Below are 57,671 nucleotides of genomic sequence, written 5' to 3'. Positions count from 1 at the left end.
GTGGTACAAGCAGCCAGCGGGGTACTCAACTATTACCAGGGCCTGGAAGCTGCCGGCAGCTTGAGCCGTGAAGCCGCGCAACAGCAGGCGCTGACCGTGATCAGCCAGCTGCGCTATGACCACGATGACTATTTCTGGATCAATGACCTGCGCCCTTATATGGTCATGCACCCCACCAACCCCAAACTCGATGGCAAAGACCTGTCGGCCATCAAGGACCCGGACGGCTTTGCGATTTTCAACGAGATGGCCAGCCTGGCCAAAAGCAAAGGTTCGGGCATGGTGGACTACCGCTGGCCAAAACCGGGCGCCGAAGCGCCTGTGCAAAAAACCTCTTATGTACAACTGTTCGAGCCGTGGGGCTGGGTAATAGGCTCGGGCGTGTATATCGACGACATGCAGGCCGAGTTCCGCGCTCAAGCCTGGAAAGCCAGTTGGGCTGGCCTTGGCATCGCGTTGATCATGGCGCTGCTGGTGACCCTGATTGCTCGCAGCATCGTGCGACCGCTGCAAGAGGCCGTGCAGGCCATGGCCAATATCGCCAGTGGTGAAAGCGACCTGACCCGAAGCCTGGATACCCACGGCCGTGATGAGGTCACTTTACTGGCCCATCATTTCAATGCCTTTACCGCCAAGCTGCGCAATGTGATCAGCCATTTACAGGCCACTGCCACGGCACTCGACCAGTCCTCCACGGAACTGGGCAGTGACGCCAGCGCCGCGCAACAGCGCAGCCAGCAGCAAGCCCTGCAAATGGATCAGGTGGCCACGGCGATCAACGAAGTCACCTGCGCCGTGCAAGATGTGGCGAAAAACGCCGAGCACGCGGCCAGCGAAATGCGCGGTGCGCAGTCACAAGCCGAGCTTGGACAGCAGAATATCGATACCAGCCTGGAACAGATCGGCCAGCTGTCTGCCACCATCCATCAGGCCGTCGAGGTGATCCGCACCCTGGCAACGCAAAGCAGCGAAATTGGCAGCGTGCTTGAAGTGATCCGCTCGATTGCCGAGCAAACCAACCTGCTGGCCCTCAACGCTGCGATCGAAGCAGCCCGCGCCGGTGAGCAGGGTCGGGGTTTTGCGGTGGTGGCGGACGAGGTTCGACTACTGGCCCAGCGCACGCAAAAATCCACGGCCGAAATCCAGACCATGATCGAAGGCCTGCAAAAACACTCGGAAGCCGCCGTCAACGTGATCGGCAGCAGCAGTCGCGCCTCCCAGCTGACCATCGAACAGGCCACCCAGGCCGGGCAGAGCCTGACCAGCATCGGCCAGGCCCTGAGCAACCTCAACGACCTCAATGCCTCGATAGCCAGCGCTACCCTGCAACAGGCCCATGTCGTGGAAGACATCAACCTGAATGTGACCCAGGCCGCCGAACTGTCCCAAGGCACCGCCCTGGCGGCAGAGCAATCAAGCGCTGCCAGTGCCCACCTCAAGGAGCTCAGCGTGCAGCTCAATGGGCTGTTACGTCAGTTTAAGGTTTAGAGGCAACCGCAAGCGGCAAGTGACAAGCAGCACGCTTGAAGCTTGCCCCTTGCAACTCGCCGTCAGGCGATGACAATGTCCGTGCTCGCCAGGGAGGCCAGCCCTACACCCACCAGGGTCACCGAGTCGCTGCCAAAGCTGAGCACGGTGTCATGCCCCGTCGCGCTGGCATGGGCCCGGTAGTCCGCGTTGTAGCCACCATCCACCCCCAGGAATACCAACTTGTCACTGGGCTGGTAGCCCAGCAGTGTGTCGTTGCCAAAATGGCCGCTGAACACAAAGGTGTTATTACCGCCTGCCGACTCCAGCAGGTCATTGCCTGCGCCGCCAACAAACACCGTATTGCCGTGCAAACCGATCAAGTGATCGTTGCCGCCCTGCCCCAGCAGCCAGTCACCCTGCTCACCGGCCGTGAGGGTACTGTCCGCAGCCCCTGCCTTGACCGAGTGAGTGTAATCACTGCGGTCTTTGCCGGCCCACAGCCCCTGATCATCAACTCGATGGCTGACTTCGCGGTGGGTCAGGCCCAGCCAGGCGGGCTCTTCGGTTATCAGGAAACTGATATCACGGGCAATAGTGATCCCGCCGTGGCTATCGCGCACATACAAGGCGCCCTGCCCGTCATTGACCACATCCACGCGGCTCAACGATTGTTGCAAGTCCAGCGTATTGACGCCTTTGCCACCCAGAATGATGTTGTAGCCGCCACTGTCACGGAAGGTGTCATTGCCGTCGCGACCTTCCAGGAAGTCATTGCCGCGTCCCCCTTGAATCAAGTCATTACCGTCGCTGCCTATGATAAAGGTGCTGCCCTTGTGCGGTTCGGCGTTGCGATTGAGGTCCTGCACCCAGGTGTTTTCCCGTGCCGGACTGGACAAGTTGGCGACCACAATGGTCGAGTCCTTTTCGGTCAGGTCATAAAACGCCGAGTCGAAAATCCGCGTCATGCCGCTTTCATAGCCACTGGGCAAGTGGGTGATCCAGGTCGAAATATTGGCAATCGAAAAGGGCATCAGATTCCACGCGGTGGAAGCGTAGTGATCATTGAAACTGACAATATTGTTGGTGGCGGATGGCTGATGCGCGTCATGCACGCCCAGCGACGACAGATTGAAATCCGAACCATTGAGGGCACGGAACACCGGGTCGTTCTCGTAGCCGATATTGAGCACGTTGTCGGTGCTTTCGCTCTGGGTGGGTGAAGCAAAGGCTATGTACTTTGAGTCGCGATAAAACCCCGCCCAATGATCGCCACTCAGGTCTGCCAGGCTGTTGACGGCCAGGCCGCCAAGGCTGTGGCCACTGACCAGTACGTCGCTGCCGCTCAACCCTTGCGCGCTGGCAAAGGTCGCCACTTTGCCCAGGAGCATGTCAAACGCGTTGGCGCTGTAGTTTTTAGCGTAATCGGCAGGCCCGATCGCTGCCAGCAAATCGCTGATGGCATCGCCGATGGAATCGCTAATCAGCGACTCACGCGGTCCGCTGGTGCCGCGAAAACCGATACCGATGGAAGTCAGTTGGCCATCGGCTGCGTACTTGCCGAGGATCTCCACCTGGGCAGTGCCGTAGCCGGCTTTTTCACCAAAAAAAGTCCCGCGCTGATCGACTTTGCCTGTGTAGCCCAACTGTTCTGCACTGATAGGGGTCCACCCGGCTTTTTCGACCGCCTCGCGGGCAAGCTTTTCCGAATCGGGGTTCCAGGGAATCCCCGGCACTACCCCTTGGGCATCGGTACCGCCGAGCAAGGCCTTGACCAGTGTGGCAGGCAGCCCGGTGCCAAGGCCATGTTGCTGGTAACCCACGGCAAAGCCGTTGTCCAGGTTGTGATAGCTGTACAGCATGATTGCCATCGCATCCTTGAACTGTGTTGCCGATACGCTGGAACCCACATCCTTGTAGTCAAACACTGCCATGGTTTTTCTCTCTTCGTTGATCAAATCAATATGCTTGCCCCGGCGCGATAAACGCTTCATCGACCCGTGCCAGGTCCTGTGCGCCCAGGGTGCCTGCGTAAAAATGCAGCTTGGTCCAGGCCAGCAGATAGTCGTAACGGGTTTGCGCAAGGTCACGCCGCGTGCTGTACAGCTGCTGCTCGGCGTTTAGCGCATCGAGATTGACCCGCTCCCCGCCCAGAATGCTCTGACGGGTCGATACGACCAGCGCCTCGGCTGAAATCAGCGCTTTTTGATAAGCCCGTAGTTTGCTCACGCCCGACTGGCAGGCATTGAACTGGCGTCGCAGTTCGATAAGGGTTTCACGGGTTTTGCCTTCCAGCTCGTACTCCACTTGGGCCAGATTGCTGCTGGCTTGACGCACCGAGGCCGACACCCCGCCCCCTGCATACAGCGGCACACTGATTTCAATGCCGATGGTGTTGGTGTCGTAGCGCTGGTTGTAGGTGTTGCCACTGTCGGATTCCATCTTTCGCACGCTGGCATAGGCATTGAGTTTGGGCAGATGCCCTGCCCGGTTGCGCTCAACTTCGTACCTTGCCACTTCCAGCGCCTCACGCTGCGACGCCAGTATCGGATTACTCTCCAGTGCCATTTCATGCCAGCTCGAGAAACTCCCCGGTTCCAGCGGCAATGAGCTGAAACTGCGGGTCAATGGCGTCAGCTCATCGATATCCAGGGTGGCCACGCCAATCAACGCGCCCAGCTCGCGCAAGGCCGCATCCTGTTCGTCATGGGCCTGGATTTCCTCGGCAGTGGCCAGCTCGTAACGCGACTCGGCTTCAAGAATGTCGGTGCGGGTGCCCTCGCCCTGGCGAAACATGTGCTCGTTTTGCCGAAACTGCTGCTCATAGGCTTTTTTCTTGGCCCGGGCATTGTCGATCTGGTCTTGCGCAAACAACGCCTGGGTGTAATGGGTCAGCACCCGCACCAGCAGTTCCTGACTTTTGCTGCGAAATGTCTCATCGGCAAACAGCGACTGGGCCACGCCTTTACGGTAATTGGCGTACGCCTCGTAATCGATCAATGGCTGCTGCAAGGTCAAGGTCGAGCCATAACTGTTGTAGTTGCGGTCGTCGTGGGTATTGCCACGCTCATTCAAATAGGTGGCCTGGGAGTTATTGCGGCCTTTGTTGTAGTTGTACGAGAGTTTGGGCAGCAGCCCGGCACGACCAATATTGCGACTCTCCAGGCCCGCGTCCCGCGCCTTGATCGCGGCGAGGAACTCGGGATCATTGCGCAAGGCCTGTTCATATACCTGAAACGGCCCCAGTGCCTGTGCGCTGGCTGCGAGGCCCGCCCACAGCGCGAGGCCCAGGCCCAACATCGAAGCTGTTTTCATAAATGGCAGCATCCTAGCGCTCAGTCAACGCAGACCCTGCGCGATCCAGCAGCGGTTTAAACAGGTAATTGAGCAGCGAACGCTCGCCCGTGCGTACAAACATCTCGGCCGGCATGCCAGGTTTAATCACCAACCCGTTGAGTTTCTCCAGCGCCTGATCACTCACCGAACTGCGCAGCACGTAGTACGGCATGCCGGTTTTTTCATCGAGCAACTGGTCGGCGGAAACCAGGTTGACCTGCCCCGACACACGCGGTGTGCTGCTTTGATTGAATGCCGTAAACAGAATATCCACTGGCAACTGGCTGCCCACCCTGTCCACCAGATGCACCGGCAGGCGTCCCTCGACCTCAAGGCGGGTGCCCTGCGGCACGATCTCCAGCAGGGTTTCGCCCGCCCGCACCACCGCGCCTTCGGTATGCACGCTGAGGTTGACTGCGATGCCATCAGCTGGCGCAGAGATTTCACTGTGCTGCAGGTCAAACCCGGCCGAAGTCAGTTGCTGCTCCAGGGTCAGGGTTTTGAGCTGGGCATCGGCCAGTTGGCTACGCACTTCCTTCTGATATTCATCGATGTGCTGCGCCAGTTTGAGCCGCGACTCCAAAATACCCTGCTCGATACGCCCGCTTTCACCGGCGTTCTGCGCCAGATCCTGCTGCACCTGTGACAGCTGCCGCTCGTATTCCATCAGGCGATTGCGCGGGATATACCCTTTTTCAGCCAGGGGGCGCAGGTTGCTCAACTGCTGGCGCAGGGAGTCGGCCTGCGCTATTTGATCGCTGCGCGCACGACGCATACCGTCCAGTTGCCGGGTTGCGCCTTCGACACTGGCCTTGAGCCCGGCCTGTTCACGGGCAAAGGCTTCGCGCCGGCTACTGAACAACTGCTGCTGCCCCTCCAGTACCAGGGCCAGCCGAGGGTCAGGGTCCAGACTCAATTCCGGCGGAAAACTCACCCGTGCCAGGTTGTCACGCTCGCTTTGCCAGCGCGCCTGGCTGGCCCAGGCCATGCGGTACTGCGCGCGCAAGGATTGCACGTCAGCTTCAACCTGGGTCTGGTCCAGTCGAAACAATACCTCGCCCTGACGTACTGTCTGGCCCTCGCGCACCAGAATCTGGCTCATCACTCCGGCACCCAACGACTGCACTGCCTTGCGCTTGCCCGAGACCACCACCGTACCCTGTACCGGTATGCCTTCGTCCAGCGGTGCAAGGCTGGCCCAGAGAAAAAAGCTGCCCGCTCCGACCAGGGTCAGCACCCAGCCTGCCCGCACGTAAAATCCCGCCCCGCGCTCGCGCACGGGCGGTTGATTGTGGTCATTCATCAATCCAGCGTCCTTGCTCATGCTTCAGCACTCTGACGGTTGATACTGGCCGCCTGCGGCGCGGCGTGTTGCTGCTGGGCCCCGGACAAGGCTTTGAGCACCTCGGCACTTGGCCCGAACACCTGGCAGCGACCTTCATTGAGTACCAGCAGTTTGTCGGCCTGGGCCAGCGACGCCGAACGGTGCGTCACCAGCACCACGGTGCAGCCCTGCGCCTTGAGGTGAGCAATGGCCCGGGTCAGGGCTGCGTCACCGACGGCATCGAGGTTGGAGTTGGGTTCATCCAGCACCACCAGCCGCGGATTGCCATACAAGGCACGCGCCAGAGCGACCCGCTGCTTTTGCCCGCCCGACAGGCCACTGCCCTCGTCCCCCAGAACCGTGTCGTAACCTTGCGCCAAACGCAAAATCATCTCGTGAACCCCGGCCTGCTGCGCCGCAGCGACCACCTGCCGGGGATCTGCCTCACGAAAGCGGGCGATATTCTCGGCAATGCTGCCGCTGAACAGCTCGATGTCCTGGGGCAGGTAGCCGATATGTGGGCCCAATTGATCGCGGTTCCACTGGTGAATGTCCGCGCCATCCAAACGCACCGTGCCCGCCAGCGTCGGCCAGACGCCTACCAGTACCCGCGCCAGGGTCGACTTGCCCGAACCCGACGCACCCAGCACACCGAGCACCTCGCCTGCATTGAGGCTAAAGCTGACCTGATGCAAGGTGGGCAGGCGCTGTCCCGGCGGTGCCGCACTGACCTGTTCAAAGCTCACCTGACCCATGGGGGCTGGCAGCTGCATGTTGTCTTCACTGGGCGGATGCTCGCGCAACAGACTGTCCAGGCGTTGATAGGCCAACTTTGCCGAGCTCCATTGCTTCCAGACAGCGATCAACTGATCGATGGGGCTCAGCACACGGCCCATCAAAATCGAACCGGCAATCATCATGCCCGCGCTCATATCACCGTTGATCACCAGCAAGGCACCCAGGCCGAGCACCAGTGACTGCAGGCACAAGCGCAAGGTTTTGCTCACCGAACCAATCACTGCGCCGGTGTCACTGGCCTTGTTTTGCTCGGCCAGAAATCGCGAATGCAGGTTAAACCAGCGTTGGCGCAACACACCCAGCATGCCCATGGCCTGAATGGTCTCGGCATTGTGCAGGTGGCTGGTAGCCAATTGGCTGGATTGTTGGGAGTACAGGCTGGCCTGGCTCAGGGGCTTGCGCGTCATCACCTCATTGATGCACGCCAGGGCTATGAGCAGCAGTGCCCCAGACGTCGCCATAAGACCGAGCCAGGGACTGAACAGAAAGATCACGCACAAATAGACGGGAAACCACGGAGCATCAAAGAAGGCGAACAGCGCCGGACCGGTGACAAACTGGCGGATCAGGGTCAAATCCCCCAATGCCTGCCCGGCGTGGGCCTGGCCGCTGAACAGGTTGCGCTCGAACGCGGCGCGGTACACCTGTTGGTTGAACCTGCGCTCCAGCTGGCTGCCGATGCGGATCACAATAAAACTGCGGACCGTTTCAAGCATCCCGATAAAGATGAAAAAACCCACCACCATGAATGACAGCATGGCCAGCGTTGTTGTGTTCTGTGACGACAGTACCCGGTCATACACCTGGAGCATATAAATCGATGGCACCAGCATCAATATATTGATCAGGGCAGTAAAGCAGCCCACGCTGACCAGAATGCTCTTATAGTCAGCCAGTGCATGTATCAACGGCGCAACGGTGCTGTTTTTCAATCGCCTCATGAATCGTCCTTGATCGATAAGTACGGCTTTCGCACATAAATAAAACTGACAGGCGCACTTGCGCCGCTCCTAACAGGGGGCGCCCAGCCTCGCGCGATTGAAGTTACAATTTCGGTACAACTTAATGATTGCCACGCACCATCACCAACACTGTTTCGGGTTTGATCTTCGCTTCATAGTGACCGGGCTCAATCCGGTTCATATGCACCAGAGCTGTTCCATCCTCGCCCATCAGAAACAGACCGTCCGGTGTTGGCGACCAACTTTTTGGCACTTCGCCCAACCATGTTTTCAAACACTTCACTTGCGCACTGAAGGTTTTATGTTCGGCAATCAACTGCACCGTGCAGGCCTCTTTTGCATCGCCCTGCAGGTAAAACGTCCAACTGCCCGCCAGTTGTGCGGGGCTCATCAACAGCAAGGAATTGGCCATGGCGCTCTCTGTGGTAAAAGTCAGCAGTGCGGCGATACACCCCACTGCCCTGAATAAACGGTATGCCAAATGACTCATGATTTCAGGCTTCCTGGCAGAGGGCAGCGCTTGCGCGCTGCCCGTGTACCGGCAGGCTTAGACAACGATGTCGTAAGTTGCCACTTGGCCAACAGTGTTCACCAGGAAGTCGGCAACGGCATGACCGCTGAAATCGACCGCAAAGTGGCCCAGGTTGCTGGCCGTGTCATAGCTGACAATCGCTTCACCGGCACGGCCGGTAAAGGCCTCGACAAAGTTAAGCCCGGCCAGCTTGGTGATGGCCGATACATCAATTTTGTCGATACCGGACTGGAAGTCCATGATGATATCGGCTGCACCCGGCGCAGAGTCAGACACCGCGCCAAACACAAACACATCTGAACCCGTACCGCCCCACAAGGTATCAGCACCGCCGCCGCCATAGATAATGTCGTTGCCGGCGCCGCCCTTGAGCACATTGTCAGCGCTGTTGCCGATCAGCAGATCGTTGCCCGAACCGCCAATGGCGTTTTCCACGGTGACGCCTTGGGCAATCGACACGTTGCCGGTCATGCCGCCAACATCGGAGAACGAGCCTGCAGTCAGGTTGATCTTCTGGTTCTGGCTAAAGCCGGAGAAGTCCAGGGTGTCGTTGCCGCCACCGTCCCACACCGAGAAAATCAGCTTGGAACTGGCAGACGTCGCGCTGTAGAAATCACGATCGGCGGTGGAGTTGAAACCATAGACCGTATCGCCAGCGCGGGTTTCGAGGTTGGCGCCATAGAGTTTCTGCACCGCCGCAATATCATCCAGCAATGGCGCAGAGGCGTAAGCACCTTCGCCACTATTGGTGAAATGCTGGCCGGTGTTGCTTTCACTCCAGTAGCTCATAACGCTGTAGGCACGGGTGTCTTCGCCATACACCGCATCCCGGTAGGTCGGGTTGCCATTGCCGGCGTTATAGTCACCCGGGTGCGACAGGCCCAGTGTATGGCCGATTTCATGGGTCAGGGTCTGGCGACCATAATTGCCTTCACCCGGGGTCTTGTTGACCTCATAGTCCTTGTTGATCAAGTACCACGACTCACCCTTGCGCGAACTGCTGGGTAGATAGGCAAACGCCGCACCGCCGTTACTTGCACTGAAATTGGCAAAGGTCATGTGGCCATCACCGCCACGGACTGCAGCGCCTTCAGTGAAGGTCACCTTGGCCACATCGGCCCAGGATTCCAGCGACAGCTTGGCCTGCTCTTTCTGCAGCGAGGAGAACTGGCTGAAAGTGCCCAGGCCACGGGTCGCGTAACCCACCGGCGGTGCCGTGAGGAACGTGTAGGTAAGGTTGATCACACCGTCGCCGTTGAGGTCGTGCCAACTGGCGCCGGAACGCGTGAGCTGATCGGCGGCCTGGTCGGTAGTGAGCGAAGGTTTGCCATTGACCAGATGATCACCACGATCATAGAAATGGCTAAAGTTATCAATCTGAGTGAAGGCAGAACTGCTGGCGCTTGCCGCTTGTACCTGGCCAACGGACAGTGCCGCTTTCTCTTTAAGTTTCGACATGTAAACATTTCCTTGTTTAGCAGTAGAAAGTTTATTGACAGACCACGACGACCCCTTGGCGAGATCGTCCTATCACTCGCCGTTTATGGCGGAGCAAAACTGACACAACCTGAAATATTTAGTCCAGTACTTTTTTACGGCTTATTTGCGCAAACGGCGCAAGTTCCCGGAAACATTGAATACTTGACCGGCAGTATTTTTTTATCCGCTATCGACCACTAACTGACTGCCTGCTCTAATTATAAAAAGTTAAATTAAACGGCTTCCCGTTCGTCTCTAACCTGGGCCGAAAGCAGATTGATATAACACTCGTCATATAACTTTCTCGCCACGACAACTTCTCGATTTTTATATGTGCAACGTCGCTAACTGACAAGTTTGCGTCGCAACTAGCAAGTTGCCTGATCGTTGTAGTCGCTGAGGCGCGAAGCGCTCGTAAAACCGGCAATTTCGGTATGTCTGAGAGGTCGAGCGGCCTGGTTCTACGACTGCTGCGCAGCCGATCGCAGCCTCGCTTCGCTCCTCAGCGGCTACAGGTCCGGGTATCCCTTAAAACCATTGTCACTTGACGTCATCAGGGTATTTGGGTTTCCATGAAACCGGTTTCAGCGCCCACCCGCGAAATCGCCTGCGATAACACCAATAAAAGGTTTCAGGCCGTGAACAGTTTTTCCGCAGCTCAACGCTCCCGCGTAACCATGCTCGATGTTGCCCAGCGCGCCGGCGTCTCCAAGGCCAGCGTGTCACGCTTTATCGGCGAAGACCGCGCCTTGCTCTCCGTAGCCATCGCCGAACGGATCGAGCGCGCTATCAATGACCTGGGCTATCGCCCAAATCAAATGGCCCGTGGCCTGAAACGCGGACGCACACGGCTGATCGGCATGCTGGTGGCCGATATCCGCAACCCCTACTCCATTGCCGTCATGCACGGCGTCGAAACCGCCTGCCGCCTGCACGGCTACAACCTGGTGGTGTGCAATACCGACCGTAATGACGAGCAAGAGCGTCAGCATCTGGCAGCGCTACGCTCCTACAATATCGAAGGATTGATCCTTAACACCCTTGGCCATGACCCTGACGCACTGCAAGAACTGCATCAGGAAATGCCCATCGTGCTGATCGACCGCAAAGTCGAGCAACTGCATACCGATCTGGTCGGCCTCGATAACGCTGACGCGGTGCGCATGGCTGTGGAGCATCTTGAGCAGCAGGGCTATCGCGATGTGCTGATGGTCAGTGAGCCGGTCGATGGCACCAGTTCGCGAATCGAGCGCATCGACAGTTTTACCCGCCAGTTGGCCGCGCGCCCTGCCCTGCACGGCGCCGTAGTAAAAACCGGTACAGGCCTTCGTGCTGCCATCCAGTCCTTCATGCAAGCACCCGGCCACGGCCCCAAGTCCATATTTTGTGCCAACGGCCTGGCTGCGCTGGCTTGTACCCAGGTGCTGCGCGACTTGAATTGCCGCTTGTTTGAAGACGTGGGCCTGATTGCCCTGGATGACCTGGAATGGTTCCCGCTGGTGGGTAACGGCATCACTGCCCTGGCCCAGCCTACGCAACAGATCGGTGCCAGCGCTTTTGACTGCCTGCTTAAACGCCTGGGCGGTGACAAATCTGCACCCCTGGCACTGGATTTTGCCCCTCAATTGATTGTTCGCGGCTCAACCCGATCACCCATGACTGCCTGACACATTACCGGCTGACAACCTTGACCCGGTTACCGGCCGTTTGATGCACAACAAAATGAAACCGGTTTCAGAGAATAATGACAATGACTACATTTCCCGTTTCCATCAGTTTGTCGAGCTACGGTGCCGATCTGGTTCGCCAGCGCGGCCAGGCCAGCTTTATTGAAGTGTTGGCCAACGCCGGTGTGTCACGCATCGAACTGCGCGAAGAACTGCTGACCACAGAAGATCCGACCACATTCAGCCAAGCCGTGCAGGATAACGGGCTTGAATGCGTGTTCTCATCGCCACTGGAACTGTGGGAAGCCGGGCAGTCGCGGCCCAATACCCAACTGCTGGCCACCTTGCAGCGCGCCCACGCTTTCGGCGCCCAATGGCTGAAAGTGTCACTGGGCTATTTCACCGAACACTGTGACCTGCAAAACCTCGCTGCCCTGCTCAACCAGCAACCTGTACGCCTGCTGGTAGAAAACGACCAGACCTCCTACGGTGGGCGCATTGAGCCCATGCAGCGTTTTTTCGATCAGGTTGAACAACAGCAAGCGCCAATCAGCATGACCTTCGATATCGGCAACTGGCACTGGCAGGATCAGTCGGCCAGTACCGCAGCCCGCCTGCTGGGCCGCTACGTCACCTATCTGCACTGCAAAGGCGTGAGCCGTCGCCCGGACGGCAAACTGGTCGCCACACCGCCAACCGACACCGACCTGCAGCACTGGCAGCACCTGATGACCCATATGCCCCACGGTCTGACCCGGGCCATCGAATATCCGCTGCAGGGCTCGGATCTGGACGGCTTGACCCAGGAACACGTCGCCGTACTGGCGCGCTTGAGCCAAAAACAACAGGAGTTGAGCCATGTCTAAGGTCGATGTGCTGTCGTTTGGCGAAACCATGGCCATGCTGGTGGCTGAAGAAACTGGCGATCTGGCCCTGGTCGAACGGTTCCACAAACGCATCGCCGGGGCGGACAGCAACGTGGCCATTGGCCTTGCGCGACTGGGCTTCAATGTCGCCTGGTTGAGCCGAGTGGGCGCGGACTCCCTAGGGCGCTTTGTACGCCATGCACTGCAAGCCGAAGGGCTGAACTGCCAGTACGTGACCACTGATACGCAACATCCCACGGGCTTTCAGTTCAAATCCCGCGTTGACGACGGCAGCGACCCACAGGTGGAGTACTTCCGCCGGGGCTCGGCCGCCAGCCATATGGACCGCTCCGTGCTCAACCCGCAGTTGCTCGGCGCCCGCCACCTGCACGCCACCGGCATACCGCCTGCGCTGTCGGCCAGCTGCAATGAACTGTCCTTTGAGCTGATGAAGTCGATGCGCGCAGCAGGTAACAGCGTGTCGTTCGATCCGAATCTGCGCCCATCGTTGTGGGCCAGCGAACAACAGATGATTCGCGACATCAATGCGCTTGCTGCCCACGCCGACTGGGTACTGCCGGGCTTGAGTGAGGGCCGGCTACTGACAGGTTTTGAAGACCCGTCCGATATCGCCGCCTTCTATCTCGATCAGGGTGCTGAAGCCGTGATTATCAAACTGGGGGCCAAAGGCGCGTTTTATCGCACCGCCCAGGTTGAGCAGTTTGTCCCGGCTGTGCCGGTGGCCAACGTTATCGACACCGTGGGTGCCGGTGATGGCTTTGCCGTCGGGGTAGTCAGTGCCTTGCTGGAAAATCTCGGTTTTGCCGAGGCCGTACAGCGCGGCAACTGGATTGGCAGTCGCGCCGTACAGAGCCGCGGCGATATGGAAGGCCTGCCCACCCGCGACGAACTGAACCACTACAACGCGCTGCACGCGCCTCTTGAAACACCGCTATCTGCTTGACCTGTCACCTGCTGCGAAAAAACAAAAACAAGCTCAGGAGCACCCTCTATGCAATCCCTAAAACTCGCCGCCCGTCGTTGGTGGTACATCATGCCGATCGTGTTTATCACCTACAGCCTGGCGTACCTTGACCGTGCCAACTACGGTTTCGCAGCTGCCTCAGGAATGGCCGAAGACCTGAACATCACCCCCGGGCTGTCGTCGTTGCTGGGCGCGCTGTTCTTTCTTGGCTATTTCTTCTTCCAGGTACCCGGGGCGATCTACGCCCAGAGAAACAGTGTGAAAAAGCTGATTTTTGTCAGCCTGATCCTCTGGGGCAGCCTGGCCACATTGACCGGCGTGGTGTCCAACGCCTACTGGCTGATTGTTATCCGTTTTACCCTCGGAGTGGTTGAAGCCGCCGTAATGCCGGCCATGCTGGTGTACCTGTGCCACTGGTTCACCCGTGCCGAACGCTCGCGGGCCAACACCTTCCTGATCCTGGGCAACCCGGTGACCATGTTGTGGATGTCAGTGGTATCGGGTTATCTGGTGCAGCATTACAGCTGGCGCTGGATGTTTATCGTCGAAGGTCTGCCTGCAGTGCTTTGGGCCTTTATCTGGTGGCGCCTGGCCGATGACCGTCCAAGCGAAGCCAAATGGCTGAGCAATCAGGAGAAACAAGACCTGCAAAGCGCACTGGATGCCGAGCAAGTGGGCCTCAAGCCGGTGAAAAACTACGCTGCAGCGTTCCGTACGCCCGCCGTTATCCTGCTGGCCTTGCAGTTTTTCTGCTGGAGCATCGGCGTCTACGGCTTTGTCCTGTGGCTGCCTTCGATTCTCAAGCAAGGCGCGCAGATGGACATGATCGAAGCTGGCTGGCTCTCGGCCCTGCCCTATCTGGCAGCCGTGATTGCGATGCTGGTGGTGTCCTGGGGCTCGGACAAAATGCAAAAGCGCAAACGCTTCGTCTGGCCACCGCTGCTGATCGCGTCTGTGGCGTTCTACGCTTCCTACATGCTGGGCGCTGAACACTTTTGGTGGTCCTACGCACTCCTGGTCATTGCCGGGGGCTGCATGTACGCCCCTTATGGTCCGTTTTTCGCCATCATTCCGGAAATCCTGCCCTCCAACGTGGCCGGTGGTGCCATGGCGCTGATCAACAGCATGGGCGCACTGGGTTCGTTTGCCGGTTCGTACCTGGTGGGTTACCTGAACAGCTCCACCGGCTCGACGGGCGCATCGTTTCTGTTGATGAGTGGCGCGCTGATGATTTCGGTACTGCTGACCCTCATGCTCAAACCCGCTGCCAAAGACCCTGCTGCGCCGCAACACAGCACCTCGCAACGTCTGGCCCACTCTTGAATTCAATGTCGGTGAATCCCTTGAAAAAGAATGTAGTGCTCTACAAAGAACTGTCCCCGGAACTGATGCAGCGCCTGCAAGCCCAGGCCGATGTCACGCTGATCAAGAAGCTTGACGCCGCAGGCATGGACCAACTGCGTGCCGCCCTGCCCCGGGCGCAAGGCATTCTGGGCGCAAGCCTGAAGCTGGATGCGCAACTGCTGGACCTGGCACCGAACCTTGAAGCAGTCGCCAGTGTGTCGGTGGGTGTCGACAACTACGACATCGACTATATGACCGAGCGCAAGATCCAGCTCACCAACACCCCTGACGTGCTCACCGAAACCACTGCAGACACCGGCTTTGCCCTGGTCCTGGCCAGCGCCCGGCGGGTGGTTGAACTGGCCAACATGGTGCGCAACGGCGAATGGCAGAAAAACGTCGGCCCCGAGCATTTCGGCACCGACGTTCACGGCAAGACCCTGGGTATTATCGGCATGGGCCGCATCGGCGAAGCCCTGGCCCAGCGCGGCCATTTTGGCTTCGGCATGCCGGTGATTTACCACAGCAACTCGCCCAAACCCGCAGTAGAGGCGCGTTTCAATGCGCAGTACCGCAGCCTCGACGAGCTGCTGCAAGAAGCCGACTTTATCTGCCTGACCTTGCCCCTGACCGCACAAACCGAGGGTTTGATCGGCGCCGAGCAATTTGCCCTGATGCGCCGCGAGAGCATTTTTATCAATATCTCCCGAGGCAAAGTGGTGGACGAAGCGGCGCTGATCAACGCCCTGCAACAAGGTCAGATCCGCGCTGCCGGGCTGGATGTGTTCGAGCGCGAACCGCTGGAACTGACCTCGCCCTTGCTGAAGCTGGATAACGTGGTGGCCACGCCACATATCGGTTCGGCCACCTTCGAAACCCGCGAGGCCATGGCCCGTTGCGCGGTCGAAAACCTGCTGGCGGCATTGGCCGGTGAACGCCCGGCCAATCTGGTCAACCCGCAAGCATTGCGCTAGTTACTTGCCGCTTTTGATATTGGTCCAGACACGCGTGCGTACCCGGTCAATATTCAGCGGCATGGCCTCCAGGGCAAACAGCTTGTCCATCATGGCGGGGGTTGGATAGACCTTGGTGTCAGCCTTGATTTCAGAGCTGACCAAGGCATCGGCCTGCTCGTTGCCATTGGCGTAGTGCACGTAGTTGGTGATCCCGGCCATTACATCCGGGCGCAGCAGGTAGTTCATAAAGCTGTAAGCAGCTTTTTCGTCAGGTGCATCGGCGGGCATGGCAACCATGTCAAACCAGATGGCGGCACCTTCCCTGGGAATCGAATAACCGATTTCGACGCCATTTCCGGCCTCTTTAGCGCGGGTTTCGGCCTGCAAGATATCGCCAGAGAAGCCTACGGCCACGCAAATATTGCCGTTGGCTAGGTCGCTGGTGTACTTCGATGAGTGAAAGTAGCTGATATAAGGTCGGACCTTGAGCAGCATCTCTTCAGCTTTCTTGTAGTCAGCCGGGTTTTTGCTGTGATGAGGCAACCCCAGGTAGTTGAGTGCCGCTGGCAAGATCTCCGGGCCATTATCCAGAATCGCCACGCCGCAGGATTTGAGTTTCTCCATATTCTCGGGCTTGAAGATCAGATCCCAGGAATCCACCGGCGCGTCATCCCCCAGCACGGCTTTTACTTTGGCGATGTTATAGCCAATGCCGGTGCTGCCCCACAGGTAAGGAAAACCATGTTCGTTGCCCGGATCATTGACCTGCAGTGCCTTGAGCAGCACCGGGTTGAGATTCTTCCAGTTTGGCAACTGGCTCTTGTCGAGCTTCTTCAGCGCCTTGCCCTGGATCTGCCGCGCCATAAAGTGGTTGGACGGAAACACCACGTCATAACCGGATGAGCCCGTCATCAACTTGCCGTCCAGCGTTTCGTTGCTGTCAAACAGGTCATAGCTGAAAGCAATGCCGGTATCGCGCTGAAAGTTCTTCATCGTGTCGGGGGCAATGTAATCCGACCAGTTATAGACTTTTACGGTTTCACCGGCCTGACACAAGGTAGTGGCCAGCATCAGGGGCAACAGGCTTATACGGATCATGATTCGATTCCTTGCATGTTTTGGGCAGCTGTTTTTATAGGCAGGTTTCGGCGATCAAAGGATCAATACATAGGTCTTGCGCACGGTTTCCTGGATATCCCAGATACCGGTGCTGTTGGCAGGCAACATCAGTGCATCGCCCGCTTCTATGGTCAGGGTTTCACCGTTGTCCGGAGTAAAGGTGCAGCGGCCTTGAATGAAGTGGCAGAACTCCTGCTCCATGATCTGCCGGCGCCATCGGCCCGGGGTGCATTCCCAGATACCGGTTTCGACGCCGTCGTTACGCTCCACGCAGGTCAGCGAGGTCACCGCCACCGGTGTACCGAGGGGCTCGGCCACGGGGAAAGACTCCTGCAACGTCACCTGGGCGGTGTTTTTGAACTGGGTAATGCTCATGGCGTGCTTCCTGTTGAACGCAAATGTCGGATTACTTCATAAAGCCTTCCATCACCCCGGCCAGGCGGCGGGCAAATTGCCGACGCCAAGGCGGGCTGTTGGCGTTGGCCAGGGTTTTGTCTTCGTACACAAAGCTGCGAATGATTGCGTTGTAGCCCAGCCAGCGGCACGGCTCTGGCTCCCAGCTCTTCAGCGCACCCAACCCGCCTTCGGTCAAGACCCAGGGCTGGCGGACTTCCAGGGTGTCGCGCTGCAGGATCAGGTCGGCCAGGGTGCGCCCGCCCAGATGGCTGGCCCCCACGCCCTCGCCACCGTAGCCGCCGGCCAGGGCAATGCCCTGCTGCCGATCACACAGCATGTGCGGCTGAAAACGTCGCGACATCCCCAGGTTGCCACCCCATGCATGGCTGATTTCAACGTTTTTCAGTTGCGGGAACAGTTCGCTGAACAAATAGCGACGCAGTTCGATTTCATCGCGGCTGAGGTCAAAGTTCTCACGCAGGCGCCCGCCAAACTGATATCCGCCCCGGGCACCAAATACCAGGCGGTTGTCGGCCGTGCGCTGGCCGTAAGTGACCTGACGGCTGCTCTCACTGAAGGCCTGGCCCTTGCACAGGCCAATCTCGTCCCACGTGGCTTGAGGCAATGGCTCTGTTGCCACGATCAGACTCTGTACCGGCAGTTGATAGCGGCCCAAAGGCGCCAGGGTGTTGGCATAACCTTCCACGGCAGGCACCACCCAGCGGCTGCGCACCTGCGCCCTGGCCGTGCGTAGGAACCCTGCCTGCCACTCGGATACCGGGCTTTGTTCGTAGATCTGTACACCCATGCGCTCAACGGCGCGGGCCAAACCACGCACCAGTTTGGCCGGGTGAAGGGTGGCGATGTGCGGTGTGAAAATCCCGCCATAAGGCCGGTTGATGCGGATCTGTTGCGCCAGCTCGGCCGGGGTGAGCCAGCGGTAGTCGGATTCGTTCAGGCCTTCGGCATACAGGCTGGCCAGATAACTGCGCAAGCTGGCCTCCTGCTCCGGGTAGCGCGCCGCGCAATACAAGGCACCCCCTTTACGGTAATCGCAGTCGATACCCTCACGATCGATAACATTCTTCACTTCATCAGGAATACCGTGCAACAAGTCGAAGGATTCCCGGCGCTGTTCCACAGACAGGCCTGCAAGCAAGCGGTCTTCGCCCAGCAGGTTGCCCATCAGCCAGCCGCCATTGCGCCCTGATGCACCAAAACCGGCCGTTTGCGCTTCAACAATGGCAATGCTCAGTTCAGGCGCATGGCGCTTGAGGTAGTACGCGGTCCACAGCCCGGTATATCCGGCGCCGATGATAGCCACATCGACATCCAGATCGTGCTCAAGGGACGGTCGGGGTGCGAGTTCCTCCCCAAGCTGGTCCATCCACAAACTGATTGAGCACCATGCTGGCATTGCCGACTCCACACCGATCCAGGAATGGCTCGATCCTAGTCGCTGGCATCAGGGCACGTCTTGCGTGCGTGCCCGCAAAGAAATTTGTTTGGCATAGGCTTTGGGCGATTGCCCGGTGTGCTGGCGAAAACAGCTGTAAAACGCCGAAATCGAGTTGAAGCCTGCTGCAAAGGCCATTTCATCAACCTTGACCGGAGTAGCAGCTATGTCCATCGCCGCCAGAACATGGCGCAGGCGCGCCTGATTCACATAGCGGTAAAAGCTTTGTCCGAGCACCTGATTAAGCAGATACGACATTTGATTGCGCGTATAACCGCAGGCCCTGGCTACCTGCTGCAGGTCGAGTTCAGGGTCAAGAAAGGGTTGCTGGCGTTCAAAGTAGGTTTGCAGGTCTTGCGCCATAAAGCTCAGCTGACGGGCCGACAGCCCCAGACGGCTCACCGCCGGGCGCAACGAGCCCTGCCGGGCCGGGCTGGCCGCCGCTTCATGCACCAGCGAGGCGTACTCATTGACTTGCCAGATGAGCCCGTCGCGCACGGTAATCGCCTCACTGGCGCGAAATGAAACCAGGCCCGGGCTGCCGCGCAAAGTCATGCGGTATTGAATAAACGCGGTATTGCCATCCAGGCGGATGCGATCACTGTGCTCAAGGGCCTCATCCGGCTCTCTGGGCATGGACGACTGCACATACTCGCGCAGTTCATTGAACACCATGACCCGATTCTGGAAGAAGTCGTTGTAGGTCACATCGGGGTGATACAACGCCATTACCCCGTCCAGATCCCGATGCTTCCAGCACAGGTGGTAACGCAGCACGGTTTCGCCGGTGGCGCGGGTATTTTCGGGACCGTCGTCTGGAGCTGGCATGGGGGGCTCGAAGGTAAAAAAACACAGAGTGCCGAGTTTGGCCATGGGCTTCAATGGGTACTGGCTGCGGATAAATAACCTAAGTGCATGATTCACATCAAAGTACGGGCAAACAACCGGGTTGCGGGAAAAATAAGGCTTAGCAGCAACTCTCCCGGGTGTTAGGTTTGATCACGAAATACTTGAAAACCTATGCGGTCAGAAACAACCGCCCCTTATCTTGAGCTAAAGGAATTGCTCTATGTACCCCATGGACAACATCAACAAAGTCACCTTCCCCAATGCCTGCCAACTGATGCGCTGGCATTTTCACCCGATGGGCTTCGAGGCAACCATGGACGCACCAGGCAGCATGATCGCCCGCTTGTTTGACCGTGCCAGTGGTGAAACCGTGATTACCGTCGCCGGTATCCCCTGCTCGGCGGTGATGACCCCCGGTCAGGTGGGGCGCCTCATTCAATGCGTAGAAGACGAACTCGAGAGTTTTGTGCCGCCGCTGGCATGGCAGGCACAGGCCTGATTTTGCAGCGCCTGTAGATGCTCTGTGGCAGATCAGTACCCTCTCCGTGCGGGAGAGGGTTGGGCTAAGGGGCTTTTGACTGCGTATCAATCCCCTGAAGCTGTACCTTCACGTCGCGGATCGGCACCACCAACCCAGCCGTTGTTGTCACGCACAATAATCTGCGTGCCACTGGTCATTTCGATCAGCGCCACCTTGTGCCCGCGGTCCTGCAACTGTTGCACCAGCGCCGGGCTGAACCGGCCAGCCTCAAGCTCAGTGTCCACATTGCGGCTGCCAAAGTTGGGCAGGCTGATTGCGTCCTGGGGGTTCAGCTTCCAGTCCAGCAGGCCAACCACCGACTTGTTGACGTACTCGATGATTTGCGAGCCACCCGGTGAACCAATAGTTGCGACCAATTCGCCACTTTTGCGTTCGAACACCAGGGTCGGGGCCATTGAAGAGCGCGGGCGCTTGCCCGGCTCGATGCGGTTGGCCACCGGCTTGCCGTTTTCTTCGGGAATAAACGAGAAGTCGGTGAGCTGATTGTTCAGGATAAAACCCTGGGTCATTACGTGTGAACCAAACGCAGCCTCAACCGAAGTGGTCATGGCGATCGCCCCGCCCTGGTCATCGACAGCGGATATGTGGGAGGTCGAAATGCGCAGTGGCGAGCGATCAGGGGCCAGGGCAAGGTTAATGCCTGCCGGAACACCGGCCTCGGCACGGCCCATGCTCTTGTCACCGATCAGAGCGGCCCGCGTCCTGAAATAGGCTTTATCCGTCAGCCCTTTCACATTGACTGGTACGAAGTCACTGTCCGCCAGGTACTGTGCCCTGTCAGCGTAAGCCAGGCGCTCGGCTTCTGCGATCAGGTGTACCGCTGAAGGCGAAGGCTCAAGACCTGCACCGGAGCTGCTCGGTACGGGGGGCATGCTGGCGAGATCGAGGGCCGGGGATTTATCTTGCAGGGCCTCAAGAATCCCCAGGGTCTGCAACACCGCGACACCGCCCGAAGACGGTGGTGGCATACCGCAGACTTGCCACTGCTTGTAGTCCGCACACACCGGTGTGCGCTCCCTGGCCTGGTAACCACTGATATCCGCCAGGGACAGGGTCCCGGCACGAGGGTGGGATCGAACGTTGTCGACCATCGCCTGCGCGACGGCCCCCTGGTAAAACCCATCGGCGCCACGGCTGGCAATTGTTTGCAAGGTGCGTGCAAGTTCCGGGTTTTTCAGCAAGGTGCCAACCGGCAACGCTTGCCCTTGAGGTGTAAGGAAATACCGGGCCATTTCCGCCGAGCCGGCGATAAACCTGTCGGCGGCGATTTGCGTATGCAAGCGCTGGGAAACAGGAAAACCTTCGCTGGCCAGTTTGATTGCCGGTAGGAACAGATCACTCCAGGGCAGTTTGCCATGCTGCTGATGGGCCATTTCCAGCGCCCTGAGCACCCCGGGCACGCCGACTGAACGTCCGCCTATCTGGGCCTCGGAGAAAGGGATCGGTTGACCTTCTGCCCCCATGAACATCCCCGGGGTGGCACCTGCCGGAGCAGTTTCGCGGCCATCATAGGCCTGCACCCGCTTGCCGTCCCAGTACAGAATAAACGCACCGCCGCCGAGGCCACTGGACTGGGGTTCAACCAGTGCAAGTACGGCTTGCATGGCGATTGCTGCATCGATTGCCGAGCCGCCCTTGCGCAGTATTTGCTGCCCCGCCTCAGTGGCCAGCGGGTTGGCTGCAGCAGCCATATGCCGGGTGGCGTGTACCGGGGCCATATCGGTACGCAAACCCGAGGCTATTTCGGGCGCAGGCGGCAACTCGGAGGGCTTGTGCTGCTCGGACTCCCCGGTACTGCATCCGGCCGTCCACAGGGCCAGGGCTGACAAGGCGAATACGCGCAGACTGTTGTTTTTGGCAAGCAGAAGATCAATCAAAAGGTATCCCTTCAATTATTGTGAGTGAGTCGCAAGTCCTGAAAGAACGCCTTGCCCTGGGGCACACGGTCCGAGGCCCTGGGGATATTCGGACCCTGGGCATCCTGGTTTTCCACATACCAGTAACAATGCTTCACTGCCCGGGTAATACCGACATAGGCCAGACGCAGGATTTCATCTTTCTGGGCATTGTCATACGGCTCGGGGTCACCCTCCTTACCCAGACCGGCCATGCGGTAAACCTGGTTCTTATAAGGTGAGGTTGTCAGATGCTGACAATCCCCCAGCAGGAAAACAGCATCCGCCTGCAAGCCCTTGGAGCTGTGATAGGTCAGCTGCTTGAGCCTGCGATCTTCCGGCGCCAACCTAGAATCAACATTAACTACTGATTGAATATCCTTTTCTATCAGTAACTTATCGCTGCTTTTTCGAAACAACATCAAGATACTGTCCCCGGCGTTGTAATGCTCGATCAACTGCGCGGCCAACCCCTGGTCATCGCGATGCAACACATTGACCGGGACTGCCACCTTGGGCTCACCGCTGGCCTTGGCCCGCTTGCCGGCAATGGACGGCGCGGCACGCACGATATGTTCGGCGGCATCGATGATGTGTTGATGGCTGCGAAAGTTGTCACTGAGCATCACCCGGGTGGTGGCAGGTGACGGAAATTCCTTGTTGAACTCCATGAAGTATTTGGGCGAACTGCCCCGCCAGCCGTAGATCGATTGCCAGTCATCGCCCACACACAACAACGATGAACGCTGGGCTCCACGGCCTACATGCATGGCCGGGCCACGGCTGCGGATCTCGCGCAAGCTGGCGCGTAGCCAGGACACGATCTGTGGTGAGACATCCTGAAACTCATCAATCATCAAATGCGACAACGGCCGCAGTTGCTCATGGCTGAGCAGCTTGAAGTTCTGCGGGGTGTTCTCGCCAAACAGGGAGAACATGCGGTTATAGGTCATCACCGGCGGGGTCTGTGCCAGCAGGTGGTCTTCCAGCGCCCGCCAGAACAGGCTCAAGGCCTCAAAAAAGAAACGGTCCGGATCATCCTTGGCAAAGCGCATATCGCCCACTGCGGCGGCCACGTCCAGCCCCAGGTTTTCAATAAAACTGGCGGCGGCGACAAAACTGTCGAGCAAAGGCGCCGAGCCCAACTCACCTTTGAGCTTGTAATCAAAGCCGGGGCCTGCGCTGGCATCCCCGGCGAGGGCACTGACTACACGCTTCGCAGACTCGTAGTTTTCCAGCCATATCAATGGTTTGCTGCAAAAAGCTTGAAACAGGGTGCGCTTGACTGCCCACTCGGCGCGCACGCTGAGCTTGGCCCCGGGGCGGCAGATCTGCGGGTTTTCACGGGGATCGAAGCCCAGTACCACCCAGGCATCCAGCTCGGCAATATAGCCGTGGCAATGGAACTGCGCGCCATTGATCTCGATGGTTTCGCGGTTGGGCTCAATGCCTTTGATCGGCCAGGCGCCGGCGGCAAACCAGAGGTCTTCCAGGGTGTCGCAGAGTTCTTCGTCGCGCCTGGCGGCCAGTTCGGTCACCGCCATGCGCTTTTGCACATCTGGATGGTCGCGCTCCAGCTCCTTGAGCTGCAAGGCATGCAGTCGCAGTGGTGCCAGGGTCTGACGGAAGCGCTCATCGCGGTTATATAGCCCGTGATAACAGGCATTCAGTTGCTGACGCTGGGCATCGTTGATCCGCAGGTCAAACGGGTTGCTGTCGGTCTCGTCGTCGTTGAGCAGGCTGCGGCTATTCAGGGTCTCGAAGGCCTGTAACTGGCTATAGCCGGGCAAGCTGCGCACCATGGGCAAAATCCGCGAGTGAAAGGTACGCACCACATCCCGGGCTTCCTTGAGCGACAGATTGCGCCCCCACAAGGCGAAGATTTCCTGCAGCTTCTTGATAAAGTCCTTGCGCGACTCCCGGGTAAAGGTCACCACGGTCATCGAATCGAGTTCAAAGCCCAGGTAATGGGTCAGTAGCAGAATGCGCAACACCAGCGAGGTCGACTTGCCGGCTCCGGCGCCTGCAACCACCGAGGTCGACGGGGTATCACTGAAAATCATCTTCCACTGTGCGGCACTGGGCTGGGCATGCTCGGGCAGGTTGGCAGCCACGTCGGCCTTGATCAGCTTTTTCAGTTCCGGGCCCAGCGGCAGGCGCCAGTCATCGAACAGGTTCTCGTCGATCCCGGGAGCACGCAGCTCCTGCGGGCGCATATCGCTGATAAACAGCACCTGGCGACCCTCTTCGAGCCCTTCCGCATGCCCCTCCTTGAAACCGTAATCCACCCCGGCACTGTGCCCGCTGCGGAACCCGTCTGCCTGGCCCTGCAGCCAGGACGGCGCATGTTGCGCGCGCAAACGGCTCAAGCCACTGCCAAACACACGCGCGGCAAGGCGCTTGAGCAAGGGCAATTGGGTAATGGGGGCAAGGTCTTCAGGCAGTTCGGGATTGTGTTGCGGCACGCTGACTCCAGGGTGTGAGGCTGTCCGGGTGGAGGGGCTATGGTCACCCCATTGCGCGCCGATTTCTAGCTAATTGCTTGGGCATCAGCCGTTTAGAGCCTGTATTAAAGGTAAATAGCGATTGACTGGCTTGCTAATGCATCTATTAAACCGATTGGTTTAACGCATTTTTTCAGCTTTTTATCGATATGTTGCTGATGGAGAATCACCTCATCGCCAACCGGTCAACCCTTGGCACCCTTCTCAGGAGAAGCATCATGCTTGAACTCAGACCTTTCAATACGCTGGGCGGAGCAAACCACGGCTGGCTGGACGCCCATCATCACTTTTCGTTTGCCGAATACTACGACCCGCAGCGGATGAACTGGGGCAACCTGCGGGTCTGGAATGACGACGTGATCGCCCCCGGCACCGGCTTCCCGAAACACCCGCACCGCGATATGGAAATCATCACTTATGTCCGCGAAGGTGCTATCAGCCACGAAGACAATCTGGGCAACAAGGGTCGTACCGAAGCCGGGGATGTACAGGTGATGAGCGCCGGTACCGGGATTGCGCATAGCGAATACAACCTGGAGTCCACACCGACCCGGATCTTCCAGATCTGGATCGTACCCAACCAGCAGGGTGATGCTCCGGCGTGGGGCGCCAAGCCTTTTCCCAAGGGCGGCCGTGAGGGTTTTGTGACCCTGGCCAGCGGCAAGGATGGCGACCCTGAAAGCCTGCGCATTCGTGCCGATGCGCGACTGGTAGCGGCGAACCTTAAGGCCGGGGAAACCGCCGAGTACCGTCTGGACAGCGGCCGGCGAGCCTACCTGGTGCCTGCCACCGGGGTGATCGAGGTTAATGGTCTTCGGGCCAGCGCACGGGATGGTGTGGCCGTTGTCGATGAGACCCTGCTACGGGTCACCGCGATTGAAGACAGCGAGATTGTGCTGGTGGATGTGGCCTGATTCGCCTGTTGCGGCGGTCGACTAGCCTGTTAGAAGCAAGAGTGCGCTGCGTAATCTACTGTCGCCGCTGCCGAGGAACGCAGCCTTCGTTGCCGGCAGCGGCGACAGGATCGTGGCAGGCTTTGCGCCTTTAACATCAGCCGTTTCGTACGACGTTTCGCTTTCATTCCAATGAAACATCCTAGAAAATCTTGCTCGCTTGCGCCGCCTAAAATCGGGGAATAGTCTCGTCCCATCGCTGCAAAATCAGCGGTCGGGTTTAGTAGCCCGGTTTTAGTGTTTGGCGCAAGGCGCCACCTCCGTGAGGCGCTTTTTACGGCCTGCGTTTTATGGTGGCCGTGCGCAGGGTGCCCTCGGGCACACCGGTTCCCAAACACGCCGGTCTACTAACCTGTGCACGGCTGCCACCCATTCGTTTAGTAGCTAAAAGTGGCAGCTCCCTTAACGTGTTTGGAGTTAAGCCATGAAAAAGATCACCCCCGACCCACCCGTTTTACCCCTCGATGCTGCTGACGGTAACGACCCGTTGCTGGACCGTGCCGCCACCGACCGTGCGCTCAATTTCTACCTGCAAGGCCATAGGCCCGTTCGCGCTTCGGGCACGGCCCTGTTTGCCATCCCGTCCAGTGTCAATTCAGAAGCGGCCCTGGCCCAGGCGTCAGACTTGTTGCGCTGTGCGGGTGCCTGCGCGAATGAGGCGGGGAATGGTCTGAGCGGCCCTGCGCGCGACCTGGTGTTGTCGACCCTGCACCTGGTGGAGCTGGCCAAGGGGTATGTCGACAAGTCGCTGGACACGCTGGTAACGCACTAAAGCAGCACGCGCCTGATTGGCGACAGGCGCGTTATTTCTTTCAGTGTGTTTGCTCCTCCGGGATCTATGGCCACGGGTTTGCAGCCCTCAAACCTGCAATAGCGGTGAGCAGCCACAACTGCTCAAGGTCAAAAAAGACCCCGGTGGGTATGGGGCAGCAAAACTTGATTGGGAGCGGGTTTTAGCTTCTTATCGATTCGCTCTGAACTTATCAGAGTCGTTATATCTAAATAGCCGTAAACATTTTTATCTACGTCATGGAGACATTCACGAATGCTTACCGCAAAACTGCTGCGTCACACCTGTGCCCTGGCGCTGTTCGGCGCACCATTGGCAGTGATGGCAGCCCCAAGTACTGACCCGCTCTTCACCGTCGGTTTACTGGGCTCCTACACCAAGTTCAAATTCGAAGGTGGTAGCAAATCCGACAAGGAGGATATGGGCCAGGCCGGTGTGTTCGCCAACTTTGGCAACAAGATGACCGCCGAATCCGGTTTCATCTACCAGATCGGTGGTGAAGCCAAATACAGCAAGAAAAACGACAACAAGCTCAAGGAAGCCCAGGCCGACCTCGACCTTGGCTGGCGCGCAGCGCTGGATGCCCGCAACTTCGTCGACGTTATCGTCGGTGGCGGTTACAGCTGGACCCGTTTCGAACCTGAAATCAACGACCTGGATACAACGTTGACCTTCAAATCGCCGTTTGCCAAGGCCGCACTGGGTTACAACCACCAGTTCGACACCTCGACCCTGCGTGTAGAAGTAGGCGCCCGTCACGCTATGGATGGTCGCGCACGGCTGAAAGTCGACGGCTTCGGCAGCGGCAACGTCGACATGAAAGACCGCACCAACCCCTACGCTGAAGTTTCGCTGCTGATGAACCAGAACGGTGATATGCCGATCAATGCAGGCGTGTACTACACCCGTACGGAGTACAAAATCGACGAAGATTCGCCTATTGCCGACAACACCAAACTCAAGCGTGACGAGTTCGGCGTGAAGGTCGGCCTGGCATTCTGATCGCTTCTGGCAGGCCCCTTCAGCTGTCGGGGCCTGCATCGACAGCATCGCCGCGGCTGCCCCTGCCTGATTCAGTCTTCACTCAATGAGCCTTTTGCTGCGGAAAATCTATTTGCTTCCTGCAAATAGAGGACGCTATGCCGTTATCGAACTTTATGCCTGGTAAGCCGTCAAATTCTGCACAGGCAGGATTCTTACTCTCCTGCATACATCTCTTGATCACTTTCGATTCAGGTGAATGACATGCGTATTACATTACCCGCCCTGGTGCTGGGCATCGTGATTTCGCAGGGAGCAATGGCTGCCGGGGATGGATCTGCCGCGGTCGGAGGCGGTGTTGGCGGCGCACTGGGCAATATTGTCGGTCAACAGCTGGGCGGCTCTTCAGGAGCGGCCATCGGTGCAGGTGTGGGCGCCGCTGCCGGTAGTGCAGTGGGTGCACCCAGAGGCAGTAAAACCGAAGCCGCCATCGGTGGCGGCGTCGGTGGCGCTGGCGGCTCGCTTATCGGCGGTCAACTGGGCGGTTCCACCGGCTCTACCATTGGTGCCGGGCTGGGTGGCGCAGTAGGTGGTGCAGTGGGCAATAACCTTGGCGACGACGGCGACAGACACAGCTCCGGCGGCAAGGGTAAGCACAAGCACAAACATAAGCACCGTTGACTTTCCAGTGTCCAATGGCCAAGAGCCCGACTTCGTGTCGGGCTTTTTTATTCGATATCTGGCGGCCCGCCTTTAGAAGTCAATGGTCGCGGACAACTCAAAGGTACGCGGCGCACCCAGGCCCAGGCTGGACAACAGCGGCGTCCCCCAATAGGCCTTGTTGGTCACGTTGTTCACACTCCCACGCAACGTCACCGGTTGGCTGGCCACCCGGGTGCTGTAGCGTGTGCCCAGGTCGTAGACCGTGTAGCCCGGTATCGACTGGGTATTATCGGCGCTGATGTATTGCTTGGACACCGAGGTGGCGTTGGCCGTCAGTGTCAGGCCTTCGATGACCGGGGTGTCCCATTCCACACCCAGCTTGCCCTGCAGCCGGGGCTGGCCAATGGCGGTCTTGCCCTCGTTGGTGCCGCCCTGGGCCTTGGTGATTTTCGGGTCGACATGGGCCACACCGCCCATCAGGCGTACGTCGTGCAGCGGCGAGCCGAAAAAGCCCCACTCGACCCCTCGGTTACGCTGCTCGCCACCAAAGGAAAAGATATTGGTATCCGGGTCCAGGTAGCTGCTGGGGCGGGTAATTTCATACAGGCTCAGAGTGTGGGTGAAGTCACCGAGGTCTACCTTGAGGCCTACTTCCTTCTGCTTGGACTTGTAGGGGGCGAACACGTCACCGAAGTTTTTCGCCGTCATCGGTGCCGCCGCGCCCTCGCTCAGGCCTTCGATGTAGTTGGCATACACCGACACCTGGTCGGTGATCTTGACCAGCAGTGCCGCTGCCGGGGTGGTGGCGCCTTCGTCATAGCGGTTGGTGCGTGCGCCGGTGGATGTGCTGAAGCTGTCGGTCAGCACTTGCTGGCGACGTACACCCAGGGTCAGTTGCACCCGGTCTTCGAGAACCGACAGTGTATCGGCCAGGCCATAGCTGGTCAGGCGGCTCTTGGTATGGGCAATGTACGGGAAGCTCTTGGCCGCAGCTGGCCCCCACTGTGGGTGGTAGATGTTGGTGACCCAGTCCGCGCCCGGCACCGAGCGGCGCCCGTAGTCCTTTTGAGTGTCGCCGTAGTGTGTGGCATTGAGGGTCCATTGATGCTTGATCGCGCCAGTGTGCAGGTTGCCCTTGAGGCCGACCTCGCCGGAGGTTTTCTCCAGGTCCATTTTCAGCTGGCCCATGGAGGTCTTGAAGTCACCCGCGTCGTTGAACACCGTCGCCATCATGGTGCCGCTGTACTCGTAATGGGTTGTGCTCATGCCATACGCCGCATAAGCCATCAGGTTGTCGCTCAGGTCGAACTCACCGCGCACGATGGCCCCCCGGTCCGTGGTTTGCACATAGGCCCAGTCAGGGTTGAGCAGAGTGTCGGCCTTGGGCGGTTTGGGCACGGCCACACCGGAAGCCAGGTTGATACCGCGGTTCTGCCCGCGCACACGGTCTTCACTTTGATACAGGTCGGCAGACAGCCGCACGCGTTCACCGCGCCAGTCCAGGCCCAGGGACGTGAGCTCGGCTTTCTGCCGCTGGTGGTTGATTGCGCCGTCACCGTCACGGTACACACCGTTGAAGCGTACGCCGAATTGCTGGTCTTCACCGAAGCGCCGGCCCACATCGAGATGGCCACCGAACTGCGCATCGGACATATAGGTGCCCGTCAGCCGTGTCAGCGGTTCGTCGCCGGCCCGTTTGGGTACCAGGTTGACCGCCCCTCCGACCGAGCCTCCCGGTGGCATGCCATTGAGCAAGGCCGACGGGCCCTTGAGCACTTCGATACGCTCATACATTTCCGGTGAAATCCGGTAATACGGGGCCACCCCAAACAGCCCGCCCATCATCACGTCGCTGATATTGCTGGCGAAGCCACGGATAGAGTAGTTCTCACTGAAGGTCCCGATCAGGCCGTTGCTGAACACCGAGGGATCGGTCGCGGCAATCACCTGGGTGATGTTCTGCGCCTGACGGTCGGCAATGTACTGCTCCGTATAGCTGATGGTACTGAACGGGGTTTCCATAAAGTCCTTGTTGCCCAGCAGCCCAACCCGGCTGCCATAGGCCACCTGCCCGCCTGCGTAACCGGGCGGCAAGTCGGCCGGGGTGGCCATATGGCCCTCAACCATCGTGGCAGGCAGGGTTGATGCGCCGGGTTCTTTCTCGTCGGGGATGGACTCGGCATGGGCTGCCAGGCTTGTCATGGCCAGCGTCAGCAACACGGCATGTACCCCCGTGGCGGTACGGTTCAGGGCAAAAACTGCGCGCGGGGGCGCAATGCGGGTAGGAAAATGACAGTGACTCACGTGAAGACTCCGTTGGACTGGCAGGGAATGGTTTTTGTTAATCTGAATCTAAGGAATGGTTTTAATGAGAATCATTATATGGCCAGAAAAATGCCTGGCAGCCGCCTTCAGGCGTTAGCCCTGATAGCCCTTGATCACATCGTCGATTACCAGCTTCAGGGCGGTCGGACTGGCACCTGTGACGTACCAGGCCTGGGGATCGACAACGATCACCCGGCCGTTTTTCCAGGCGTTGGTCTGGCGCAACAACGGGTTGCCCAGGCTCTCGATAGCCATTGCCGGGCGGTGTTCCATTACTGCCGTACGGTCCACGATGTAGATGATGTCGGGGTTGGCCTGCTGGATAAATTCGCTGGATACCGGTTGCCCATGCAGCCCCGCCTCTGCCGTAGGGCTGGCGGATTTGACACCCAGGCCGGTGAAAATAAAGCCGTAGCGCGACTGCACGCCGAAGGAGCTGAACGCGCCGTTGTTATGCAGCACCACCAGCGCTTTTTCAGGGCGCCCGCGGGTGATGCCTCTCGCCTCCTCGACTTTCGCGTCCAGTGCCCGGGCTTTTTCCTGCGCGAGCCCCTGTTTGGCGAACATCTGCCCCAGGGTCAGCAGGTGCTGCCTGATCACCTCGATATGGCGGGTCTCGCTGTCACGATAATCGACATCGAAATGAACGGTCGCGGCCATCTCGCTCAAGGCTTGATAGTGGTTGGCCTGCAGTGAGGTGATCAGGATCAGGTCCGGCCTGGCGGCATGTACCCGTTCCAGGTTGGGCTGCACAATCGACCCCAGATCCTCGACACCCGGTGCATCCCGATAGCGGGCGAGAAAGTGCGGGATGAAATCCTTGGGCATGCCCGCCACGGGGACACCCAGTTGATCGAGGAAGTCGACTTCATTCATGTCCAGTGCAACCACCCGCTGCGGTACACGTTCAATGACCGTGGTGCCCAACTGGTGTTGCACCGTAAGCGGCGCAAAAGGCGTCTGCACGGCTTGCACAGCGGTGGCGGCCCGTGGGGGCTCTGCCGGTTTGTCATTGCAGCCCTGCACTGCCACGGCCGCGCCGAGTAGCAGGGCCAACGGCCATAACCGATCTTTGTTGTGGATCATCATTTCGCGTCTCTTTCCAGGGGGTTGAAGTAGTTGCACAGGCGACCGCGCGGGCTGTGGGTGATCTCGAAGTCCAGCCCGTAGAGTTCGCCCAGCCGCGTTTCAGTGATCACCTCGTCAACGCTGCCGGCGCAATGCACCGCGCCCGCCTTCATCGCAACGAAGTGATCGCAGTAGCTGGCGGCAAAGTTGATGTCATGCACCACCAGAATCACCGTGCGCCCCTGTTCGTCGCACAAGCGGCGCAGCGCCCGCATAATCTGTACGGCGTGCTTGATATCGAGGTTGTTCAGCGGCTCATCGAGCAGCAGGCAATCGGTTTGCTGGGCGATGGTCATGGCCAGAAAGGCCATCTGCCGCTGCCCGCCGCTGAGTTCGTCGAGGTAGGCATGGCGCAGCGCTTGCAGCGACAGAAAGGCGATGGCCTCGTCGATGATCCGTTGATCTTCGCCGGTCAACACACCACGGCTGTATGGGAAGCGCCCGAAGGCAACCAGTTCCTCCACCCGAAGGCGCAGGTTGAAGTCCGGTGACTGGCGCAAAGTGGCCACGCGCCTGGCGTAATCGCCAATCGCGATACCCGCGACCCCACGCCCCTCGATGCGTACTTCACCGGCCGTGGGCTCCATCAGCCGCGCTATCATCATCAACAGCGTGGTTTTGCCCGCGCCGTTGGGGCCGATCAGCGCCGTCAGTTGCCGGGGCGGGAAACTCGCGTCGACACCGCGTAGTACGGTCTTGCTGCCATAGGTTTTATGGATGCCGTGAACAGTGATCATGGAGCTCCTCGGGTACGCACCATCAACACCAGGAAATACCCGCCGCAGACCAGGTTGACGAGAATGCCGACGGTGGTTTTGTAGTTGAAGACATGCTCGACCAGCAGTTGCGCAACGATGAAAATGCCGATGGCAATCACGCTGCCCAGCGCCAGCGTGACCCGGTGCCTGAAGGTGCGGGCCAGCGCATAGGTGATGTTCGCCACGAAGATGCCCATAAACGCCGTGGGCCCCAGCAGGCTGGTTGAGACCGCCACCAGTGCCGCAATCAGCGCCAGGTGCAGGCGCACGCTGCGCCAGTAATCGACCCCCAGGGACATGGCCTGGTCGCGCCCCAGCGCCAGCACATCGAGGGTTGCCAAGGTTCTGCTGCCCACCAGGCACACGGCGCCCACCAGCAGCCCCGCAATCAGCAACTGCTGCGGCTGGACGCGGTTGAACGAAGCCAGGCTGAAACCCTGCAAAACCGAAAACTCGCCGGGGCTGACCTTGAGCTGGACAAACTGGGTGAACGTGCCTATCACCATCGTCAGCACCAGCCCGACCAACAGCAGGAAATACACGTTGCTCTTGCCGTTGCGCAGCAGGTAACGATGGATAAGCCACGAGTAGCCAAGCAACAGCAGCACAGACACCAGAAAGTTGCCGTTACTGCCCAGTAACACCGCACTGCCGGTGCCCAGCAACAACACCAGCAAGGCTTGCAACAGCAGGTAAATGGCCTCGTAGCCCATGATTGCCGGGGTCAGTATCCGGTTGCCGGTGAGGGTCTGGAACGTGATCGACGACCAGGCGATGCACACACCGCCAATCACCATGGCCATAAGCCGGGCGATCCGCTTGGGGATTACATAATCAAAATCCATGCCCGACCCCAACAACACGAAGGTCAGCGCCAGGGCCGCCACCAGAACCCATACCCCATGCCGGGGTTGCAGACGCCTCATCGGTGCCTCCAGATGATCAGTGCCAGGAACAGCACACCGCCCACGCTGCCTGCCATCAAGCCGATGGGCACTTCAAACGGGTAAATCAGCAGCCGTCCGAGGATGTCGCACACCAGCAGCATTGACGCGCCGCCCAGGGCAACGATGGGCAGCGTACGGCCCAGGTGGTCGCCATAACGCAGCGCCACCAGGTTGGGAATGACCAGTCCGACAAAAGGAATCGCCCCTACCGTGATGACCGTGGCTGATACTGTGACCGCCACCAGCAGCAAGCCCAGGGCAACGTTTGCCGAGTAGTTCAGGCCCAGGCTTGTAGCCATGCCCTCACCCATGCCCAGCACGGTGAAACGGTGGGCATACAGATAGGCCAGGGCAACAATCGGCAAGATCAGGTAGATGATCTCGTAGCTGCCCTGCACCACCCTGGAAAAGTCGCCCAGCAGCCAGCCCTGCATGCTTTGCATGATGTTGTGGTGGTAGGCGTAGAACTCGGCAATGGCGCTCAGCACGCCGCCATACATCAGGCCGATGACCGGCACCAGCACCGTGTTTTTGAATCGGATCCGGCGGATGATCACGACAAATATCAACCCCGAGGCGAAGCAAAACACCAGCGCAAACAGCATGCGCCCTGTCGTGCCGGCGCCGGGCACCGCAGCCAGCGATACCAGGATGCCGAGCCTGGCCGCATCCAGCCCGCCCGAAGTGCCTGGCTCGACGAACTTGTTGTGCACGATGTGTTGCAGGATCACCCCGCACACTGCCAGGCCAGCCCCGGTCAGCACCAGCGCCGCCAGGCGCGGCAGGCGGCTGGCCGTGAGCGTCAGCCAGGCATCGCCCGACAAGGACCACAGCTGCGACCACTCCAGTTGCCGGGCCCCCACCAGCAGTGATGTGACGCAGAGCATGGCAAATACCCCTAGCCATCGTGCCCGCATCATTGCAGCTCACTGCCGCTTGCCACCCGCCAACCCTTGGCAGCCCGACGCTGTTCAAGAAACTTCGCGTAACGCCCCTTGGTGGCAAGCAATGCCGCGGGCGTGCCCTGCTCGGCCACCCGGCCGTGATCCAGTACCACGATCCGGTCGGCCATCGACACCGTAGACAGTTGATGCGCAATGACCACCAGCGTGCGCTGCCCGCGCAACCTGGCCAGTGTCCGGGCGATCACGTGCTGATTCTCGGCATCCAGCGCCGCAGTGGCTTCATCCACCAGCAAGATGGCCGCCTCCTTGATCAGTGCGCGTGCAATCGCAATACGCTGGCGCTCACCGCCCGACAGCCGTGCACCACCCTCGCCCACCGGTGTGTCGAGGCCTTGCGGCAAGCGCCCGACAAGTTCGCCAAGCCCGGCCTGCTGCGCCGCCTCGAAGATTTCGTCAGCATTGGCGGTGGGTTTGCCGATGCGGATGTTGTCGGCAATGCTGCCCTGAAACAGGTAACAGTCCTGGAATATCTGACTGATCTGACCCGCCAACTGGCTGTCGGACATGTGCCGCACATCCACACCACCCACGAGCACGCACCCTTCGCGCGCATCGAAAAACCGTGCGATCAGCCGTACCAGCGTGGTCTTGCCCGAGCCCGAAGCACCGATCAACGCTGTCATGCTGCCCGGCTCAATACGCAGGCTGACATCATGCAGCACATCGGCCTGATCGGGCGCGTAAGCCATGCTCACTGCGCGCAACTCTATAGAGCCATCCCGTGGCGGTTGTGGCTGATCCGGCTCCGGCAAGGGCCGGGCGGCAAAGATGGCCTGCACCGCGTCAAGTTGACCGCTGGCACTGCGCAGGATCTCGGCATAACCGGCCACGTCCAGCAACGGCTCGATATAGCGGCTGCTCAACAACAGCGCAACGACTACCGCAATCACCGAAGCGTTATCCCGCGTGTCGCCCATCAGCCCGTTAAGCCACAAGGCGGCTGCGATCAACAGGGCCGCAAAGATCACCTGCACGACCCAGGTATTGAGTACCACCGAAAGCGATGACTGATAGATCAGGCGCAGCCCGGACTGGCGCTGGCGCTCGAGCGCCTGTTCCAGCAACTGCGTCCCGCCCCCTTCGCCATTGAACGCGCGCAGTACCGATTGCGCCTGGGCAAACTCGACCATGCGCTGGCTGGCATCCGCGAAGTGCCGCTGGAAAGCCCGGTCAGTACGCTGCCCCAGGCGCGCGCTCAACAGCAGCGCCCCTGCCAGTACCGCAAGCCCCAGCAGCGCAATCAGCCCCAGTGGCCAATGCACGGCAAACAGTGCGGCGACGATCACCAAAGGCGTCACCGCGCCACTGATCACAGGGGTGAAAACGTGCGCTGGCAACTGCGCCACCGCCATCATGCCCTGGGTAATTACATGCCCCAGATGGCCGGTGTTCTGCGTCGTAAACCAGCCCAGGGGCAATCGCGCCACATGGTCGCCGATGCGCTGGCGCGCCCCCTGCAAAAGGGCCACGCCCACCGCGACACCGGCGCGCTCCACCCGGCGCCGGCAGGCCCAGCACACAGCCATGCCGGCAAGCGTCAACAGCAGCCACAATGCTGCACCTCGTAGATCGTTAGCGAGCAAATGCCCCAGCACCGGTACCAGGGTGGTGAGTGTCAGCCCGCTGAGCAAACCATAAAACACTGCCATCCAGACATAACGATGCAGCACGGGCGCGTCGTCGCCCAACAGTTCTAACAAGGGTTTCAGCATGACGGCACCGCCAGTTCTGCAGAGAATGAGTAGTCGCCCTGCGCCCACAGGCGGGCATAAAGGCCCTTGCGGGCAAGCAGTTCGCCGTGGCTGCCCTGCTCGTGAATCGTGCCGTTGTCGAGCACGATGATCTGGTCGGCGTGCATCACGGTGTCGAGCCGGTGCGCGATGACCAGCAAGGTGCGGCCGCCGGCAAAACGCGAGAGTGCATCCTGGATGGCCACTTCACTTTCGGCATCCGCCGCCGCCGTGGCCTCGTCGAGCACCAGCACGGGCGGATCGAGCAACACGGCACGGGCGATGCTCACCCGCTGCAACTCACCGCCGGAAAACTGCGCATCCTCACCCACCACCGAGTCATAGCCACGCGGCAGGGCAACAATGCGCGCATGGATATTGGCCGTGCGCGCAGCATCCTCAATCTGCTGGCGGGTGGCCGTTGGTCTGCCCAGGGCAATGTTGTCGTGCACACTGGCGTGGATCAGCCGTACCTCCTGCAATACAAAACCGATATGCCGGTACAGGGTTGCCGTCTCAATCTGACGCAGATCCACACCCCCCAGGGTGATACGCCCTTGCGTCGGGTCAAAAAAACGCAGCAGCAGGCGCGCCAGGGTTGACTTGCCGGCGCCGGAGCACCCCACCACAGCGGTGGTCGTGCCGGGTTTGAGAACCAGGTTGATGTCCGCCAGCCCCCGGCCCGCGCTTTCATAGCAGTAGCCAACGTGCTCAAAACCAATTTCGCTGCCCCTGGGCATCTCCTGCATGCCCGGTGCCGGTTGCTCCAGCACCGGTGTATCGAGCAGGGCCTGCACACGCCGGGCCGCACCCACTGCATTGTTGAGGTCATGGGTGATGTAGTGCAGCAACAGCAAGGGGCCACACAGGCCCGGAGTCACCAGGGCGAACGGCAGCACATCCAGCGCAGCGATCCAGCCCAGTGCCACGAACAGGGTGCCGAACGCCAGCACGCCGCCCAGCACCGCGACCGGCGCGATCATTGCGTTGGCATTGGCCATCGAACCCACCAGCGGGCGAGTGAAACCGACAAAAGCCCGGGCGAAGGCATCGACGGCCTCACGGTAACTGCCGTGTGCCTTGCCGACAGCCCCGAACGACTTCACTACCGGGATGCCATTGACGAACTCGACCACGGCATTGTCGATACGCCCCATGCCCTCGACAAACGCCTGCATGTTGCTCTCGCTGGCTTTCATGGCGCGGGTAAAAAACAGGAAGAACCCCGGGAACGGCAGGATCGAGACAATTGCCATGCGCCAGTCCATTACAAACAGGTAGACCAGCGAGAACACAATGGCGCCGACCGCTCGCCCCACGGTGGTGTAGAAATGCGCCGTCAGGCTGTGCAGGGTATTGATGTCATCCTGCATCGCCTGCTTGACCTCAACCGAGCCCCGGCTGGTGAACCAGCCCAAGGGCACGCGGCTCAGGCGCTGCACAATGGCCAGGCGCAGGTGGTGGGTAATACGGTTATCCGCCAGATGGGCCAGCAGCTCCCCGGTGGATATCAACAACATGCCCGCGCACAGACTCGCCACGCCGATACCTACTGCCCGCCACACCTCATGAGCAGTGATTGCGTTGTCACCCAGAACCAGCCCGGCGACATGCGCAATACCTGCCAGCGGTACCAGCGTCAGCATGGCGCCAACGCCCGCAAGCAGGGCGGCAATCAGCAGCCGCCCACGAATCGGGTGAAGCACCTGGCTGACAGGGCCACGCATCTTGGGTGTGGCCGCAGCCGTGTGAGGAGTTTCCATGCCAGTCAAACATCCGCAATGTCATAAGAATGGAAGGCCACTGGCATTCCGGTTAAGCGCAAACAAGGGGGGTGTATGCGCAACTGATAGTGGCTCGCAAATGAGAACCTTAATTAGTTGCATGACTATAAACTAATTTGCGAAATGCTGACAAGACAGCTACAAGACACTCCTCACCGATCAAGGAACGGCCATGAACGCCTCACAACCACCCGCGACCCGCGGGCGCCCTCGCACCATCACCCGCGAGCGCATCGTCGAAGCAGGCATCGAGATCGGCCTGCCGGGTATCACTTTTGTCGGCGTTGCTGCCGCTTTGGGGGTCAGTCATATGGCGCTGTACAAGCATGTTGCCAATCTGGAGGCGCTGAAGAATCTGATCGCCGAAGAGATCTTCACCCGCTGGCAGATACCGCGGGTCGACGCCGATCAGCGTGGTGAACTCAAGGACTACCTGACGGTGTTTGCCACCTCGGTGCGCCTGTTTGTAAAGGCCCACCCCGGCTTGATGCCCTACGTGATTCGCCGCTTGGCGGCGACCCAACCGATGCTCGCCAAGATCGACGAGCATCAGAGCCATATCGCCCAGGTCTACGCCATTACCAAGGCGCAGGCCCGCTGGCTGCTGGCAACCGTGGCCTTCCACGGAATTGCCGTAGCCGACACGGTGTATTCAGTCACCGGCCAGCCCGTTGAAGAAGCCCAGCGCCTGGCCGAAGAAATCGAGATGGAGGCCGAGCTGGACCGCGGCATGCGTGCACTGATCGTTGGCGCACTGGTGCTCATGGATGAAGAGGAATTCCAGGCAAAGCCATAGGTTTGACATCATGTAAATCAATAACTTGCATATGACTGTTCATGTAAATCATTTTGTTTGAGCCGTCATTGCCAGGGAACTACTGAGCGAAATCGAGTCCAATCAGGTTCATGTCGTTCAGGATCTAGATGATGAAAACGCAGGCACACCGATGAGCAGTAAAACCAACCACGGCTGGGCCTGGGCGTACCACAAGATTCGCGGCCTGCAATGCACACGGGTGACATCGGCCTACAGGGCCACCCTTTATGTGCTGCGTGGCGATACAGGCACCTTCCACAGCGATGCCAGTTGGCAAAAAAACCGCATCCGGCGCTAGTATGCAGCCATTACTTATGGCGCAATTTTTGACATGTCCAAGAAGCAAACCGCAGAAAACCCGGCAGCTACGGCAGCTGGCATAGAACAATCGATCCAGGCCCTCAACAAAATGGCCGAACGCCTGTGGGGTGATGGCCGCGAAGCCGAGGCCAAGGCCCTGATCGACGCGCTTGATGCTCTAAATCGGGCGCTGGACCGGATCCGGATTGGCGAAATCGGTCGGGCGGCGACGCTTCACTGATGCCGATACTGGCCAAGAGCCATTAAAGCCGGTGAAAAATCTGAGGCGTTGCGGTATAGATAGCGTTCATCCCCAGAATATGGACATTCAATGAACGCTTCCAAACTCTCGTCTGCGCTGTACTGTGCCGTGGCCATTTCACTGTTGAGCGGCTGCGCGGCCTCGGTTAAAAGCGGTGGCAGCCCCATGCTGCCGATCCAGGCAACAGCCAAGCAAAACCTGCGCGTCAACTTTGAAGGCAACAGCAAGGTTCAACAGAACGAGGACTGGCCCCTGCTGAAGCAAGAATGGAAGGAGGCCTTGCATGCCGAAGCCTCTGCAGAGGGCTACCGCCTTGCTGAGTCCCAACTGCTCAGCCTTGATGGAAAAGACGGTGTGGGCATCAAGATCAATGTAAGCAACTTCCGCTACATCACGCCGGGTGCACGGTATGGCGCAGGCATCATGGTGGGGAATGCCTGGGTCAACTCAAGTGCAGACTTCACCGACCTGAAGACCGGCCAGTTGCTGGGGACCCGGACCTACGATACGTCATCATCGGCCTGGGAAGGCGTCATGTCGGCCATGACCCAGGAGCAGGTCGAAGCCATCGCCCGGCAAATCATTGCCGATATCAAAAGCGCCAAGGCCTATTGACCTTTTGCCCCGCAAGCGGGCCCTTGTACCTCAAGGGCCAGTAGCACAGCGCTTTTTATCACCCCCGGTTTCAACACCGGCGCCACCGATATCACCCTGCAAGTGATACAGGGCGCACTTTGCGACTAGGCTGCATACGGAACAGACCTCCAATAAGAACAATCGAGTGTCGTGAGCCGCCATGAACATTCTCTACGATGAACGCGTCGACGGCGTCCTGCCGGACGTCGATAAAGCCGTATTACTGCGCACCCTGCGCACACGCTTGCCAAACCTTGAAGTCCTGCATCAGCGTGAAGAACTCAAGCCCTACGAATGCGACGGGCTTAGCGCCTATCGCACCACGCCCCTGCTGGTAGTGCTGCCACGCCAACTGGACGAGGTACAGGGCGTGTTGCGCATCTGCCATGAGTTGCGCGTGCCGGTGGTCGCACGCGGGGCCGGTACCGGCTTGTCCGCAGGGGCATTGCCCCTGGAAAAAGGCGTGCTGCTGGTAATGGCGCGCTTCAACGCTATCCTTCATATCGACCCCGACGCCCGCAGTGCACGGGTTCAGCCCGGTGTGCGCAATCTGGCCATTTCCCAGGCAGCGGCGCCGTATGACCTGTACTACGCGCCGGATCCGTCCTCGCAGATTGCCTGTTCGATCGGTGGCAACGTCGCTGAAAACGCCGGTGGCGTGCATTGCCTCAAGTACGGTTTGACCGTGCACAACCTGCTAAAGATCGAAATACTGACCGTTGACGGCGAGCACCTGACCCTGGGGGCGGATGCCCTCGACTCACCTGGTTTCGATCTGTTGGCACTGTTTACCGGTTCCGAAGGCATGCTCGGGGTCATTACCGAGGTCACGGTCAAACTGTTGCCCAAACCGCAAACCGCCAAAGTGCTGCTGGCAGCCTTCGACTCGGTTGAAAAAGCCGGTCGCGCCGTGGCGGACATCATCGCCGCCGGCATCATACCCGCAGGACTGGAGATGATGGACAACCTGGCCATCCGCGCCGCCGAAGATTTTATTCATGCCGGTTACCCGGTCGAGGCCCACGCCATCTTGTTGTGCGAACTCGACGGCGTCGAAGCCGATGTACATGACGATTGCGCGCGCGTGCGCCAGGTGCTTGAACGGGCTGGCGCCAGCTCCGTGCGCCAGGCCAGGGACGAAGCTGAGCGGGTGCGCTTCTGGGCCGGGCGCAAGAACGCCTTTCCCGCTGTAGGTCGCCTTGCGCCGGATTACTACTGCATGGACGGCACCATTCCGCGCCGTGAGTTGCCCGGTGTACTGCAGGCCATTGCCGGATTATCGACCCACTACAACCTGAGAGTGGCCAATGTGTTTCATGCCGGTGACGGCAATATGCACCCGCTTATTCTGTTCGATGCCAACCAGCCCGGGGAACTTGAGCGCGCCGAAGCTCTGGGCGGCCAGATCCTTGAGCTCTGCGTCAAGGTCGGTGGCAGCATTACCGGCGAACACGGCGTAGGCCGCGAGAAGATCAACCAGATGTGCGCGCAGTTCAACAGCGATGAACTGACCCTGTTTCATGCCGTCAAGGCCGCCTTCGACCCCGGCGGCTTGCTCAACCCCGGCAAGAACATCCCCACCCTGCATCGCTGCGCCGAGTTGGGCGCCATGCACGTGCATATGGGGCAACTGCCCTTCCCCGAACTGGAGCGGTTCTGATGCGCAGTGCAGACAATGTCGATACCAGCGCCCTGTTGCTGGAGCAGGTCAGTCAGGCGCTGCAATACGCCACCCCGCTACGTATCCAGGGCGCCAACAGCAAAGCCTTCCTTGGCCGCAGCGTGGCCGGTGAAGTGCTCGACACCCGCGGCCATCGGGGCATTGTCAGCTATGACCCCACCGAGCTGGTGATCACCGCACGCTGCGGTACGCCTCTGATGGAGCTGGCGCAGGTGCTGGATAAAGCCGGGCAAATGCTGGCCTGCGAGCCGCCCTCTTTCGGTGCTGCCACGGTCGGCGGCATGGTTGCCAGCGGCCTGTCGGGGCCGCGCCGGCCCTGGTCAGGTTCGCTCAGGGACTTTGTCCTCGGCACCCGGGTGATCACCGGGCACGGCAAGCATTTGCGTTTTGGCGGCGAAGTCATGAAAAACGTCGCTGGCTATGACCTGTCCCGTTTGATGGCCGGCAGCTACGGCGCACTGGGAGTCATCACCGAAGTGTCACTCAAGGTGCTGCCCAAGCCGCGGCAATCCCTGAGTATCAGCCTGGAACTGGACACGGCGCGAGCCCTGCTGCGCCTCGCCGAATGGGGCCGGCAACCGCTGCCGATCAGCGCTGCCTGCCACGATGGCCAGCGCCTGCACCTGCGCCTGGAGGGTGGCGAAGGCTCGGTGATGGCGGCTCACGAACGCCTGGGCGGCGAGCGCCTGGACGCTTCGTTCTGGACACGGCTCAACGAACACCAATTGCGCTTCTTCGATGAGGGCCAGCCCCTCTGGCGCCTGTCCTTGCCCAACAACACCCCGGAACTTGAGCTACCCGGTGAGCAGTTGATCGATTGGGGCGGTGCCCAGCGCTGGCTCAAGTCGGATGCTGAGGCGAGCTTTATCCGCACGGTCGTAACCGAGGTCGGCGGCCATGCCACCTGCTACAGCCACGGTCTTGTCGACAGCCCGTTCCAGCCGTTGCCGGACGCTCTGATGCGCTACCAGCGTAGCCTCAAACAACAACTCGACCCGCAGGGTATTTTCAACCCCGGGCGCCTGTACGCGGAGCTTTGAACCATGCAGACCACGTTGAGCGAACAGGCCCGCCAATTGCCCCGCGCCGGGGAAGCTGAACGCATCCTGCGCAGTTGCGTGCACTGTGGTTTCTGTAACGCCACCTGTCCGACCTATCAGTTGCTCGGTGATGAACTGGACGGCCCGAGGGGGCGTATTTACCTGATCAAACAGGTACTGGAAGGCAATCAGGTGACGCAGAAAACCCGACAGCATCTGGACCGTTGCCTGTCTTGCCGCAATTGCGAAACCACCTGCCCCTCAGGCGTCGACTACCACAACTTGCTGGACATTGGCCGGGCAATGGTTGAGGCCCAGGTACCCAGATCGCTCGGGCAACGCTTGCTGCGTCAAGGGCTGCGCAGCGTCATACCCAATGCGGGCCGGTTCAGGTGGCTACTGCGCAGTGGTCAGATCTTGCGCCCCTGGCTGCCCGCACGCCTGCAAGACAAACTGCCAGGCCAGGTCCCTACGCCCGGGCTGCGACCTACCCCCCGCCATGCCCGGCAAGTACTGCTGCTCGAAGGCTGCGTGCAACCGAGCTTGTCACCCAACACCAACGCAGCAGCGACCCGAGTGCTGGACCGATTGGGCATCAGCGTGATTCCTGCCCGAGAAGCCGCTTGCTGCGGTGCAGTGGACTACCACCTGGACGCCCAGGCCGCAGGACTTGATCGCGCCCGGCGCAATATCGATGCCTGGTGGCCGGGGATTGAACAAGGGGCCGAAGCAATCGTGCAAACCGCCAGCGGCTGCGGTGCCTTTATCAAGGATTACGGCCACCTGCTCGGCAACGACCCGGCCTATGCCGAAAAAGCTGCCAAGGTCAGTGCGCTGGCCAGGGATCTGGTTGAAGTGCTGCGCGACGAGCCACTGCACACCCTCGGTGTGCACAGCAATCAACGGCTGGCGTTCCACTGCCCCTGCACCTTGCAGCACGGGCAAAAACTCGGCGGCGCGGTTGAAGGCATTCTCACCCGGTTGGGGTTCAACCTGACCGCGGTGCCCGACAGCCACTTGTGCTGCGGCTCGGCAGGCACTTATTCGCTGACCCAGCCCGAACTGTCCCGGCAACTGCGCGACAACAAACTCAACGCACTGGAAAGCGCGCACCCCGAGGTTATTGTCACGGCCAATATCGGCTGCCAGGCACACCTCGACAGTGCAGGCAGAACCCCGGTGCGGCACTGGATCGAGCTGGTCGAGGCGGCGTTGCCCTAGCCTGAAATTGCCCCATAAAAATCCGCCATGTGCTGCCACATCGCAATCGGGTTGGAATACATCGGGAAGTGGCCGCAAGCCGGGATCTGCCCCAGGCGTACGCCGTGAGCCGCGATATGCGGCAGGTAGGACAGTGACGCGTTCTGGTCGCCAAACATAAACATCTTCGGGCACGGCAAGCCGAGAAACTTGCCCATCAGGTTGGCGTTATCGGACAGCTCGACCATCGATTCGAAAATCCCCCGCACCGCTTGCACACGCACCTTGTGCCTCAGGTTCGCGGCATACAGGGCACTGGCATAGGCCGGGGCATGGCGGGCACGCTCGATAAAGGCCGTAAAAAACAGCTCAGGATCATCACTCGGGCAGTCGATGATCTGACGGCTGAGAAAGCAGTCCTCGGGGGCAATATTGCCTTCGATATTGACAAAACTGAGTACCCGCTGCGGGAACTGATGGGCCAGCATCAGGGCGGTCAACCCGCCCATGGAATGGCCCACCAGATGGAAGCGTTCGATGCCGAAATGCTCGAGCACTTGCAGCGCCGTTTGCTGCAAAAAAGGGATGGAAACCCGGGCAAGATCACTGCACCCGCTGTCACCACACCCCGGCGCATCGTAGGCCAGAAAGGCATGCCCGGCGAACTCCGCACGCAGCGCGATATCGGCATAGTCTTCCTTGCTCGAACCGAAGCCATGCAGAAAGACAATCGGTGCCAGTTCCCCTTCTCGGTGAAGAGCGGCAATAGTCAAGTCCACACCCTCTACCTCCAGCGGCACTTGGGTATGGGCAAAGGTTGCGGGTACGGGCACGGGCATGACTCCTGAAGCGTTAAGACGGCGGACCAATGTCAGGCACATCGGCCCTGGTGTAAATGCCTAAGGCCAGAAGGTTTACATAGGCCAAACCTATCAAAAACATCATGCCTTGGCGCTTAAACGAGCAATGATCGCCTCTATCAGCGGGTTCGACCGATTGGCATTCCACGCCACGGCAGTGGTCACCACGTTGAGCTTTTCGCTCAGTGCACGGAATACCACATTGGCGGGAGCCAGCTTTTTCAAGGACGCAGGCACCAGCGCAATACCCTGGCCATAGCTGACAAAGGCGATTTGCGAGGCCACGGAACGCACTTCGTGCAACACCCGCGGGGAAAAACCGCTTGCCCGGCAGGTGGCAATCAGATTGTCGAAATACACCGGGCTGACCTTGCGCGAAAACATCACCAGAGGCTCATTGGACAGGCTGGCCAGGCTGATGCGCGTGCGCGCTGCCAGCGGGTGATCACTGGGCAGGGCCAGCATCAGGCGGTCCTCCAGCAGCGGCAGTGACTGGATTGAGTCCCCCAGATCACCGTCCAGACGGGCAAACGCCAGATCAATATCCCCCGCCTCCAGCGCCGGCACCGCTTCAACGCTGTCAATTTCCCGCACCGAGACGGTCAAGTGCGGGTAATCCTCTTTCAACCGCTCGATCAGGCCCGGCAGTACATCAAACATGGCCGTGGAAATTGCGCCAATGGTCAACATCCCCGACTGCCCCGCCAGCGCTTCATCCACGGCCAGCTCCAGACGCTCCAACTGCTCGGCGAACTTGCGTACGGCCGGCAGAATTGCCGCCCCCACCGGCGTCAGCTTGGCACCGCGCCGCGAGCGCTCGAACAGTTTGACCTTGAGCGCTTGCTCCAGCACCTGGATCTGCTCGCTCAGCGGCGGCTGGGACATGCCTAGGCGCTTGGCGGCGCGGCCGAAGTTCTGCTCTTCGGCGACGGCCAGAAAGAGCCAGAGGTGACGGATAAGACGGAAATTGATCATGGTTTTTCCATAGGTTTAACGTATCCAAAGCTTACGTGAACAGGAATATACCTATCAAACAGCCTCGCCGACACTGAGCACCTACACCACCACTGAGGCTGCGCGATGACGCTCAAAAGCACGACCGAAAGGACTGTACTCCAGCGTCTGGCGGCACTGGACAGTAATACCGTGTCCGATGCGCTGGATTTTCTTGGTCTGGCAGGGGCCACTGTGGGGCTGCGGCCGCTGTGGAACTGCCCGCCGATCGTTGGCCGTGCCAGTACCGTACTGTTGGCCGCAAAGACCGACACGGTGCCCAGCGCCCACCTGATCACCCCGGTGGTCGAACACATCAACACGGATGATCGGGTGCTGGTGATCGCCGGCGGTATCGAGGGCATCTCTTGCTGGGGCGATATCCTTGCCAATGCGGCGCTCGCCAAACAGGTGCGAGGCACCATCATTGACGGTTGCAGCCGCGATATTGATGGCAGTGCGGCAATCGGTTATCCGGTTTACGGCCGTGGCGTCACCATGATCAGTGCGCGCAATCGCGTGATGCAGATAGCGGCCGCCGTGACCATCGAAGTCGCCGGGGTCAATGTCAGCGAAGACGACTATGTGATCGCCGACAACTGCGGCACGGTGTTTGTGCCCCAGGCCCATATCGCTCAGGTCGTCGATCTTGGCGAACGTATCGCCCGGCGTCAGCAAGTCATGCTCGACGCAGTACGCAGTGGTCGCTCCGTAGCCGAAGTCATGCATGACAGCCAGTTTGAAGCCATCCGCACGGAGCACGCCTGATGAACCCTGAAGATCAAGCACTGGTCGCCCTGTTTGAGGGCCTGGACACGCCGGGGGTTTCCGATGCCCTGGACAAGCTCGGCCTGCCCGGTCAATGCCTGGGCGTGATGCCGCTGGGCAACTACAGCACGGTTATTGTCGGGCCGGCATTCACGGTGCAGTACGTCCCGGCCAGCGTGCCTGCCGGGACCGTGGGCGACTTTATCGAGCAAGTTCTGCCCGGTGACGTAGTGGTGATCGACAATGCCGGGCGCACCGACTGCACCGTATGGGGCGACATCATGACCCAGTACGCCGGCAGCCGAAACATCGCTGCCACGGTTATCGACGGTGTTTGCCGTGACGTGAACAAGGCGCTGGGAGACGGTTATCCGATCTTCAGCAAGGGCCGCTTTATGCGCACCGGCAAGGACCGTGTCCAGGTGCAGTCGATCAACCAGCCCGTTTCCATTGGCACCGCCCGCGTCTGTGCCCGTGACATCGTGGTGGCCGACGCCAATGGCGTAGTGATCGTACCCCGCGCCCATGCCGCACAAGTGGCCGCCTGTGCGCGGCAGATTGAAACCGTCGAAGCGCAAATCCGTACCTTGATCAGTCAAGGCCAGACCCTTGCAAGCGCCCGCGCTGCACTGGGCTACCACAGCCTGCAGAGGAAAGCCTGATGAGCACACTCGCCCTGCCCCTGAACTACCACGAACGGGCCAGAATCCTCGGCAGTTCGACCCTGTATGAGGCATCACACCTGGCCTGTGCCGTGGACAGCGGCATCCGCCCGATCTGGGATGGCGCCTTTATCGCCGCGCCGGCGTACCCGCTGCAATGCGCTCCTGGCGATAACCTGGCCCTGCACCTGGCACTGGAACAAGTGCCCCGCGGCAGTGTGCTGGTAGTGGGTACCGGTAATTTTATTGCCGGTTACTGGGGCGAAGTCCTTACCGTAGCGGCACAGGCAGCCGGTGTGGTCGGCCTGGTCATCGACGGCGGGGTACGTGATATCGCGGCCTTGAAGGCGCGCCGGTTTCCGGTATTTGCCCGCGGCATCTCGGTCAGAGGCACCGTCAAGGCCAGCGCCACCTCGGTAGGCCAGGCTTTCAATTTCAACGGCGCAGAGGTGGCGCCGGGGGATCTGCTGGTGGCTGACGACGATGGTGTGATCATCATTCCCAAGGCACACGCCGCACGTACCTTCGCCGAAGGCGAATCCCGTGCCGACAAGGAAGCCCATATGATGCAGGCACTGACTGAAGGCCGCTCCACGCTCGAACTGATGAACCTGACTCACTGGAGACACCGCCCATGAGCAGCGATATCCAGCGGCTCAACCGGCACCTGGCAAGCGCCCTGCCCTCGGCCACCTATCGGATCATCGACCGTGTTGCAGAGCGCCGCGCCCAAGGCGCCACGATCATTTCACTGTGCGCTGGCGAACCGGACTTCGATACGCCCGAGCCTGTGCGCGACGCTGCAATCCGCGCCATAGGCCAGGGCCACACCCGCTACACCCAGGTCGCTGGCGCACGTTCACTGCGAGAAGCGGTGGCAGCCAAATTCCGTGGTGAAAACGGCCTGGATGTCGGCTGGCAGGACACCCTGGTCTGCAACGGTGGCAAACAGGTGATCTACAATGCCCTGGCCGCGACCCTCAATGAGGGAGATCAGGTCATCATCCCGGCGCCTTACTGGGTCAGTTATCCCGAGATGGTTCAGTTATGCGGCGCACAAAGCTGCTTCGTGACCTGCCACGCAGCGTCCGGTTTCAAGCTGACCGCAGCGGCACTGGCAGCGGCAATCACCCCGCAAACGCGCTGGCTGATCCTCAACTCGCCCTCCAACCCGACGGGGGCGGTGTACAGCCGCGACGAGCTGGCGGCACTGGCCGATGTGCTGCTGGCCCATCCTCATGTATTGATCCTGGCGGATGATATCTACGAACACCTGATCTTCGATGATCAGCTGTTCCATACCCTGGCCCAGGTTGAACCACGCCTGGCAGCGCGCACCCTGACCATGAACGGCGTGTCCAAGGCCTACGCCATGACCGGCTGGCGTATCGGTTTTGCCACAGGCCCGCGCTGGCTGTTGCAAGCCATGGAAACATTGCAAGGCCAGCAGACTTCGGGAGCCGGCTCAATCTCGCAGCAGGCCGCTCTCGCCGCTCTGGAAGGCCCCAAGGACTTTATCCACAGCAGCCGTATCGCGTTCCAGAAGCGCCGCGATCTGATGGTCGACCAGCTCAATAGCATACCGGGCCTTGAATGCACCAGCCCGGCAGGCGCCTTCTACGCGTTCGCCTGCTGCGCCGGACTGATCGGCCGCACCTCGCCCGCAGGCAGGGTGCTGTCCACCGATGAAGACGTGGCCCTGGCCCTGCTCGACGAAGCCGGTGTAGCCGTGGTGCATGGCAGCGCCTTTGGCCTGGGGCCCTATATCCGTATTGCCTATGCCCTGGATGACGCCTTGTTGCGCCGGGCCTGCGAGGCGATCAGGAGGTTTTGCATGGCTGTGCGTTGACGTGCAGCAGGATTGGCCGGCCCCGGAAAACATTACATTCCATTAAACGCATGGCTTGAGTTGAAACTCACACATCAACCAGGCCTGCGAGCACTTAACGCACACAGCCGGCAAATAAACCTGAAGCACCTGACCAGGTACCTTTCATCGCAAGGCATCAGCGCATCCATCACCGCAGCCGCCACCGATAGACTGATGAAACTTGACCATGGCAATCAACCGATCAGTGCGACTCTTACCCAGTCGCAGTTCGATACTGCGCTTCGCATCCTGTTGATCCAGCCATTCTTTTATATTCGACTGCCCAAGGCGATAGCGTATTTCAGCAATGCGCTCTGCCCGGGATGAAGATTCATGGGCACGGGCCAGGTAGAGCCCCTCATCGGTGAGCTGTTTATAGGCCGACAGTGAGTTCTCAACATCCTGCAGTGCATCAAGCAACTGCTTTTTGTATAACTCGATACTCTCCTGGTACGTTGCTTCGGCGATTTCAACTTGCAACTTGCCTTTATTGAACTCAAAAAACGGAAGCAGTAAATCTGCCGTAAAAAAACCCACCGGATTTCGCAGAATATTTGACAGTTCGCGTGTCCCTCCTCCAGTGATACCTGCCGTAAGATTCACTGCCGGATAGAGGTTTCTTTGCTGGATCTCAATATTGCTGAAATGAGCGCGCAACCTGAGTTCAGCAGCCCTCATGTCGGGTCGCTGGCTCAGAATGTGGGCAGGTATCTCCGACCGTAGCGCTGTAGACGGTTGAGTCGGAACTGGACGAATCTTGATCGTGTCATCCCATCCCATAGGCGACGCCAATAAAACCAACAAGGCATTGCGGCTTTCTTCACGCTGTTGAAGCCGCCCTGTTTTATCGGCCAGCAGTACACTTAACTGTTGCTCTGCCTGAATCGACTGAAGACGCCCCTCCTGCCCAACGGATTCACCCAGGCGTGCCAGCTCAAGGATTGAACGGGCGCTGGCAATGCTGGTGTCGTTAATTTCAATGCTTTCATTCAAAAACGCTAATCGCCAGTACAGCTCCATTGTTGTACCGATCAGTTGCATCGCGATGTGCTCACGATCCTCCCGGGTCGCCATGGCTTCCCAGGCCGAGATATCGCGAGCCTTTGCAAGACGCCCCCATAAATCCAGCTCGTAGCTCAAGGAGAATGTGCTGGTAAAAGCCTTTTGTTCCGAACTTCCTCTGTTCAGTTCCTTGCTACTGCTCAGTTTGAATCCACTTGATACATCTGGTGTTAAATTCGTCCTGACAATACCCGCTTGTGCCTCTGCCTTTTTGACCCTGTATGCAGCCGCTGCCAGGTTATTATTATTGCGCAGTACACGTTCCACCAGAGCGTCCAGGTCAGGGTCCTGAAATGAGCGCCACCAATGCTGTGTCTGCTTTATATCTTTACCCTCAGGTAATGCATTACGCCATTTTGCAGGCAGCGCCAGTTGTGATTTGACAGCGTTCACATCGGGCAGATGAGTGCTACAACCTGCCAACAGCATCACGCTACAAAACACAGCAGGGTAATATCTAGTAATCACAATGATATTCTCAAGAACATTGGAGCGCAGTGTTGACTGCGTCCAGTAAGGCATCGACTTCATGTTGAATGATTACGATGGCAAACCCATTGACTTACGCCCGGGACAAAGCCTCGACAGGATCCAGCCTGGCGGCATTTCGAGCAGGTATATAACCAAATACAAGACCAATAACGGTAGAACTTGCAAACGCTACCATGAACGACCAATAAGAAAATTTAAGCGGAAAATCAGTTTGTAATCCGCCTAAAATTTCCCCGGCAAGCAGGGCCAGCAAAAACCCAAAACCACCGCCAAATATGCACAGCAAACAGGATTCGCTGAGAAACTGCTGCATGATATCTCGTCGACGGGCACCGAACGCCATACGAACGCCTACCTCATAGGTTCGCTCTGCTACTGAGTAAAGCATCATATTCATCAAGCCAATTCCTCCAACCAGGAGAGAAATCGATGCGACCGATATGCTTAGCACGTTCAAGACTCTGGTAGCACTGGTCACCGACCGGAGTATTGAGTCTGCAGAACTTGTGAAAAAGTCTTTGCTGCCGCGTTTGAGTTCCAAAAGACGATTGATATTACTTTCGGCCAGTTCGTTTGAAATCCCGTCAGCCACGCGCACTACAATGCTCTCAAGAAATGGCTGGCCCGAAATACGTGACATCAACGTGGTATAAGGCATATACATCTGCAGAACAGGCGCCTCACCAAATGAAGACGGTGTATTCTTGATAACCGCTATGACGATTGCCGGCATCGGGCCTACCAATATGACTTTTCCAATCGGGTCCTCCCAGCTCGGGAAAAGTCTTTTGCGCATATTTTCATCAATGACTGCAACTTGCGCCTGCCGTTTAACATCATCACTGGAAAAAAAAGTACCTTGCGCAAATACCTCGCCTCTCACCCTGGCAAACGCTTCACCGACACCCAATACCTGAGCTGAAAGGTTGGCGTTTTTTGATGTAATGGTGGCTGTCGCAGAAGTGACCGGGGAGATGCTGTCAACGTAGGGAAGTGATCGCAGATAGTCCACATCAGATTCACTCAGCGCTTTGTTTGAACCCTTGTAGATATCACCCCAGTCCTTCCCGGAGTAAATATCGATGGTGTCAGCACCCAGGGCGCTGATCTCTTGAACTATGCGGTCGCGCGCCCCCTCACCCAGGGCAATAACCGATGAAACCGCAGCAATGCCGATGACGATTCCCAGTACCGTCAATCCCGCATGCAAGGGCTTTCTGACCAGCCACGAAAAAGCAATTTTAATTGCCTCCACCCAGCCTGACAGCATGTTTATCGAGGAGCCCTGTGCAGGTTTCAACCCCGGGCCCCCTCGCGGCCCTGCCGTTGACGAGGCAGGGTGATTGCCTGTATCCGAAGAGATGCAGCCATCCTGAATATGAATCAGCCGCTGCGCATATGAAGCAATGTCATTATTGTGCGTAACAATAATGACGGTATGCCCTTTTGCATTCAGTTCACATAAGGCGGCCATCACCTCCTCACCGCTCTTGGTATCCAGCGCACCGGTCGGCTCATCGGCCAATATGATGTCGCCGCCATTCATCAGTGCACGCGCAATGCTGACACGCTGTTGCTGCCCACCTGACAACTGTCCCGGAAAGAAGTGCAAGCGGTCACTCAACCCAAGACTGCTCAACAGCATTTGCGCGCGTGCACGCAGTGTTTTCTTCTCCCCTTCGACATAAAGGCCTGGAGACAAAACGTTTTCTTCAGCATTCAGGTGGCCCAGCAAATGGTAGCGCTGGAATACGAATCCGAAAGTGCCCCTGCGCAAATCTGCCAACTCATTATTCGTCAGACGGGTCACACTCCGCCCGTGCAGGATGTATTGCCCTTGCGAAGGCGGGACAAGGCACCCCAGAATATTGAGAAGGGTCGATTTTCCCGAGCCCGATGTCCCGACAATTGCAACCATCTCACCTGCACGGATATTCAGGTTGACGTCTCGTAAAGCCTCTGTAGATGAATGACCATTGAAATAGCTCCTGCTGACATTTATCAATTGGATTAATGGCGCGGATAAGCTCAGGTTTTCCTCTGGCAGGTTGCCAGGCTTTACGGCATCCTTCGTGGGCCGAGTTCGAAACTTTATTTTCCTGAGACATTCCATACACTACCCGACAAATAAATATTAACAATGACTCCCACAGCACAACGTCAATCAACGCCTATTCGATAATGACATTGTCGCCTAGCTCAAGCCCCGACTTAACTTGCACATGCGTATTGTTTCGCAGACCGATCGCAATGGATCTTGCAATCACTTCTTTCTGCTCCGTCAATATACGCACTTCATAAAGATTGCCCGCAGACTGCTTTTTTCCGAGAGCGGCCAAAGGAATTGCCATCACCTGACCAACGCTTTCCTGAGTGATTTTAACGTTGGCTGTCATCAAAGGCTTGAGCAGACGATCAGGGTTATCAACTTCAAACGTAGCATTGTAGTAAACAGGAACATTGGACGTTGCATTGGGCTTTGAGAGTTCTTTGCTGTCAGTAACGACGGACTCCGGCAGAAGTTCAACGGCAAGAATGTTCGATTCGAAAGACAGCTCCGGTGCACCGGTCACGGTAAAAACAACCTTTTGCCCCTCCTGCACTCGTACAATATCCGACTCGGATATTCTGGCCTTGACTGTCATCCTGTCCATATTGCCCATAATCAGAATGGTCGGTGATGTCTGGGCGGACACAATTGTCTGGCCCTCTTTAGTCACAATAGCGATGATTTCGCCATCGGCAGGCGCCTTGATTTTCGTATACCCGAGATTAGCCACTGCGCTATCCATCTCGATTTGAGCCAAATGAATCTGGCTTTTTAGAACGAAGACTTCAGCCCGGGCATTTTCCAGCTCCACTTCGGCTTGCTCAAGGTCTCTTTTTGCGCTGGCATCTGCCTGGTACAGCGCTTGCTGGCGGGTAAATACCCTCTCTGCGCGCTGGCGCGCTTTTTCCTTGGCCTTTTGCTGTGCCAGTACAAGATCGCGGCTGGCTTTCGCCTTGCTCAAGGCATTTTCCTGAAGCTCCGGATCAATCTCCACTAATACCTGGCCTTTTTTGACCTTGTCACCCAGTCGCACATGGATTGTTTTAACTTGACCATTAACCTGCGCGCCGACATCGACCAAGCCCGTTGCGACTATCGGGCCTGTTGCCAAAACCAGACTTTCCATGTCGATTTTCGTTACTGGCGCAACGATATGGCTCACTTCATCAGACCGATCAAACAACCCATAAAATGCAAAAGAAGATAATGCGACCAGCCCGACAACAAAAACAATCCATTTAAATCGCATAAGTGAGCAACCAATACAATGCAACTGTGTTTATCATCTTTAATCCTGACCTTGCCTGATAGCAGGCACGTACCGGCATCTGCTTTTTTGACTTTTCTTGATAGTCTTGATAGCCCGCCACTCTTGCAATTAAAACCAGTGCCTGTTCGGCAATTGATATAACAGGGCAACACCATTAGTACAGCATCAGTACTAACATTCAACTGCCAGGAGCAAGCGCAAGAATAACCCCACTATTAATTCAGGGTTTTCCTACCTTGATTTTTCTTGAGTCTTCAACAAGCAAACCAGCAGCACACGACAGCCCAGTGTTCTGAGCAGGCCATATGTTTGAACTTCACACACCGGATCTCCACTTTGCGCGTACAGTTCATTGCCCACAGTTCTGCACAATCAACGGCCGTATTTATCGGCACGAAACCTGCCAAAGCTGATCCACCCGCGTCGTATAACTCTGGCTCATCATCTCCCGGCGCATCCCCCAGTCGGGTTTGCCCGGCACGCTGGCGGCCCGTAACGTGCCCCTGCCCCAGCGGCCATTGATGGCATCCAGTACCGCCATCACCCGTGAAGCTTCTGCCGGTTGATTGACGGCAAACAGATCGTCGGAAAACTCCCCCGGCTGGCGCAGGTCGAGCAACAACACTTCGGCCTTGCTGTATCTGAAACCGGGCTGAAACACATGCTCCAGAGCATCCACCGCTGCTCTGGTGAGTAACCGCACATCATCGGTAGGATAGGGCAAGGTCACCACCACGCCCTTGGCGTACTTCGCCTCGTCCGGGTTGAACATGCCGGTACGAATGCTGACCCGGACTTTTTGGCAGTACGACTTTTGTGCCCTGAGTTTTTCCGAGGCACGCATCATATAGGTGGCTACGGCCTCCTTGATCGGTGCCAGCTCGGTCAGGCGCTTGCCAAACATGCGGCTGCAGCAGATCTCCTGCTTGGGCGGGTCGGGCTCGTCCAGGGCCAGGCAGGATGTACCGTTCAATTCACGGGCCGTTTTTTCGATCACCACGCTGAATTTTTTGCGCAGCGACCACGGGTCCGCTTTGGCCAGGTCCATCGCTGTGCGAATCCCCATACCTTCAAGATGCGCGGTCATGCGTCGGCCAACGCCCCAGACCTCCGACACCGCGGTATTGCGCAGTACCCAGTCACGTTCATGGTCGCCACACAGGTTCACCACGCCCCCCGTGTGGGCCTGCAAGCGCTTGGCGGTGTGATTCGCCAGCTTGGCCAGGGTCTTGGTATGCGCGATGCCGACCCCCACCGGAATGCCCGTGCATTGCAGGATGCGACTGCGCAACTGACGGCCCATGGCGGTGACGTCAACGATACCGCTCAGGTCGGCAAAGGACTCGTCGATGTAAAGGAAAGATGCCACCTTATGGACATACATCTCTGCCTCTCTCTCCGGTCATCCAGGGTTGAGGCCGTGCGTCCATGGAAATACCAATTTATCACTGCCATTTTCGGCATTCCGTCCATAGAACCTTTTCTGGCTGCCTAAACGCGTAATTGCATTGGCCATGTTCAGAGGCCACGCTTTGGTGTCCGACCTGAGTAGCATCCTCCAGAGAGGTATCTCGAATGCTACGGGAATACAGACCAGCTCAACGAGCAAATCGCAGCAGTGGGCATAAGAGATGTGGCTAGGAGGCTCGTCATGACGCTCATAGCAGCCAACGCAAGATTTGATCTAGATTCAGCTGATTGTCACATTTCTGCAGATAGAAAATCTGACGACACACAACCAGCCGACAGGCTTAGCTCGATAATCGTAGACGACGAAGCTTAGCTGCATGGGTAGGCCACAAAGACGCTTTTAGGAAACCAATTTTCTAGACAGGTTCGATAGCTGTGCTAGCATAATTTCGCGGTTTCTGGATCGTGCGGTCGGCTCGCAAAGGTGGTTTGCCACAGGTTGATTTAATTTATTGCTTCGCATGCCTATTCGACAATCGTCAGAGGGCAGCCGACACCCTGACATGGAGAATGTCATGCGTGTAACCATCTATACCGCCGATCTTAGCGACAAGCGCGGCTTCAAACGTATAGCAAAAAAACTACAGAAAAACTGGCCCAGAGGCACTCCTATGAGTCTTGCCTCCGCCCAAGCAATCTTGTCACGGGGCTTAGGCTATCGCGACTTCCATGATATCCAGCAATCGGCTGAAACAACCGATTCAAAGGCTCTCAAGCCTACCCAGAGTGATGTTCGGGGTTGTATCCGCACGTCGATTATTTCATTTTGCCAGGCGAGTAATATCATCGATATTGAAGAGATCGATATCGACAGTTTGGTGAAATTACTCCCCCTTCAAGAGCTAGGTGCGTTCCAAGACTTCGACCATGGGCATCAGGCTGATTCCTCGGCACTAACTGTGCTCGCTCGCCCTTTCGATGCAAAACCAGAGTTTTCGGGCCCATCAAATCAAACCAGCATTGATCATGCTGGTCAGCCGACTGACGTAGGTTTGAAGCGTAGGCATTCAGCTGCCCCCTTAAACCTCATTGATGAGCAGGGCCTGAAGGCTCTGTGGGAAGTGGTGCAGCGCAAAGGCAGTCTTCGGGATCAAAGCTGTATTGCCATGTTGCTGCAGGGACTACGTCTTCATGAACTCCTATCAGCCAAGCCAAACGACTTCTCGTACGTCGACTCGGGAGTCATAATGCGCGTGCATTACGCTAAATCCCGCTTAAATGAAGGTTTGTCCCTCTTACCCGGCAGTTTTGGACACGTGGTTGGCAGGTATATCCTGGAAGCAGGCCTTTCAGTGAATGACTTTCTGTTTCCATCCGAAACAGACGCAAGGGCTCCCATGAGTTCGCAGCAGATGAGCAGAATCATCGGTTCCTATCTGCGTGAAGCATTAAATGATCCTGCACAAAGATCTATACACAGGATCCGGCAACCGGTGATCGTCAACATCATGAAGGCGAGTGCATCATCGGTGTCGGACATAATTAGACATTCCTCACCTAAAACTACGCTTGATTACATATCGGGTTTGAGGAAGAAACCAAAGAAATAGGGTTTTGTAAGCATGTCCGAGCTTCATTAGCTTGAAGCTCGGCGGTTAACCGTAGTCGTCGTAGGTTATCGATTCGGGAGTAGTCGCTGAATTCCAGCGCTTCGTTCGTAATCAAGTCAATCCCATCCTCACCGACCCCGGCAACAAAGGCTCACACCCATTCAACAAGCGGATGTGGGCGATGCTGGCTTTACTGGGTGCCCTTCCCTGCTCGAAGGCTTACCACATTTCAATGCCAGGAAATGGCATGCCGGCTTATATGACGATCGACCTAAATCACTTAAGCATACGGTAGAGTCTTTGGGGCTGGTTTCGCGGGGTACCTATCACCGTGGGATAGACGATGCGAGAGATGTGGCGTCCGTCGTTAAAGAAATGCTGGACTGACTGCGCTAGCCGAGCCCAGGCGCCGAAGAAGTGATGCCCCCATCAACAGTATTGCATCAGCACAGTTGGGTGTGTGGGTGGGTGCTCGAGCTTGCTCTATTCTTGATCGTAAGCCGATAACAGCTGTCAACATCGACATGCTGAGCCTCTTGCACCTCCGGCGACCTTTTCTGTTCCTTTGCCACTATACGACGACATTGTCCGATGATTCTCGGATGCTGCAGCGGTTGGCGCGCCGAGATAGTGTCTTCGAAGCACTTTGTTAGTCGTGTCTGCCCCTGCCCCAGTGATATCATCTTGATACCGTTGCTACGCCAAGCCTCCTTACCTACTAGAGGGGCTTCAAGGCACCGTATCTGAGTGCTTTTTGTACGAGCATTGAAGGGAAAAATCAAGCTAGCGTGTACATCGGAGGTATGCTGTGAGTAGCTCAATGGATCGCTTTTCAGCGAGCGAGCAGGGACTTGGCTATATTTACCAGCCTAGATTTGCCCTATTAAAAATGTTTGAAATGCCTGAAAGCACATCTGTACTGATCGAGAAAGAAGATGACTTGGACTTCATTGACGCTAACGGTGTAAAGACCCTCGCGTCACTGAAACACAAGGCCTTAGGGGATCGAATTACTAACCTTTCGGTCGACTTCTGGAAGTCGGTGAACATTTGGATCCATCGGTATAATGACCAAGATAGGATCCAGTCCGATCTGAGATTCTTCTTGTTCAGCACGGCCACAGTGTCATCCGACTCATTTCTGCGCCATTTCTCGCCGGACGCCTCGCCCGCTGACTTAGAACCCAG

49 protein-coding genes (2 of these 49 only partly in view) are annotated in these 57,671 nt (G+C 58.4%); 24 read left to right on the top strand and 25 right to left on the bottom strand.

Annotation, left to right across the window (positions count from 1 at the left end):
- Positions 1-1,488: the 3' portion of a methyl-accepting chemotaxis protein gene (locus PPTH39_RS01065; protein WP_095023370.1), read on the top strand. It extends 147 nt beyond the left edge of the window; only the last 1,488 of its 1,635 coding nucleotides appear in the window; the start codon falls outside the window, past its left edge; the stop codon is at positions 1,486-1,488.
- Between the two features lie 62 nt (positions 1,489-1,550).
- Here the strand turns inward: PPTH39_RS01065 and PPTH39_RS01060 are convergent, their stop codons facing one another.
- The 6 genes from PPTH39_RS01060 to PPTH39_RS01035 form a co-directional block, all read right to left on the bottom strand.
- On the bottom strand, positions 1,551-3,401 hold the full coding sequence (locus PPTH39_RS01060; protein ID WP_130871788.1) for a polyurethane esterase: 1,851 nt from the start codon (positions 3,399-3,401) through the stop codon (positions 1,551-1,553).
- Between the two features lie 25 nt (positions 3,402-3,426).
- The gene (locus PPTH39_RS01055; protein ID WP_095018559.1) at positions 3,427-4,782 is read right to left on the bottom strand and encodes a TolC family outer membrane protein; all 1,356 of its coding nucleotides are present in this window, start codon (positions 4,780-4,782) and stop codon (positions 3,427-3,429) included.
- Positions 4,783-4,795: 13 nt separating this feature from the next.
- Positions 4,796-6,106, bottom strand: coding sequence for an HlyD family type I secretion periplasmic adaptor subunit (locus PPTH39_RS01050; RefSeq protein WP_232527583.1), 1,311 nt, complete (start codon positions 6,104-6,106; stop codon positions 4,796-4,798).
- Between the two features lie 17 nt (positions 6,107-6,123).
- Positions 6,124-7,866: a type I secretion system permease/ATPase gene (locus PPTH39_RS01045; protein WP_130871414.1), complete on the bottom strand. Its 1,743-nt coding sequence runs from the start codon at positions 7,864-7,866 to the stop codon at positions 6,124-6,126.
- A gap of 121 nt (positions 7,867-7,987) precedes the next feature.
- On the bottom strand, positions 7,988-8,299 hold the full coding sequence (locus PPTH39_RS01040; RefSeq protein WP_198417385.1) for an AprI/Inh family metalloprotease inhibitor: 312 nt from the start codon (positions 8,297-8,299) through the stop codon (positions 7,988-7,990).
- A gap of 135 nt (positions 8,300-8,434) precedes the next feature.
- On the bottom strand, positions 8,435-9,877 hold the full coding sequence (locus tag PPTH39_RS01035) for a serralysin family metalloprotease (protein WP_095038912.1): 1,443 nt from the start codon (positions 9,875-9,877) through the stop codon (positions 8,435-8,437).
- Positions 9,878-10,536: 659 nt separating this feature from the next.
- Here PPTH39_RS01035 and PPTH39_RS01030 point away from each other — a divergent pair.
- The 5 genes from PPTH39_RS01030 to PPTH39_RS01010 all read left to right on the top strand — a co-directional run bounded on the left by PPTH39_RS01030 (position 10,537) and on the right by PPTH39_RS01010 (position 15,734).
- On the top strand, positions 10,537-11,565 hold the full coding sequence (locus PPTH39_RS01030; RefSeq protein ID WP_095020074.1) for a LacI family DNA-binding transcriptional regulator: 1,029 nt from the start codon (positions 10,537-10,539) through the stop codon (positions 11,563-11,565).
- Positions 11,566-11,648: 83 nt separating this feature from the next.
- Positions 11,649-12,431 carry a sugar phosphate isomerase/epimerase family protein gene (locus PPTH39_RS01025; protein WP_095000149.1) on the top strand — a complete coding sequence of 261 codons (783 nt, stop codon included), beginning with the start codon at positions 11,649-11,651 and terminating at the stop codon, positions 12,429-12,431.
- Complete coding sequence (locus PPTH39_RS01020) at positions 12,424-13,395, top strand: sugar kinase (protein ID WP_095000148.1); 972 nt, start codon at positions 12,424-12,426, stop codon at positions 13,393-13,395. The genes PPTH39_RS01025 and PPTH39_RS01020 overlap by 8 nt, the downstream gene beginning before the upstream one ends.
- Before the next feature lie 48 nt (positions 13,396-13,443).
- Positions 13,444-14,739: an MFS transporter gene (locus PPTH39_RS01015; protein ID WP_095018532.1), complete on the top strand. Its 1,296-nt coding sequence runs from the start codon at positions 13,444-13,446 to the stop codon at positions 14,737-14,739.
- A gap of 20 nt (positions 14,740-14,759) precedes the next feature.
- A complete protein-coding gene (locus PPTH39_RS01010) occupies positions 14,760-15,734 on the top strand; it encodes a 2-hydroxyacid dehydrogenase (protein WP_095038919.1) in 975 nt (324 codons plus the stop codon).
- Here PPTH39_RS01010 and PPTH39_RS01005 read toward each other — a convergent pair whose 3' ends face one another.
- Genes PPTH39_RS01005 through PPTH39_RS00990 form a run of 4 tightly spaced genes read right to left on the bottom strand, consistent with a single transcriptional unit; the run spans position 15,735 to position 19,515 of the window.
- On the bottom strand, positions 15,735-16,814 hold the full coding sequence (locus PPTH39_RS01005) for a polyamine ABC transporter substrate-binding protein (RefSeq protein ID WP_130871412.1): 1,080 nt from the start codon (positions 16,812-16,814) through the stop codon (positions 15,735-15,737). It abuts the gene before it with no gap.
- A gap of 54 nt (positions 16,815-16,868) precedes the next feature.
- A complete protein-coding gene (locus PPTH39_RS01000; protein WP_095018531.1) occupies positions 16,869-17,210 on the bottom strand; it encodes a cupin domain-containing protein in 342 nt (113 codons plus the stop codon).
- 31 nt (positions 17,211-17,241) lie between these two features.
- Complete coding sequence (locus PPTH39_RS00995) at positions 17,242-18,648, bottom strand: NAD(P)/FAD-dependent oxidoreductase (protein WP_095018530.1); 1,407 nt, start codon at positions 18,646-18,648, stop codon at positions 17,242-17,244.
- 48 nt (positions 18,649-18,696) lie between these two features.
- Positions 18,697-19,515, bottom strand: coding sequence for a helix-turn-helix domain-containing protein (locus PPTH39_RS00990; RefSeq protein ID WP_130871411.1), 819 nt, complete (start codon positions 19,513-19,515; stop codon positions 18,697-18,699).
- A gap of 241 nt (positions 19,516-19,756) precedes the next feature.
- Here PPTH39_RS00990 and PPTH39_RS00985 point away from each other — a divergent pair, with 241 nt between their 5' ends.
- A complete protein-coding gene (locus PPTH39_RS00985; protein WP_169916333.1) occupies positions 19,757-20,035 on the top strand; it encodes a DUF1652 domain-containing protein in 279 nt (92 codons plus the stop codon).
- An 86-nt stretch (positions 20,036-20,121) separates the two neighbouring features.
- On the opposite strand, the gene ggt is transcribed toward PPTH39_RS00985, so the two are convergent.
- Entirely contained in the window at positions 20,122-21,897 is a 1,776-nt protein-coding gene (gene ggt, locus PPTH39_RS00980; RefSeq protein WP_416068810.1) for a gamma-glutamyltransferase, read from the bottom strand.
- 68 nt (positions 21,898-21,965) lie between these two features.
- On the bottom strand, positions 21,966-24,437 hold the full coding sequence (locus PPTH39_RS00975) for a UvrD-helicase domain-containing protein (RefSeq protein WP_095024641.1): 2,472 nt from the start codon (positions 24,435-24,437) through the stop codon (positions 21,966-21,968).
- 257 nt (positions 24,438-24,694) lie between these two features.
- Here PPTH39_RS00975 and PPTH39_RS00970 point away from each other — a divergent pair, with 257 nt between their 5' ends.
- From PPTH39_RS00970 to PPTH39_RS00955, 4 genes are all read left to right on the top strand, one after another.
- Positions 24,695-25,390: a pirin family protein gene (locus PPTH39_RS00970; protein ID WP_095023365.1), complete on the top strand. Its 696-nt coding sequence runs from the start codon at positions 24,695-24,697 to the stop codon at positions 25,388-25,390.
- Positions 25,391-25,853: 463 nt separating this feature from the next.
- The gene (locus PPTH39_RS00965; RefSeq protein ID WP_095023364.1) at positions 25,854-26,201 is read left to right on the top strand and encodes a DUF6124 family protein; all 348 of its coding nucleotides are present in this window, start codon (positions 25,854-25,856) and stop codon (positions 26,199-26,201) included.
- Between the two features lie 273 nt (positions 26,202-26,474).
- Positions 26,475-27,221, top strand: a complete 747-nt coding sequence (locus PPTH39_RS00960; RefSeq protein ID WP_095000140.1) for an outer membrane beta-barrel protein — start codon at positions 26,475-26,477, stop codon at positions 27,219-27,221.
- A 243-nt stretch (positions 27,222-27,464) separates the two neighbouring features.
- Complete coding sequence (locus tag PPTH39_RS00955) at positions 27,465-27,881, top strand: hypothetical protein (protein WP_095000139.1); 417 nt, start codon at positions 27,465-27,467, stop codon at positions 27,879-27,881.
- A 72-nt stretch (positions 27,882-27,953) separates the two neighbouring features.
- Here PPTH39_RS00955 and PPTH39_RS00950 read toward each other — a convergent pair whose 3' ends face one another.
- The 7 genes from PPTH39_RS00950 to PPTH39_RS00920 form a co-directional block, all read right to left on the bottom strand.
- Positions 27,954-30,167 carry a TonB-dependent receptor gene (locus tag PPTH39_RS00950; protein ID WP_130871409.1) on the bottom strand — a complete coding sequence of 738 codons (2,214 nt, stop codon included), beginning with the start codon at positions 30,165-30,167 and terminating at the stop codon, positions 27,954-27,956.
- A gap of 114 nt (positions 30,168-30,281) precedes the next feature.
- Entirely contained in the window at positions 30,282-31,277 is a 996-nt protein-coding gene (locus tag PPTH39_RS00945; RefSeq protein WP_130871408.1) for a siderophore ABC transporter substrate-binding protein, read from the bottom strand.
- Entirely contained in the window at positions 31,274-32,053 is a 780-nt protein-coding gene (locus tag PPTH39_RS00940) for an iron ABC transporter ATP-binding protein (RefSeq protein WP_130871407.1), read from the bottom strand. Before PPTH39_RS00940 ends, PPTH39_RS00945 begins: the two co-directional genes overlap by 4 nt.
- Entirely contained in the window at positions 32,050-33,000 is a 951-nt protein-coding gene (locus PPTH39_RS00935; RefSeq protein ID WP_130871406.1) for an iron chelate uptake ABC transporter family permease subunit, read from the bottom strand. Before PPTH39_RS00935 ends, PPTH39_RS00940 begins: the two co-directional genes overlap by 4 nt.
- Positions 32,997-33,938, bottom strand: coding sequence for an ABC transporter permease (locus PPTH39_RS00930; protein WP_095020070.1), 942 nt, complete (start codon positions 33,936-33,938; stop codon positions 32,997-32,999). Before PPTH39_RS00930 ends, PPTH39_RS00935 begins: the two co-directional genes overlap by 4 nt.
- Positions 33,938-35,698: an ABC transporter ATP-binding protein gene (locus PPTH39_RS00925; RefSeq protein ID WP_130871405.1), complete on the bottom strand. Its 1,761-nt coding sequence runs from the start codon at positions 35,696-35,698 to the stop codon at positions 33,938-33,940. Before PPTH39_RS00925 ends, PPTH39_RS00930 begins: the two co-directional genes overlap by 1 nt.
- Positions 35,692-37,479 carry an ABC transporter ATP-binding protein gene (locus PPTH39_RS00920; protein ID WP_130871404.1) on the bottom strand — a complete coding sequence of 596 codons (1,788 nt, stop codon included), beginning with the start codon at positions 37,477-37,479 and terminating at the stop codon, positions 35,692-35,694. The genes PPTH39_RS00925 and PPTH39_RS00920 overlap by 7 nt, the downstream gene beginning before the upstream one ends.
- Before the next feature lie 193 nt (positions 37,480-37,672).
- Here PPTH39_RS00920 and PPTH39_RS00915 point away from each other — a divergent pair, with 193 nt between their 5' ends.
- From PPTH39_RS00915 to glcF, 7 genes are all read left to right on the top strand, one after another.
- Positions 37,673-38,296, top strand: coding sequence for a TetR/AcrR family transcriptional regulator (locus PPTH39_RS00915; RefSeq protein WP_130871403.1), 624 nt, complete (start codon positions 37,673-37,675; stop codon positions 38,294-38,296).
- Between the two features lie 151 nt (positions 38,297-38,447).
- Positions 38,448-38,615 (top strand): hypothetical protein, encoded by a 168-nt coding sequence (locus PPTH39_RS23475; protein WP_165446467.1) that lies wholly within the window; start codon positions 38,448-38,450, stop codon positions 38,613-38,615.
- 33 nt (positions 38,616-38,648) lie between these two features.
- Entirely contained in the window at positions 38,649-38,858 is a 210-nt protein-coding gene (locus PPTH39_RS00910; RefSeq protein ID WP_095000131.1) for a hypothetical protein, read from the top strand.
- 90 nt (positions 38,859-38,948) lie between these two features.
- The gene (locus tag PPTH39_RS00905) at positions 38,949-39,494 is read left to right on the top strand and encodes a DUF4410 domain-containing protein (RefSeq protein WP_095000130.1); all 546 of its coding nucleotides are present in this window, start codon (positions 38,949-38,951) and stop codon (positions 39,492-39,494) included.
- Positions 39,495-39,675: 181 nt separating this feature from the next.
- Positions 39,676-41,175, top strand: coding sequence for a glycolate oxidase subunit GlcD (gene glcD, locus PPTH39_RS00900; RefSeq protein ID WP_095000129.1), 1,500 nt, complete (start codon positions 39,676-39,678; stop codon positions 41,173-41,175).
- On the top strand, positions 41,175-42,236 hold the full coding sequence (gene glcE, locus PPTH39_RS00895; RefSeq protein ID WP_130871402.1) for a glycolate oxidase subunit GlcE: 1,062 nt from the start codon (positions 41,175-41,177) through the stop codon (positions 42,234-42,236). Before glcD ends, glcE begins: the two co-directional genes overlap by 1 nt.
- Positions 42,237-42,239: 3 nt before the next feature.
- Positions 42,240-43,457 (top strand): glycolate oxidase subunit GlcF, encoded by a 1,218-nt coding sequence (gene glcF, locus PPTH39_RS00890; RefSeq protein WP_095026211.1) that lies wholly within the window; start codon positions 42,240-42,242, stop codon positions 43,455-43,457.
- Here the strand turns inward: glcF and PPTH39_RS00885 are convergent.
- Complete coding sequence (locus PPTH39_RS00885) at positions 43,454-44,269, bottom strand: alpha/beta fold hydrolase (protein WP_416068809.1); 816 nt, start codon at positions 44,267-44,269, stop codon at positions 43,454-43,456. The two genes, glcF and PPTH39_RS00885, sit on opposite strands and share 4 nt — an antisense overlap.
- A 108-nt stretch (positions 44,270-44,377) precedes the next feature.
- Complete coding sequence (locus PPTH39_RS00880) at positions 44,378-45,271, bottom strand: LysR family transcriptional regulator (protein WP_095018516.1); 894 nt, start codon at positions 45,269-45,271, stop codon at positions 44,378-44,380.
- 105 nt (positions 45,272-45,376) lie between these two features.
- On the opposite strand from PPTH39_RS00880, the gene PPTH39_RS00875 reads away from it, so the two are divergent.
- From PPTH39_RS00875 to PPTH39_RS00860, 4 genes are read left to right on the top strand one after another with little or no spacing between them, the layout of a single operon-like run.
- Complete coding sequence (locus tag PPTH39_RS00875; RefSeq protein ID WP_095019878.1) at positions 45,377-46,057, top strand: RraA family protein; 681 nt, start codon at positions 45,377-45,379, stop codon at positions 46,055-46,057.
- Complete coding sequence (locus PPTH39_RS00870) at positions 46,057-46,719, top strand: RraA family protein (protein ID WP_095000123.1); 663 nt, start codon at positions 46,057-46,059, stop codon at positions 46,717-46,719. The genes PPTH39_RS00875 and PPTH39_RS00870 overlap by 1 nt, the downstream gene beginning before the upstream one ends.
- A complete protein-coding gene (locus tag PPTH39_RS00865; RefSeq protein ID WP_095000122.1) occupies positions 46,719-47,357 on the top strand; it encodes an RraA family protein in 639 nt (212 codons plus the stop codon). Before PPTH39_RS00870 ends, PPTH39_RS00865 begins: the two co-directional genes overlap by 1 nt.
- Positions 47,354-48,568 (top strand): pyridoxal phosphate-dependent aminotransferase, encoded by a 1,215-nt coding sequence (locus PPTH39_RS00860; protein WP_130871400.1) that lies wholly within the window; start codon positions 47,354-47,356, stop codon positions 48,566-48,568. The genes PPTH39_RS00865 and PPTH39_RS00860 overlap by 4 nt, the downstream gene beginning before the upstream one ends.
- A 144-nt stretch (positions 48,569-48,712) precedes the next feature.
- Here the strand turns inward: PPTH39_RS00860 and PPTH39_RS00855 are convergent, their stop codons facing one another.
- The 4 genes from PPTH39_RS00855 to PPTH39_RS00840 all read right to left on the bottom strand — a co-directional run bounded on the left by PPTH39_RS00855 (position 48,713) and on the right by PPTH39_RS00840 (position 54,847).
- Positions 48,713-50,173 (bottom strand): efflux transporter outer membrane subunit, encoded by a 1,461-nt coding sequence (locus PPTH39_RS00855; RefSeq protein WP_165446466.1) that lies wholly within the window; start codon positions 50,171-50,173, stop codon positions 48,713-48,715.
- 40 nt (positions 50,174-50,213) lie between these two features.
- Positions 50,214-52,256: a MacB family efflux pump subunit gene (locus tag PPTH39_RS00850; RefSeq protein ID WP_269779718.1), complete on the bottom strand. Its 2,043-nt coding sequence runs from the start codon at positions 52,254-52,256 to the stop codon at positions 50,214-50,216.
- 58 nt (positions 52,257-52,314) lie between these two features.
- Positions 52,315-53,442, bottom strand: a complete 1,128-nt coding sequence (locus PPTH39_RS00845; RefSeq protein ID WP_095026208.1) for an efflux RND transporter periplasmic adaptor subunit — start codon at positions 53,440-53,442, stop codon at positions 52,315-52,317.
- 406 nt (positions 53,443-53,848) lie between these two features.
- A complete protein-coding gene (locus PPTH39_RS00840) occupies positions 53,849-54,847 on the bottom strand; it encodes a DUF4113 domain-containing protein (RefSeq protein ID WP_232527582.1) in 999 nt (332 codons plus the stop codon).
- Between the two features lie 601 nt (positions 54,848-55,448).
- Here PPTH39_RS00840 and PPTH39_RS00835 point away from each other — a divergent pair.
- Both PPTH39_RS00835 and PPTH39_RS00825 read left to right on the top strand, forming a co-directional pair.
- Positions 55,449-56,483: a site-specific integrase gene (locus PPTH39_RS00835; protein ID WP_165446465.1), complete on the top strand. Its 1,035-nt coding sequence runs from the start codon at positions 55,449-55,451 to the stop codon at positions 56,481-56,483.
- An 820-nt stretch (positions 56,484-57,303) separates the two neighbouring features.
- On the top strand, positions 57,304-57,671 hold the 5' portion of the coding sequence (locus tag PPTH39_RS00825) for an ABC-three component system protein (RefSeq protein WP_130871398.1). Its footprint extends 835 nt past the window's final position; only the first 368 of its 1,203 coding nucleotides appear in the window; its start codon is at positions 57,304-57,306; its stop codon lies beyond the right edge, outside the window.

It is taken from the genome of Pseudomonas bubulae, assembly GCF_900618535.1.
Lineage (GTDB): Bacteria > Pseudomonadota > Gammaproteobacteria > Pseudomonadales > Pseudomonadaceae > Aquipseudomonas > Aquipseudomonas bubulae.
Note: the sequence above shows the minus strand (reverse complement) of the source record. Positions and strands in the feature narration are given on the sequence as shown.

Coding starts and splice junctions, on each gene's coding strand:
- PPTH39_RS01060 (WP_130871788.1), bottom strand. CDS start 3,401: ATGGCAGTGTTTGACTACAAGGATGTGGGTTCCAGCGTATCGGCAACA.
- PPTH39_RS01055 (WP_095018559.1), bottom strand. CDS start 4,782: ATGAAAACAGCTTCGATGTTGGGCCTGGGCCTCGCGCTGTGGGCGGGC.
- PPTH39_RS01050 (WP_232527583.1), bottom strand. CDS start 6,106: ATGAATGACCACAATCAACCGCCCGTGCGCGAGCGCGGGGCGGGATTT.
- PPTH39_RS01045 (WP_130871414.1), bottom strand. CDS start 7,866: ATGAGGCGATTGAAAAACAGCACCGTTGCGCCGTTGATACATGCACTG.
- PPTH39_RS01040 (WP_198417385.1), bottom strand. CDS start 8,299: ATGGCCAATTCCTTGCTGTTGATGAGCCCCGCACAACTGGCGGGCAGT.
- PPTH39_RS01035 (WP_095038912.1), bottom strand. CDS start 9,877: ATGTCGAAACTTAAAGAGAAAGCGGCACTGTCCGTTGGCCAGGTACAA.
- PPTH39_RS01025 (WP_095000149.1), top strand. CDS start 11,649: ATGACTACATTTCCCGTTTCCATCAGTTTGTCGAGCTACGGTGCCGAT.
- PPTH39_RS01020 (WP_095000148.1), top strand. CDS start 12,424: ATGTCTAAGGTCGATGTGCTGTCGTTTGGCGAAACCATGGCCATGCTG.
- PPTH39_RS01015 (WP_095018532.1), top strand. CDS start 13,444: ATGCAATCCCTAAAACTCGCCGCCCGTCGTTGGTGGTACATCATGCCG.
- PPTH39_RS01005 (WP_130871412.1), bottom strand. CDS start 16,814: ATGATCCGTATAAGCCTGTTGCCCCTGATGCTGGCCACTACCTTGTGT.
- PPTH39_RS01000 (WP_095018531.1), bottom strand. CDS start 17,210: ATGAGCATTACCCAGTTCAAAAACACCGCCCAGGTGACGTTGCAGGAG.
- PPTH39_RS00995 (WP_095018530.1), bottom strand. CDS start 18,648: ATGCCAGCATGGTGCTCAATCAGTTTGTGGATGGACCAGCTTGGGGAG.
- PPTH39_RS00990 (WP_130871411.1), bottom strand. CDS start 19,515: ATGCCAGCTCCAGACGACGGTCCCGAAAATACCCGCGCCACCGGCGAA.
- PPTH39_RS00985 (WP_169916333.1), top strand. CDS start 19,757: ATGTACCCCATGGACAACATCAACAAAGTCACCTTCCCCAATGCCTGC.
- PPTH39_RS00970 (WP_095023365.1), top strand. CDS start 24,695: ATGCTTGAACTCAGACCTTTCAATACGCTGGGCGGAGCAAACCACGGC.
- PPTH39_RS00965 (WP_095023364.1), top strand. CDS start 25,854: ATGAAAAAGATCACCCCCGACCCACCCGTTTTACCCCTCGATGCTGCT.
- PPTH39_RS00960 (WP_095000140.1), top strand. CDS start 26,475: ATGCTTACCGCAAAACTGCTGCGTCACACCTGTGCCCTGGCGCTGTTC.
- PPTH39_RS00955 (WP_095000139.1), top strand. CDS start 27,465: ATGCGTATTACATTACCCGCCCTGGTGCTGGGCATCGTGATTTCGCAG.
- PPTH39_RS00945 (WP_130871408.1), bottom strand. CDS start 31,277: ATGATGATCCACAACAAAGATCGGTTATGGCCGTTGGCCCTGCTACTC.
- PPTH39_RS00940 (WP_130871407.1), bottom strand. CDS start 32,053: ATGATCACTGTTCACGGCATCCATAAAACCTATGGCAGCAAGACCGTA.
- PPTH39_RS00935 (WP_130871406.1), bottom strand. CDS start 33,000: ATGAGGCGTCTGCAACCCCGGCATGGGGTATGGGTTCTGGTGGCGGCC.
- PPTH39_RS00930 (WP_095020070.1), bottom strand. CDS start 33,938: ATGCGGGCACGATGGCTAGGGGTATTTGCCATGCTCTGCGTCACATCA.
- PPTH39_RS00925 (WP_130871405.1), bottom strand. CDS start 35,698: ATGCTGAAACCCTTGTTAGAACTGTTGGGCGACGACGCGCCCGTGCTG.
- PPTH39_RS00920 (WP_130871404.1), bottom strand. CDS start 37,479: ATGGAAACTCCTCACACGGCTGCGGCCACACCCAAGATGCGTGGCCCT.
- PPTH39_RS00915 (WP_130871403.1), top strand. CDS start 37,673: ATGAACGCCTCACAACCACCCGCGACCCGCGGGCGCCCTCGCACCATC.
- PPTH39_RS23475 (WP_165446467.1), top strand. CDS start 38,448: ATGAGCAGTAAAACCAACCACGGCTGGGCCTGGGCGTACCACAAGATT.
- PPTH39_RS00910 (WP_095000131.1), top strand. CDS start 38,649: ATGTCCAAGAAGCAAACCGCAGAAAACCCGGCAGCTACGGCAGCTGGC.
- PPTH39_RS00905 (WP_095000130.1), top strand. CDS start 38,949: ATGAACGCTTCCAAACTCTCGTCTGCGCTGTACTGTGCCGTGGCCATT.
- glcD (WP_095000129.1), top strand. CDS start 39,676: ATGAACATTCTCTACGATGAACGCGTCGACGGCGTCCTGCCGGACGTC.
- glcE (WP_130871402.1), top strand. CDS start 41,175: ATGCGCAGTGCAGACAATGTCGATACCAGCGCCCTGTTGCTGGAGCAG.
- glcF (WP_095026211.1), top strand. CDS start 42,240: ATGCAGACCACGTTGAGCGAACAGGCCCGCCAATTGCCCCGCGCCGGG.
- PPTH39_RS00880 (WP_095018516.1), bottom strand. CDS start 45,271: ATGATCAATTTCCGTCTTATCCGTCACCTCTGGCTCTTTCTGGCCGTC.
- PPTH39_RS00875 (WP_095019878.1), top strand. CDS start 45,377: ATGACGCTCAAAAGCACGACCGAAAGGACTGTACTCCAGCGTCTGGCG.
- PPTH39_RS00870 (WP_095000123.1), top strand. CDS start 46,057: ATGAACCCTGAAGATCAAGCACTGGTCGCCCTGTTTGAGGGCCTGGAC.
- PPTH39_RS00865 (WP_095000122.1), top strand. CDS start 46,719: ATGAGCACACTCGCCCTGCCCCTGAACTACCACGAACGGGCCAGAATC.
- PPTH39_RS00860 (WP_130871400.1), top strand. CDS start 47,354: ATGAGCAGCGATATCCAGCGGCTCAACCGGCACCTGGCAAGCGCCCTG.
- PPTH39_RS00855 (WP_165446466.1), bottom strand. CDS start 50,173: ATGCCTTACTGGACGCAGTCAACACTGCGCTCCAATGTTCTTGAGAAT.
- PPTH39_RS00850 (WP_269779718.1), bottom strand. CDS start 52,256: ATGGAATGTCTCAGGAAAATAAAGTTTCGAACTCGGCCCACGAAGGAT.
- PPTH39_RS00845 (WP_095026208.1), bottom strand. CDS start 53,442: ATGCGATTTAAATGGATTGTTTTTGTTGTCGGGCTGGTCGCATTATCT.
- PPTH39_RS00840 (WP_232527582.1), bottom strand. CDS start 54,847: ATGTATGTCCATAAGGTGGCATCTTTCCTTTACATCGACGAGTCCTTT.
- PPTH39_RS00835 (WP_165446465.1), top strand. CDS start 55,449: ATGCGTGTAACCATCTATACCGCCGATCTTAGCGACAAGCGCGGCTTC.